This window comes from Fructilactobacillus sp. X2R5C3 (genome assembly GCF_059901325.1).
This window is the reverse complement of sequence record NZ_JBWXUY010000001.1, coordinates 1-57,671: the sequence shown is the minus strand read 5'-3', so window position 1 is coordinate 57,671 and position 57,671 is coordinate 1. Positions and strand designations below refer to the sequence as shown.

General features: G+C 38.8%; 50 protein-coding genes and 1 pseudogene (1 of these 51 running past the window's edge). 23 read left to right on the top strand and 28 right to left on the bottom strand.

The window, feature by feature from the left end:
• Window positions 1–368, bottom strand: partial view of an NADP-dependent oxidoreductase gene (locus AC6UDE_RS00255; RefSeq protein WP_500696220.1) — the start only. It extends 649 nt beyond the left edge of the window; the window shows 368 of its 1,017 coding nt (coding positions 1–368); the start codon lies at window positions 366–368; the stop codon falls past the left edge of the window.
• 12 nt (window positions 369–380) lie between these two features.
• Window positions 381–1,193 carry an oxidoreductase gene (locus AC6UDE_RS00250; RefSeq protein ID WP_500696219.1) on the bottom strand — a complete coding sequence of 271 codons (813 nt, stop codon included), beginning with the start codon at window positions 1,191–1,193 and terminating at the stop codon, window positions 381–383.
• 104 nt (window positions 1,194–1,297) lie between these two features.
• Between AC6UDE_RS00250 and AC6UDE_RS00245 the strand changes: the two genes are divergently transcribed.
• Entirely contained in the window at window positions 1,298–1,837 is a 540-nt protein-coding gene (locus AC6UDE_RS00245) for a TetR/AcrR family transcriptional regulator (RefSeq protein ID WP_500696218.1), read from the top strand.
• 12 nt (window positions 1,838–1,849) lie between these two features.
• Window positions 1,850–2,545 (top strand): type 1 glutamine amidotransferase domain-containing protein, encoded by a 696-nt coding sequence (locus tag AC6UDE_RS00240; protein WP_500696217.1) that lies wholly within the window; start codon window positions 1,850–1,852, stop codon window positions 2,543–2,545.
• An 84-nt stretch (window positions 2,546–2,629) separates the two neighbouring features.
• Here AC6UDE_RS00240 and AC6UDE_RS00235 read toward each other — a convergent pair whose 3' ends face one another.
• Together AC6UDE_RS00235 and AC6UDE_RS00230 are read right to left on the bottom strand one after the other, a co-directional pair.
• Window positions 2,630–2,992: a MerR family transcriptional regulator gene (locus AC6UDE_RS00235; RefSeq protein WP_500696216.1), complete on the bottom strand. Its 363-nt coding sequence runs from the start codon at window positions 2,990–2,992 to the stop codon at window positions 2,630–2,632.
• A gap of 103 nt (window positions 2,993–3,095) precedes the next feature.
• Window positions 3,096–3,467, bottom strand: coding sequence for a carboxymuconolactone decarboxylase family protein (locus AC6UDE_RS00230; RefSeq protein WP_500696215.1), 372 nt, complete (start codon window positions 3,465–3,467; stop codon window positions 3,096–3,098).
• Between the two features lie 283 nt (window positions 3,468–3,750).
• Here AC6UDE_RS00230 and AC6UDE_RS00225 point away from each other — a divergent pair, with 283 nt between their 5' ends.
• Together AC6UDE_RS00225 and AC6UDE_RS00220 are read left to right on the top strand one after the other, a co-directional pair.
• The gene (locus tag AC6UDE_RS00225) at window positions 3,751–4,872 is read left to right on the top strand and encodes an MFS transporter (protein WP_500696214.1); all 1,122 of its coding nucleotides are present in this window, start codon (window positions 3,751–3,753) and stop codon (window positions 4,870–4,872) included.
• A gap of 133 nt (window positions 4,873–5,005) precedes the next feature.
• Window positions 5,006–6,577 carry an ATP-binding cassette domain-containing protein gene (locus AC6UDE_RS00220; RefSeq protein WP_500696213.1) on the top strand — a complete coding sequence of 524 codons (1,572 nt, stop codon included), beginning with the start codon at window positions 5,006–5,008 and terminating at the stop codon, window positions 6,575–6,577.
• A 169-nt stretch (window positions 6,578–6,746) separates the two neighbouring features.
• Here AC6UDE_RS00220 and AC6UDE_RS00215 read toward each other — a convergent pair whose 3' ends face one another.
• On the bottom strand, window positions 6,747–8,513 hold the full coding sequence (locus AC6UDE_RS00215; RefSeq protein WP_500696212.1) for an MFS transporter: 1,767 nt from the start codon (window positions 8,511–8,513) through the stop codon (window positions 6,747–6,749).
• Between the two features lie 219 nt (window positions 8,514–8,732).
• On the opposite strand from AC6UDE_RS00215, the gene AC6UDE_RS00210 reads away from it, so the two are divergent.
• From AC6UDE_RS00210 to AC6UDE_RS00195, 4 genes and pseudogenes are all read left to right on the top strand, one after another.
• Entirely contained in the window at window positions 8,733–9,272 is a 540-nt protein-coding gene (locus AC6UDE_RS00210; RefSeq protein ID WP_500696211.1) for a TetR/AcrR family transcriptional regulator, read from the top strand.
• A gap of 489 nt (window positions 9,273–9,761) precedes the next feature.
• Entirely contained in the window at window positions 9,762–10,778 is a 1,017-nt protein-coding gene (locus AC6UDE_RS00205) for a zinc-dependent alcohol dehydrogenase family protein (RefSeq protein WP_500696565.1), read from the top strand.
• Between the two features lie 18 nt (window positions 10,779–10,796).
• Window positions 10,797–11,519: pseudogene (locus AC6UDE_RS00200) on the top strand (DUF6198 family protein); the annotation flags it as partial.
• Between the two features lie 72 nt (window positions 11,520–11,591).
• Window positions 11,592–11,984 (top strand): VOC family protein, encoded by a 393-nt coding sequence (locus AC6UDE_RS00195; protein ID WP_500696009.1) that lies wholly within the window; start codon window positions 11,592–11,594, stop codon window positions 11,982–11,984.
• A 93-nt stretch (window positions 11,985–12,077) separates the two neighbouring features.
• On the opposite strand, the gene AC6UDE_RS00190 is transcribed toward AC6UDE_RS00195, so the two are convergent.
• Window positions 12,078–14,852, bottom strand: a complete 2,775-nt coding sequence (locus tag AC6UDE_RS00190; protein WP_500696564.1) for a cation-translocating P-type ATPase — start codon at window positions 14,850–14,852, stop codon at window positions 12,078–12,080.
• A gap of 262 nt (window positions 14,853–15,114) precedes the next feature.
• On the opposite strand from AC6UDE_RS00190, the gene AC6UDE_RS00185 reads away from it, so the two are divergent.
• Entirely contained in the window at window positions 15,115–16,026 is a 912-nt protein-coding gene (locus AC6UDE_RS00185) for an alpha/beta hydrolase fold domain-containing protein (RefSeq protein WP_500696210.1), read from the top strand.
• Window positions 16,027–16,042: 16 nt separating this feature from the next.
• On the opposite strand, the gene AC6UDE_RS00180 is transcribed toward AC6UDE_RS00185, so the two are convergent.
• The 3 genes from AC6UDE_RS00180 to AC6UDE_RS00170 all read right to left on the bottom strand — a co-directional run bounded on the left by AC6UDE_RS00180 (window position 16,043) and on the right by AC6UDE_RS00170 (window position 18,416).
• Window positions 16,043–16,636 (bottom strand): cadmium resistance transporter, encoded by a 594-nt coding sequence (locus AC6UDE_RS00180; protein ID WP_500696209.1) that lies wholly within the window; start codon window positions 16,634–16,636, stop codon window positions 16,043–16,045.
• 11 nt (window positions 16,637–16,647) lie between these two features.
• The gene (locus AC6UDE_RS00175; protein ID WP_500696208.1) at window positions 16,648–17,163 is read right to left on the bottom strand and encodes a hypothetical protein; all 516 of its coding nucleotides are present in this window, start codon (window positions 17,161–17,163) and stop codon (window positions 16,648–16,650) included.
• A gap of 65 nt (window positions 17,164–17,228) precedes the next feature.
• Complete coding sequence (locus tag AC6UDE_RS00170) at window positions 17,229–18,416, bottom strand: multidrug effflux MFS transporter (RefSeq protein ID WP_500696207.1); 1,188 nt, start codon at window positions 18,414–18,416, stop codon at window positions 17,229–17,231.
• A gap of 161 nt (window positions 18,417–18,577) precedes the next feature.
• Here AC6UDE_RS00170 and lepB point away from each other — a divergent pair, with 161 nt between their 5' ends.
• The 4 genes from lepB (at window position 18,578) to AC6UDE_RS00150 (ending at window position 22,375) form a co-directional block, all read left to right on the top strand.
• The gene (gene lepB / locus AC6UDE_RS00165) at window positions 18,578–19,180 is read left to right on the top strand and encodes a signal peptidase I (RefSeq protein ID WP_500696206.1); all 603 of its coding nucleotides are present in this window, start codon (window positions 18,578–18,580) and stop codon (window positions 19,178–19,180) included.
• A 148-nt stretch (window positions 19,181–19,328) separates the two neighbouring features.
• On the top strand, window positions 19,329–20,339 hold the full coding sequence (locus AC6UDE_RS00160) for a hypothetical protein (protein WP_500696205.1): 1,011 nt from the start codon (window positions 19,329–19,331) through the stop codon (window positions 20,337–20,339).
• A gap of 76 nt (window positions 20,340–20,415) precedes the next feature.
• Window positions 20,416–21,741, top strand: coding sequence for a C1 family peptidase (locus AC6UDE_RS00155; RefSeq protein WP_500696204.1), 1,326 nt, complete (start codon window positions 20,416–20,418; stop codon window positions 21,739–21,741).
• 442 nt (window positions 21,742–22,183) lie between these two features.
• Window positions 22,184–22,375 (top strand): hypothetical protein, encoded by a 192-nt coding sequence (locus AC6UDE_RS00150; RefSeq protein ID WP_500694254.1) that lies wholly within the window; start codon window positions 22,184–22,186, stop codon window positions 22,373–22,375.
• A 65-nt stretch (window positions 22,376–22,440) separates the two neighbouring features.
• Here AC6UDE_RS00150 and AC6UDE_RS00145 read toward each other — a convergent pair whose 3' ends face one another.
• Entirely contained in the window at window positions 22,441–22,599 is a 159-nt protein-coding gene (locus AC6UDE_RS00145) for a hypothetical protein (RefSeq protein WP_500694255.1), read from the bottom strand.
• A gap of 119 nt (window positions 22,600–22,718) precedes the next feature.
• On the opposite strand from AC6UDE_RS00145, the gene cls reads away from it, so the two are divergent.
• Window positions 22,719–24,191 carry a cardiolipin synthase gene (cls, locus tag AC6UDE_RS00140; RefSeq protein ID WP_500696203.1) on the top strand — a complete coding sequence of 491 codons (1,473 nt, stop codon included), beginning with the start codon at window positions 22,719–22,721 and terminating at the stop codon, window positions 24,189–24,191.
• A gap of 96 nt (window positions 24,192–24,287) precedes the next feature.
• On the opposite strand, the gene AC6UDE_RS00135 is transcribed toward cls, so the two are convergent.
• Window positions 24,288–25,712: an NAD-dependent succinate-semialdehyde dehydrogenase gene (locus tag AC6UDE_RS00135; RefSeq protein ID WP_500696202.1), complete on the bottom strand. Its 1,425-nt coding sequence runs from the start codon at window positions 25,710–25,712 to the stop codon at window positions 24,288–24,290.
• 359 nt (window positions 25,713–26,071) lie between these two features.
• On the opposite strand from AC6UDE_RS00135, the gene AC6UDE_RS00130 reads away from it, so the two are divergent.
• Entirely contained in the window at window positions 26,072–26,239 is a 168-nt protein-coding gene (locus AC6UDE_RS00130) for a helix-turn-helix domain-containing protein (protein WP_500696201.1), read from the top strand.
• A 44-nt stretch (window positions 26,240–26,283) separates the two neighbouring features.
• Here the strand turns inward: AC6UDE_RS00130 and AC6UDE_RS00125 are convergent, their stop codons facing one another.
• On the bottom strand, window positions 26,284–27,597 hold the full coding sequence (locus tag AC6UDE_RS00125) for an NCS2 family permease (protein ID WP_500696200.1): 1,314 nt from the start codon (window positions 27,595–27,597) through the stop codon (window positions 26,284–26,286).
• 174 nt (window positions 27,598–27,771) lie between these two features.
• Here AC6UDE_RS00125 and AC6UDE_RS00120 point away from each other — a divergent pair, with 174 nt between their 5' ends.
• From AC6UDE_RS00120 to AC6UDE_RS00105, 4 genes are all read left to right on the top strand, one after another.
• Window positions 27,772–28,347 carry an NAD(P)H-binding protein gene (locus tag AC6UDE_RS00120; RefSeq protein ID WP_500696199.1) on the top strand — a complete coding sequence of 192 codons (576 nt, stop codon included), beginning with the start codon at window positions 27,772–27,774 and terminating at the stop codon, window positions 28,345–28,347.
• On the top strand, window positions 28,347–31,931 hold the full coding sequence (locus AC6UDE_RS00115; RefSeq protein WP_500696198.1) for a PD-(D/E)XK nuclease family protein: 3,585 nt from the start codon (window positions 28,347–28,349) through the stop codon (window positions 31,929–31,931). The genes AC6UDE_RS00120 and AC6UDE_RS00115 overlap by 1 nt, the downstream gene beginning before the upstream one ends.
• Window positions 31,918–35,643, top strand: a complete 3,726-nt coding sequence (gene addA / locus AC6UDE_RS00110; protein WP_500696196.1) for a helicase-exonuclease AddAB subunit AddA — start codon at window positions 31,918–31,920, stop codon at window positions 35,641–35,643. The genes AC6UDE_RS00115 and addA overlap by 14 nt, the downstream gene beginning before the upstream one ends.
• Before the next feature lie 272 nt (window positions 35,644–35,915).
• A complete protein-coding gene (locus tag AC6UDE_RS00105) occupies window positions 35,916–37,274 on the top strand; it encodes a cytosine permease (RefSeq protein ID WP_500694263.1) in 1,359 nt (452 codons plus the stop codon).
• Between the two features lie 54 nt (window positions 37,275–37,328).
• Here AC6UDE_RS00105 and AC6UDE_RS00100 read toward each other — a convergent pair whose 3' ends face one another.
• The 7 genes from AC6UDE_RS00100 to AC6UDE_RS00070 all read right to left on the bottom strand — a co-directional run bounded on the left by AC6UDE_RS00100 (window position 37,329) and on the right by AC6UDE_RS00070 (window position 43,964).
• The gene (locus AC6UDE_RS00100; protein WP_500696195.1) at window positions 37,329–39,044 is read right to left on the bottom strand and encodes an ABC transporter ATP-binding protein; all 1,716 of its coding nucleotides are present in this window, start codon (window positions 39,042–39,044) and stop codon (window positions 37,329–37,331) included.
• Window positions 39,045–39,120: 76 nt separating this feature from the next.
• Window positions 39,121–41,727: a class III lanthionine synthetase LanKC gene (lanKC, locus tag AC6UDE_RS00095; protein ID WP_500696194.1), complete on the bottom strand. Its 2,607-nt coding sequence runs from the start codon at window positions 41,725–41,727 to the stop codon at window positions 39,121–39,123.
• 50 nt (window positions 41,728–41,777) lie between these two features.
• A complete protein-coding gene (locus AC6UDE_RS00090) occupies window positions 41,778–41,915 on the bottom strand; it encodes a class III lanthipeptide (RefSeq protein ID WP_500694266.1) in 138 nt (45 codons plus the stop codon).
• A gap of 17 nt (window positions 41,916–41,932) precedes the next feature.
• Entirely contained in the window at window positions 41,933–42,064 is a 132-nt protein-coding gene (locus AC6UDE_RS00085; protein ID WP_500694267.1) for a class III lanthipeptide, read from the bottom strand.
• Window positions 42,065–42,086: 22 nt separating this feature from the next.
• Window positions 42,087–42,224 (bottom strand): hypothetical protein, encoded by a 138-nt coding sequence (locus AC6UDE_RS00080; protein ID WP_500696193.1) that lies wholly within the window; start codon window positions 42,222–42,224, stop codon window positions 42,087–42,089.
• Between the two features lie 257 nt (window positions 42,225–42,481).
• Window positions 42,482–43,618, bottom strand: coding sequence for a recombinase RecA (gene recA / locus AC6UDE_RS00075; RefSeq protein WP_500694269.1), 1,137 nt, complete (start codon window positions 43,616–43,618; stop codon window positions 42,482–42,484).
• 112 nt (window positions 43,619–43,730) lie between these two features.
• Window positions 43,731–43,964 (bottom strand): hypothetical protein, encoded by a 234-nt coding sequence (locus AC6UDE_RS00070; protein WP_500694270.1) that lies wholly within the window; start codon window positions 43,962–43,964, stop codon window positions 43,731–43,733.
• 240 nt (window positions 43,965–44,204) lie between these two features.
• Here AC6UDE_RS00070 and AC6UDE_RS00065 point away from each other — a divergent pair, with 240 nt between their 5' ends.
• Entirely contained in the window at window positions 44,205–45,899 is a 1,695-nt protein-coding gene (locus AC6UDE_RS00065; protein WP_500696192.1) for an oleate hydratase, read from the top strand.
• A gap of 54 nt (window positions 45,900–45,953) precedes the next feature.
• On the opposite strand, the gene AC6UDE_RS00060 is transcribed toward AC6UDE_RS00065, so the two are convergent.
• Window positions 45,954–46,364 (bottom strand): ImmA/IrrE family metallo-endopeptidase, encoded by a 411-nt coding sequence (locus tag AC6UDE_RS00060; protein ID WP_500694271.1) that lies wholly within the window; start codon window positions 46,362–46,364, stop codon window positions 45,954–45,956.
• Window positions 46,345–46,662: a helix-turn-helix domain-containing protein gene (locus AC6UDE_RS00055; protein ID WP_500694272.1), complete on the bottom strand. Its 318-nt coding sequence runs from the start codon at window positions 46,660–46,662 to the stop codon at window positions 46,345–46,347. The genes AC6UDE_RS00060 and AC6UDE_RS00055 overlap by 20 nt, the downstream gene beginning before the upstream one ends.
• Window positions 46,663–46,951: 289 nt before the next feature.
• Between AC6UDE_RS00055 and AC6UDE_RS00050 the strand changes: the two genes are divergently transcribed.
• The gene (locus AC6UDE_RS00050) at window positions 46,952–49,048 is read left to right on the top strand and encodes a glycoside hydrolase domain-containing protein (RefSeq protein WP_500696191.1); all 2,097 of its coding nucleotides are present in this window, start codon (window positions 46,952–46,954) and stop codon (window positions 49,046–49,048) included.
• A gap of 103 nt (window positions 49,049–49,151) precedes the next feature.
• On the opposite strand, the gene AC6UDE_RS00045 is transcribed toward AC6UDE_RS00050, so the two are convergent.
• The 6 genes from AC6UDE_RS00045 to AC6UDE_RS00020 form a co-directional block, all read right to left on the bottom strand.
• Window positions 49,152–49,667 carry a hypothetical protein gene (locus AC6UDE_RS00045; RefSeq protein ID WP_500696190.1) on the bottom strand — a complete coding sequence of 172 codons (516 nt, stop codon included), beginning with the start codon at window positions 49,665–49,667 and terminating at the stop codon, window positions 49,152–49,154.
• A 583-nt stretch (window positions 49,668–50,250) separates the two neighbouring features.
• Window positions 50,251–50,601, bottom strand: a complete 351-nt coding sequence (locus AC6UDE_RS00040) for a hypothetical protein (protein ID WP_500696189.1) — start codon at window positions 50,599–50,601, stop codon at window positions 50,251–50,253.
• Between the two features lie 189 nt (window positions 50,602–50,790).
• Window positions 50,791–51,099, bottom strand: coding sequence for a hypothetical protein (locus tag AC6UDE_RS00035; RefSeq protein ID WP_500696188.1), 309 nt, complete (start codon window positions 51,097–51,099; stop codon window positions 50,791–50,793).
• 314 nt (window positions 51,100–51,413) lie between these two features.
• Window positions 51,414–51,890: a hypothetical protein gene (locus tag AC6UDE_RS00030; protein WP_500696187.1), complete on the bottom strand. Its 477-nt coding sequence runs from the start codon at window positions 51,888–51,890 to the stop codon at window positions 51,414–51,416.
• 147 nt (window positions 51,891–52,037) lie between these two features.
• The gene (locus tag AC6UDE_RS00025) at window positions 52,038–52,778 is read right to left on the bottom strand and encodes a hypothetical protein (RefSeq protein WP_500696186.1); all 741 of its coding nucleotides are present in this window, start codon (window positions 52,776–52,778) and stop codon (window positions 52,038–52,040) included.
• A 391-nt stretch (window positions 52,779–53,169) separates the two neighbouring features.
• Window positions 53,170–53,703 (bottom strand): GNAT family N-acetyltransferase, encoded by a 534-nt coding sequence (locus tag AC6UDE_RS00020; RefSeq protein ID WP_500696185.1) that lies wholly within the window; start codon window positions 53,701–53,703, stop codon window positions 53,170–53,172.
• A 144-nt stretch (window positions 53,704–53,847) separates the two neighbouring features.
• On the opposite strand from AC6UDE_RS00020, the gene brnQ reads away from it, so the two are divergent.
• A complete protein-coding gene (gene brnQ, locus AC6UDE_RS00015) occupies window positions 53,848–55,200 on the top strand; it encodes a branched-chain amino acid transport system II carrier protein (RefSeq protein ID WP_500696184.1) in 1,353 nt (450 codons plus the stop codon).
• A 59-nt stretch (window positions 55,201–55,259) separates the two neighbouring features.
• Here the strand turns inward: brnQ and AC6UDE_RS00010 are convergent, their stop codons facing one another.
• The gene (locus tag AC6UDE_RS00010) at window positions 55,260–56,441 is read right to left on the bottom strand and encodes a thiolase family protein (RefSeq protein ID WP_500696183.1); all 1,182 of its coding nucleotides are present in this window, start codon (window positions 56,439–56,441) and stop codon (window positions 55,260–55,262) included.
• 142 nt (window positions 56,442–56,583) lie between these two features.
• Here AC6UDE_RS00010 and AC6UDE_RS00005 point away from each other — a divergent pair, with 142 nt between their 5' ends.
• Window positions 56,584–57,123, top strand: a complete 540-nt coding sequence (locus tag AC6UDE_RS00005; protein ID WP_500696182.1) for a hypothetical protein — start codon at window positions 56,584–56,586, stop codon at window positions 57,121–57,123.
• Window positions 57,124–57,671 lie beyond the last annotated feature (548 nt).

The window sequence follows — 57,671 nt, the reverse complement described above, 5'->3', positions numbered from 1 at the left end:
CTTAAGTTACTAGGCGTTTTGGCGATCTCGTTCTCGTCAATCGCGATGAATTCGGTTAAAGTGCCACTTTGATAATCATCAGGACGCCCGTACACCTGGTCACCCAATTGGAATTTAGTTACCTTTTTACCGATTTTGACTACCGTTCCAGAAAAGTCGTTTCCGACGGTGATCGGTAATTTGTACGGCATGATGATTTTTACCTTACCGGATTGAATGGTGTAGTCGATTGGGTTGAGTGACGAGGCCGCGATTGACACCAAGACCTCGTTGTCATTGATTTGAGGAACGGGGATGATGTCCTTTACGAAGGGCGTTCGGTATTTCAGCAGTTGCAGCGCGGTCATTTGTTTGGGGATTTTAATCATATTGATGACCTCTTACATAAATTTAGGGATCAGACGATCCATCAGTCTCGTTGGTAAAACGGCATTGAAGAAAGCGGTTGGCTTCGCACCAAACCCAATGAGATATCGTGGTCTGGGCTTTTTGGCTAAAACGACTTTTTGAATTGTTTTGGCAATCAGAGTGGGTTGTGACGCTAATTTTGAAGCATAGATTTTATTAGTTTTTTTGGCCATTTCTTTAGCGGCTACTTCGTACTTGGTTCCCTTAGAGGAATTAACCAGCTTGTTCATAGCGATTTTGGACCAGTTACTTTTTACAACCCCCGGTTCGATTAAGACCACCTGGATGCCAAACTTTCTTACTTCCATTCGAAGTGAATCACTTAAAGTTTCAAGCGCATGTTTGGATGCGAAGTACCAGCCGGCGAGTGGGCTACTGAACCGGCCCGCCATTGAAGAAATGTTGATGATTTTGCCCGCGTGTTGTTTTTCCATGTAGGGTAAAACTAGTTTGGTTAGGGCAATTAACCCGAAGACGTTGACGTCAAATTGGCGTTTGGCTTCCTCAGTACTGACGTTTTCGATGGCGCCAAAAGAACCATAACCGGCACCGTTGATCAAGATGTCAATCTTGCCGGCGGTTTGGATAACTTGATGAACACCTTTTTGCATCGAATCTTGGTTGGTAACGTCCATGTTAATTGGTGTAACCCCGAAAGCCTTTAATGGTTCCATTGCGTCCGTTTTTCTGGCAGCTCCAAAAACTTGATAACCGGAGTTTGCCAGTCGTTTAGCGGTTTGATATCCCATTCCGGAGCTAGCTCCTGTGATTAAGATTGTTTTCATTAGTTACCTCCTAAATGATATAAGTTTCATTGATTAAGTTACACGAGTATATTATAATACAACTGTTGCATTTGCAACTATGAACTTAAAAAAGGTGATTATTAATGGAAAAAAAGATTGACAGAAGAGTTCGAAAGACCCAAAAAGCCATTCAAGACAGCTTTCGTGAACTATTGCAGGAGAAACCTAGTTTAGATCAAATTTCGGTGAAAATGATTTGCGATCAAGCCGACATTACGAGAAAATCTTTTTACGACCACTATTCTGACAAGTCAGCGCTGGTTTTGGACCTTATGAATTCATATTTCAAAGAGTTGAGGTTGACCTGTCAGAATGTCGACGACACGAAAGTCCAAGAAAAGATTGAACTTTGGATTAATTTCTTCACTCAGGACCGTAACTTCTTTCGTAATCTATTAAAAAGTCAAGATTCGTATCAGTTCAGAAAAGAATTCAACGATTTTACCAGGGAACAACTGGCGTTTGTCACTAAAGACATCAGTCAAACGGAACTAGACTTCATTTGCTACGGAATTGATGGCATCATCGAAGAGCTGGTTTTATCAGACAAACAGGTTGATAAAGGTGAACTGGCTAAGAGAGTGAAGGCGATTTTAGTGTCATATCTGAGTCAAGATAAATAGGAGGATGCTGCGATGAAAAAAATTTTAGTGGTCGAGACTAACACGACTAATTTTCCCAATAGTAATCGACTGACTGGTCTGTGGTTGGGTGAATCAGCTGAGTTTGTGGCGGAAGTTCAAAGGGCTGGATACGACGTGGACTATCTTAGTCCGAAAGGGGCATACATTCCGATTGATCCGAGAAGTATGAAGTCGTCGTATGTTGATTCTGATACCCTAAAGATGTATCAAGATCGGGACTATCAGAATCGTGGATTGTCTAACACTATGAAACCAGCTGACATTAACCCAGAAGATTATTTGGCAATTTACTATACCGGTGGTCACGGAGTAATGTGGGATTTTCCCGATAACCCGCAGTTACAGAAAATCAGTTTGGAAATCTACAATAACGGTGGATACATCTGTTCGGTGTGTCATGGCATTGCTGGAATCCTTAACATTAAGCTGCCAGATGGGAAATATCTGATTTCTAATAAAAAGATTACTGGTTTTACGACTGCTGAGGAAGTTTTAAGTGGCAACTATAAAAGAGTGCCGTTCTTAAATGAGAAGGTTGCCGAAGAGCACGGGGCCCATTTTGAAAAGGTACGACCATTTAAAAGCCATGTCGTGAGGGATGGACGCTTAATCACGGGACAAAATCCGCAATCACCGAAAGCGGTGGCAAAGGAGCTTGTGAGGGCGATAAATATAAGCAAGAAATAAAAAGATATATAATACTAATTATCAATTTAGCTAAAAAGAGACTCACAATGATTGCCATTGTGAGTCTCTTTTTAATAAGAATGATTAATTTTCCTTTTCTTTTTTCATTTGCTTATATATTTCTAATTTTTTGTTTATAAAATTGATGTAATTATTTACGATATTTTTGTTTTCAATAAGATGTTTTTTATGTTCATTTAATAAATAAATTCTTTCATCAATTGACCTGTTACCCTTTTTTCGTAACATTGAATATTTAACAATTGTTTTTAATGGCATTCCAGTTTGTTTCAATCTTTTTATGAATTCAATCCATTTTATGTCTTTTTCTTGGTACGTTCTTCGATTGCTTTTAGATCTTTTCGGATTCAATAATCCCAATTTTTCATAGTACCGTATTGTATCCATTGAAAGGTTTACTTTTTTAGAAAATTCACCAATATTCATAATTAATTATCCTATTCTGTTGATATAGATCTAAAATTGTATTTATATTAGCATTAATTATACTATATAATAATTTATTTTTAACAGTAAAAGGCTAAATAAATTAACGTGATTTAAATACAGTTTTAGCTACTTCAATTGCATTCAACACTTTAGGAAATCCAACATATGGTATGCACTGGATAAACGTTTCGATTATTTCATTCTTTGTAAGACCAACATTTAGACTTCCATTAATATGAACTTTTAATTGCTCTTTAGTGTCTCCTTGGGTTAATAGGGAAGTAATTGTTATCATTTCTCGTTGCTTTAAGTTTAGGGTTCCTCTTCCATAAATATCATTAAAAGCAAATTCAATAATCATAGATCCAACATCTGGAGCAACTTCATTCAATGACTTCATAACTTGATCGGCTGAAGACGCATCGATCTTATCTAACAATTTTTTGCCGTTTTCAAATCTTTTGTTATCCATAAAATATTATCTCCTTTATTTTTGTTAGTTAGATAATATCTTATGGAGTTAACTCCATGTAAAGAAGATAATTTTAAAATATCAAAATTACTGAAAGAATATTTCCATTAGTATGATATTGACATTTATGTTTGAACAATAAGAACGGAAGTTGTTTAATAGAGCTAACTTAATTGTAAAAGGGGAAGAAATATTCTTCCCTTTTTTTAGAATCTGATTGATTGGAGGAGATCCTATCGATGCTTTAAGTACTCAAATAAAAAGCTTTTTAACCGGAAACTTTATGTATAATTTTTCCAGGGTCCTCCCGCATGCGATCTTATCCGTAATTCTGTTGGATAAGGGATTTTCTATCAGTCAAATATCTATCATTCAAAGTATTTTTATGGTTGCAGCTCTCATAATGGAGATTCCATCTGGTATTGTTTCAGATATTATTTCAGAGAAGAACATGTACCAACTTTCTCTAATTTTGATTTTTATTTCTTATTTTTTAACTTTTATGACCAAATCATTTCTGCTAATCAGCGTGGCATGGTTTTTGTATGGGATGTCATCAGCGGGCATGACAGGGTCTTTAGACACCTATTTTGTGAAAACCATTAAAAATCATGACGGTAGTATCAAAAAATTCAACGTGAAAAACAACTATGCGATTTTGTTTAGTGGATTAATTGGTGGCGGACTAGGTGCAACCATTTATAACTACATCGGAATTAACATATACATTGTGTCTTTATTAGGATTTGTGCTTGCCTTTATACTAATTCAAGGCTTAATTCCAAAAGTAAACATCAAGATGGAAGATCGGATCACCTTAAGTCAAATGGTAGGCGGACTTAAAAGTCTTAAAAGTAACAGTAAATTATCAGTAATCATTGTACTGATGTGCTTTTTGCAGATGTTTGCCCAAGTGTTCTATCAATATTGGCAGTTTATCTTGTTACAAGACCACATCTCTAAAGCTTACTTCGGAATTGTGTATGTGTTGTTTCAACTCTTTTCAATTATTGGAAATATGATGTTAAAACACATCAAAATTTCTAAGATATCTTATATTATTAACCTGATACTTATTCTGATTTTATTTGCGTTGTGTAATGTATTCAGGCTTGATTTTATGCCCGTCGTTTTTTTGACGCTCTTACAGATTCCGTTCAATGTCTATTCATATCAACTTAATATTGAATTTCAGCATTACGTTAATAGTAAGATGATGTCCACTTTTATTTCTATCATGGAGTTCTTATCAATGATTGTTGCCGCTCTCACTTTGTGGTTTATTGCGGCTTTTGTATCGAATAGTAATTTAATGATGGTTTTAAATGTGGTTGTGTTAATTTTCTTTATCGGATCTATGATAATCAATGTTTTGAGAAAAAATGAAGAGATCCAAAATGAATAGATTTTATAAATGATTTTTTTAGGTGTTGAACATTAAGTTCAACATCTTTTTTTGATGGTGCTATGATTGTCTCAATTTATTTGAATCACATAAAAATTAACGGTAATTAATATTGGATATTGGGAGCAGGCCGATGAAATATTTTGCTAAGCATTTGATTAAACGAATTGGTATTTTGAAGATTATCATTTACCTTTTATTTTTATTTGTATCGTATGCCATCTTCTATTTACAGCCGTATTTACTAAGTAATATCATTAATTCAAACGGTAAGAAAGTTATCTTTACGAGTTGTTTATTGTTTTTAACGTTAATGATTCCTTCGATTACCACTTATGTTAGTAATTATTTTTTACAGGCTACACGTAAGTATTCTAAACAGGAGATCTGGTCAAACATCGAAAAGGGTGGTTATAAGTATTTTCAAGCAGAAAAAGTGGGCAAACTTCAAAGTTATATTGATGAGGTATCATTTTCATGTCGTAAGTTGATTCAAGAGGTGATGCCAGCAGGGATTAAAGGAGTTGCCTTACTTTCTTTATATACCGTTATTTTGGCTAAAATGAATTTAATGATTGGAATTGCATATTTAATTGTCTTTCTCATCTACATTTTACTTTCTGTTAAATTGTCGGGAAGAAATCGGCAATATGTCCGCGACTCTTTAAGTAAAACTTCCAAAGTGAATGAATACATCTTGGATTTTTATAATAATAAAGAAACAATTTATTCGCTAAGAAGTTTAGGCCATGAAAACGATATTTTTAATAACCTACTAAATAATGAGAGAAAAATCTATTATAAATTACAAAATAAAATTAATGGATCTGCGATTATCCAGCAGTTATTTATTGTGGTGATGGCTTTTGGAATTATTGTATTTATCAGCATTGTTGGTAAAAACAAAGCCTACAGCATTTCTGGACTTTTAATTTTAGTGTATTCAATCATTAGTTTGAGTCAATTTGGGTCCGAGTATCTGGAGATGATTGAGCTTTTTGATCGTATCAGGTCAGGATTAGACGATTTACACTATCCTGTTTTGGGTTCGTTTCATGAAGGCAGAATTTTTGCCCCGGGTAGTGATTGGTTGAAGGTTAAAAACATTAAATTTAGTTATCGTAATAGCAAAAACATTTTTTGCCATTTGTCATTAAACATTCATAAGGGTGAAAAAACTGCGATTGTTGGTGATAATGGCTTAGGGAAAAGCACGTTGTTAAAAATAATTGGTGGACTGATAGTGCCACAAAGGGGTGAAATTATAATTCCAGCGGAAGGTTCAACTGATGTTGTTTATCTTGGTCAGGATACACCGTTATTTAACCGATCGTTATACGATAATTTAACGTATCCAGGAAATCAGAAGACATCGTTTGACTTAGTTAATCAACTTTTTGACGAAATCGGATTAGAGAAAGTTGCAAAAGATGCTGCTTTGAAAAATTATTCTACCAAAGAATTTAAGAGTCATTTTTCCGGTGGTGAGCAACAGAAAATCCTGATTTTGCGAACTTTTATTCAAGACCCATCGGTGGTTTTGTTTGATGAAAGTAGTAGTGGACTTGATCCACAATCGGTTAATATATTCTATGAATTAATGGGAAAATATTTAAAAAACAGCACCGTTATTTCTGTCGTTCATAATAAGTCTGAACTACGATACTTTGATCATGTAATTAATCTAAATGGATCTATAAAATAGTTATATTAAAAATAGGTTATTTGTCCTTGATTTTATATCGAAGACAAATAACCTAGTAAAATTATATAATTTGTTCAATTTACGAATGTATTTAAATTATTTATACATGTAGTAGTTTTCAAATTAATGTATGCAGATATAAATGTTATAGTTTAATGGTGTTTTTTGATCATTTAGACTTTTTCTTTTTGTCAGTCCAATATGCTAAAGGTGTGCACAGTAAGACAATCAAACCATTAACAAGAAAAACATTATCGAAAGCTAGACTTAATTGATGATTTTTTGTATGTTTTACTTTGTTTAATGCTTCAGTTAATTGCTGCTTTTGTGCGAGTAGTTTAATCGCAACTTCAATGTGATTTTGTCCTACAACTAAAGGTTTAATGACGGATTGTAATTGTGGGATATTCAGTAGTTTTTGACTCCCCATTGATAATTGCTTATTAGCATTATATAAAGCGGAATAAGAAGTTTTTGGCTTAGGATCTGGTAATCCTTTAGTATCTTTAGCAGCGCCTTTAATTTTTTCTTTCAATTTATTTGGATTACTAGAAATGTTTTTATTATCTTTACTTGTTTTTAAGGTTTTACCAATTTCTTCATGTGCTACTTGTTTTAAATGAGGTGATAAATAAGAAACTCTAATTTGATTATATGCAGTATGTCGAATATTAGTTTTAGCTGTGTTAACGTTTGCGTTTAATAAAGTGACCAAAATAGCCATTCCGAGACACTGTCCTACATATCTTGCGGCATTTACAACTCCTGAGCCAATTCCATTTTTACTTATAGGTAAGAATTTAACAGACGCTGCTAATGAAATTGCGGTAAATCCAAGGCCAACACCAATTATTAAATTACATGCGATGATATTGGATGTTGGAGTTCCTGTGTCTATTAGTGCCATCATGAAAAGTCCGCCGGCAGAAATAACTAGACCAATACCAATCAACAATTTAGCACCTAACTTATGATACATACTTGTAGCTATAGGCATACTAATTGAGATAGCTAATGAAGCTGGAATTATTAAATATGCAGAGTGCAGGGCAGAGAAATTTCTTACATTTTGTAGAAAGTAATTTAGAATTAATGAAGGGCCAATTATAGCGAATCCAAAAATTAGATAAACAATACTAGATGTTGTAAAAGTAACTTCTTTAAATAAGTTTAATGGAATAATTGGTGAGGAAACCTTAAGCTCAGTAACAATGAAAAGAAGTAATCCAAGAACAAATGCGGAGAAGCTTCCGATAATAATTGGTGAACTCCACCCGTATTGATGACCTTCTAATAAACCGAATGTTAATCCTCCCATTGTAATTGTCAGCAATAGCATTCCAATCCAGTCAATTTTCTTGGATATGGTACGATCGTAAGATTCATTGGTTCCAAAAATAATTGCCAAAAAAGCAATTACAGATATCGGGACATTAATTCCAAATATCCAACGCCAACTTACCCAGTTTAAAATAAATCCACCTAATGCTGGTCCACCTGCTGCAGCAAGAGCACTGAAAGCACCAATAGTTGCTGCAACACGACTTGTACTATTCTTTCCGAAGAGCTCAATACCCATGGGTAAAACGATTGGTGTCAGGATAGCGCCGCCAATTCCCTGAATAAATCTATATAATATTAATAAGTTTAGTGAGGTAGCTGTCATACAGGCAAATGAAAATGCTCCAAATAGCAAGCAACCTATTAGTATAATAACTTTTCGTCCATATATATCAGCAATTTTAGATGCTGTAATCATGAATACAGCCATTGCCAAAACATAGATTGTTGCTACCCAGGTCGTATCTGTTAAGCCTGTATTAAAGCTATTCATGATTTTAGGCAATGCAATATTTACAATCGTAGCATCAAGTGCTCCCATGAACATTGCTAAGATTAGTCCACCAAATCCAATAGCTTTCTTTGTTGTAAGCAAAGTACATCATCTCTTTCTTTCTTTCTTTCTTTTTTATTCTGCTACACGTGTGCCAGAACTACTTGTATAATAAAAAGAAAAAATAAAAATAGCAATAGATTAAGGGTAAACTTAACTCTTGACACTTTTTATCGTAATTGTGTCATATAATAAATTGATTCAGTATGATTTATATTTCGATTAATATTAGAAAGTAGGGAATTGACGATGGCGAACAGAATGTCCAAACAAACAAAAACTTGGATTTTTAATTCTTTTTTTGATCTATTAACAAAGACTTCTTATAAAAAATTAACCGTTGAAAAGATTAGTCAAAATGCACAAATATCCAGACGAACTTTTTATCGAATTTTTAAATCGAAAGATGATTTGTTAAAAATTTATTTTGATGAATTGTTGAATGGTTATTTAGACATGTTAAAAATAAATACGTCACAGGATTTTAAAATCTTTGTAAAAAACTTTTTTGATTTTTGGGGGAATTACACTAAACAATTAAAATTATTGGAAAGAGAAAATTTGTTAACTACCATGCTGAGTGAATATAACAAAAAAATACCTCAATTCTATGATTCTTTTCCAATGATGTGGCATTTGAAAACTACTGACAACGGAGAAATTTCAATTGCAACATGGTTTGTTGTTGGAGGACTTTGGAATGTTTTTGTTGGATTATTATCAAAGGATGTAACGTATAATAATAATGATTTAGCGCAAGTAATTACTGAAACTATTTTCCGCATGGGTCAATATAAATAGTTTTTTAGAATCATTAATTAATTATGTATTGACCAATAATCTATAACTTTAGTGTCTATCATTATAAGTCTGAACTACAGTACTTTGATCATGTAGTTAATCTGAATAATTTAATTTGATAATCATCCCTGGACCACTAGGACATCTTCTAGCGGTTTGGGGATGTTTTTATTTCCGAACAATTCGTGTGATTTTCATTTTTACTTCGTTTTATCAAAACAATTATTGTGAAATTATTATTTATGTTAATTTATTTCAGAATAAAATGAGAATCAAAATGATTTGAAATATTGATCTTAGTATATTTGCTGATTCAGAAGTGCTTGTGAAGTTGTTATTTATTGCCATGCCAATAGTGTAAGCGGTTGCATTATTAAAATTCCGAGTATATATTGAATGTGTAAATAAAAACAAGCGCTTATTTTACTTACTATTAATTAATACTAAATTTAACATGATAAAAAGAGGCTATTTATTATGAACGATAAAATGAATGCTTTAGTAATGACTGCCAAACAAAAGATGAAGATGGAGCAGATTGACACTCCAACTCCAAAAGACGATGAAGTTTTAGTTGAAACTGCCTATGCCGGAATCTGTGGGACTGATAATGGGCTGTTCAACGGACTACCAGGCTCCACTGACGCTACCCCACCAATCGTGTTAGGTCACGAAAATTCTGGGATTGTTGCCGCCGTTGGTAAAAACGTCCAAGAATTTAAAAAGGGTGATCGGGTGGCCGTTGACCCCAATATTTATTGTGACAAGTGTTTCTATTGTCGAACTGGTCGTTATGAACTCTGTGACAACTTGTCAGCCATTGGAGTAACTCGTAATGGTGGACTTGCTCAATACTTTACAGCACCTGAAAAAGTGGTTTACAAGTTACCAGATTCAGTCTCACTTCAAGCTGCATGTTCACTTGAACCAATCTCTTGTGTGGTTCACGCAATGAAGATTACCGAGAACATTACCCCTTACCAACACGCTTTAATCATTGGTGATGGTTTCATGGCTCGTCTGTTCGCTCAAATCCTGCGTGACTACGGGATTCAACGAATTGATTTAGCCGGGATTCTAGACGACTCAGTGCTTGACCGTTTGAAGACTGAATTAAAGTTAGACAACGTGATTAACACGACGAAGACCCCGATTAAAGAAAATTATGATTTTGTGGTTGAAGCCGTTGGTCGTCCTGAGACTCAAGAAGAAGCTGCTGAGCACACCAACAAGGGTGCTCAAGTGCTGATGTTTGGAGTCGGTAAACCTGATCAGACCTTCTCAATGAATACTTACAATGTTTTTAAGAAACAGTTAACGATTAAAGGATCGATTATTAATCCCCATGCCTTTGAAGATGCGATTGCTTTACTGGCATCCGGTGCCGTTAAGACCACTCCGTTCCAGGATAATATTTTAAAGCTTGACGAAGTTGAAGGAGTTCTAAATCATACGACCCCTAAGATGGGGAAGTCGATTGTCGCAGTTAACCCAGACCTTAAATAGAAAAATGTGGTGATTGTTATGACTGCAAAGAAAACACCACGAACGATTTCGATGAGTGCTTCGATTATTTATTTTATTATTTCAATCATCATCAATTCGCTTGGAAACGTTCTGACGTTGGTCACCAGTGCCAAGGTGGTTCCGCAGTTTTTGGGATCCGCTTACTGGACGGCGGCCGAAACCAACTTTAGTATTGCGATTCATTGGAATCTTTTTTGGACTTTCGTCCTGATCGGAGTCGCCATCATCATCTTGAATGCGCTCTTACTTGGAAAATGGGACTGGGGCAGAGCCATTGGAAACATGATTTTCATGATTCCGTTTTCCTGGTTAGTTCAGGTGTTCTATGACCTTTTGACCGAGATTATCAAGTTACCGGAGGCCCGTTCGTTGGGCTTAATCGCCGTTTACGTGCTGGTCAACTTTATCGGAGTTGCGTTTATTGCGATTGGAATTTCGATTTATCAACGGGTCAACCTGGTCTTACACCCAAATGACGATCTAATGCAGATCCTACGTTTCAAGTATTTTAAGGGGAACGCCGCTGAAGCAATGTGGGCTTCATACATCCCACCGACTGTTATCGGAATAATTGCGATTTTGATCACACATCGAATTGAATACTATGGGATTGGAACGATTTTTGCCTTTCTTTTCCAGGGTGGCATTACCGGAATTGCCGATAAGGTCGTCTTTCCAAGCCTCAAGCACCAAGCGTTAGATACGTCTAATGGCATAGAAGATTCAACGGTGGCAACCGACGTTGATAATGATGAACACCAATTATCGCATAATAAAAAGGGGAGTAAGAAAATGAATATTAGTGATTACTTTACTGGTCTTCAACACGTAGGAATTCCTACCAAAGACCTTAACAAAACCATTCAGTATTATGAAAAACTTGGATTTAAAAAGATTGGCGATTTCCCAAATGGTAACATTCACTGTGCCTTTATGAAATACGACAACCTCACCCTTGAAATTTGGGAAGGCGAGCCAACCAACCCAGTTGATGGCGCGATTAACCACTTTGCCTTAAATACCACTGACATTGAAAGTGCCTTTAAGGCCGCTAAAGAAATGGGACTGAACGTCGATGATGATCAAATTCAATACATTGGGGCATACTGGACGAAGGGAATTAAATTCTTTAACGTCTATGGTCCTAACCATGAACGCATTGAATTTTGTCAGATTCTGAAGTAACGATTGATTGCCATTAAATTATTAAAACCTCAATTTTTAAAACCCATACCAAAAGGGGATGTTGAACAATTCGTTCAGCATCCTCTTTTAATTTTATAGGGCTTTTTCTAATTTTTGTAGGTGAGACATGTGTTGGTTGAACTTGTTGTGGATGTGTCGTCTTACGAAGTACTTTCTGACCTCATCGATTAGAACCAGTGGAATTGGGATGGCAATCAGATAGATCCAGTCACTGACACCAATTGCGGCGGTTCCAAAGACACCTTGAAGAAACGGAACGTAGATTAGGAGGGTGATTAGGACAATCTGAAAGGCGATGCCCCACATGATGCGGTGGTTACTAAAGATCCCAATTTTAAATAGGGAGGTTGAATCGGTTCGACAGTTAAGGACGGCAGCGATTTGACAGAAGCCGATGGTAGCTAGCGTCATGGTAGTGGCTTCGGCGTAAAATGTGCCACTGCCAGCTAGTGGAATCTTGGGCCAACCGTGTTGGTAGTTGGCAAAGAAGTAACCGCCAGTTGACAAGATAGACGCAAATAGTCCGTACCAACCAAACGCTTTGATAATAAGTCCCTTGTTTAACAGGTGCGAGCTTCTTGAACGTGGTGGCCGTTTCATGATTCCCGGTTCACTCTTTTCGGTTCCAAGTCCCAGAGCTGGCAGGAGATCAGTCCCCAGGTCAACGGTTAAAATCTCCATAACCGTCAGTGGGAGTGGAATGGCACCGTTTGAGATTAGGAATAGAATTGATGGAAAGGCTTCGGCCATATTACTGTTCAAGATGTAAAGGAGGAACTTCTGGATGTTGCTGTAGACGGTTCGACCTTCTTCAATGGCAGAAACGATGGAGGCAAAGTTGTCGTCGGTTAAAATCATGTCGGCGGCATCCTTGGCGACGTCGGTTCCGTTAACCCCCATGGCGATGCCGATGTTAGCTTTCTTTAGAGCTGGAGCGTCGTTGACACCGTCACCAGTAGCGGCAACCACGTCACCGTTTTTTTGACACATGGAGACGATGCGATACTTGTCTTCCGGAGCCACCCTGGCAAAGATGACTTCACCCTTGACGGCTTCTTGAAGTTGATCGTCTGACATCTTGGTTAATTCTTCTCCGGTGATGACCCGCGCCTTGTTAGAGGTAATGCCGATTTGGACGGCAACACTCTTGGCGGTTAAGGAACTGTCACCGGTGACCATGATGATCCGAATGTTGGCACTATTACATTTCTTGACGGCGTCAAAGATTTCCTCTCGTGGGGGATCGGACATGACGGCTAGACCAACAAACGCGAGGTTCTTTTCGGTGTTGTCAATCGTGGCTTGTTTCGGATCATCGGTGTCGTCATCGCGGTAAGCAAAAGCGAGTGAACGCAGTCCTTGTTTAGCGTAGTCGGCATTAGCTTGGTTAATCTTTTGCCTGTCAGTTGCGGTGATGGGGCGCACCTGACCGTTTACTAGGATTTTGTCACAAATCGAAAGAATGTTATCAAGGGCACCCTTGGTGTAAATGACGTTACTGCCGTCTGGCGCCGTCTTTTGAATCGTGGTCATGCGGCGCCGATTGGCGTCAAATGGGAGTTCTTTTAGTCTCGGCGTCTGTTTTGCCGCAGTGTCACGGTTTAAACCGGCCTTGTCGGTCAAGATGTTCAATCCGGCTTCGGTTGGAGTTCCTAAAATTGACGGAGCTTTCTTGTTGTCCGGGTCGTACTTAATGGCCGTGTCATTATTTAACAGGGCAATCTTTAACAAAAGGGCCAAATCCGGTTCGTGAGCGAGATTGACATTTTTGCCGTTGAACTGGATGTTGCCGTTATTGAAGTACCCCGTTCCGGTGACGGTATACTCTTTGTCTGGAAGCCAGACGTGGTTGACCGTCATCTGATTTTGGGTCAGCGTTCCGGTCTTATCAGAACAGATTACGTTTGTTTCACCCAGGGTCTCAACGCTGTCTAAGTCTTTTAAAAGGGCGTGGCGTTTGGCCATGACCTGAGTGCCGTGGGCTAGAGACAACGTGACGGTCGGAAGGAGTCCCTCCGGTATGAAGGCCACGATCATTCCCAGTGCGAAGATAAACGACTTGGCAAGCGGGTAATGAACAAAGTAAATTGCCAGGATAAAGAACGTAATTCCAATCGCAAAAGCAATAATGGAAATTTGACGGGTCAAACGGTTCAATTCCTTAGTAAGTGGTGAGTCCGTCTTCTTCTGGTTTTGCGTCAGGCTGGCAATCTTACCAAATTCGGTGTTCATCCCGGTCTTAACGGCTAAGACGGTCGCCGTTCCGTTAGTGACAACGGTCCCAGCGTAGACCACGTTACTGATGGCAAACTTTCCGTCACCATGTTGGTACTTATTGTTCTTATCAACCGGAAGTGATTCACCGGTTAGAGCAGATTCGTCCACCTGTAGTGATGAAGAATGGACCACGACTCCGTCAACTGGGATGGCGTTACCCGCTTGCAGTTGCAGGAGGTCGCCGGGGACAATCCCATCAGCGTTGATTTGAACTGATTTCCCGTTTCTGATGACGTTGACGTAGGTTGGCAGTAGATTACTAAGGGCGTCGGTGGCCTTTTTGGCTGCATGTTCCTCCCAAAATGAGAAGAGACCATTAATAATGTTGACTGCCCAAATTGCGATTCCAAGGTCGACGGTGCCTGCCAGAATGGCAATCACACCACTGACCCACAGCAGCATGGCCATTAGTGAAGTGAAGTTTTTAAGGAAGGCGATTAAAACCGATTCCTGCTTACCTTTCTTGATGACGTTGGCTCCGTTTTTTTGTAACTTTTGTTTGGCCTCGCTGGTAGTTAGACCCTTGGTGCTCGATGTGTCTAGCGTGCTAGTGAGATCTGACAATGGCATTTTGGCGTAATCATCGTCAGTTAGAATTTTGTTATCCAATGTTTCTCACCCCTTTTTCCAAATAACGTTTAGAATGTGCTTCTAAACAACCGTGGACTGATTTTAGCCTCTTTTTTTAAAAAAGCAATAGAAAAAACTGACTTTTGTAAAATAAATTAATTTAATCTGAATCAGGGCAAAACCATCACGATTAAGTAGGAATAATTGCCGCCCTTCTGCTTTTGAATTATCATAAAATTAACTACTTCAAAGGAGTCTTAAAATGGTTAAATTCATTGAACGTGAACATAAATTTTCACCAGCCGATTCTGACTTCGTGGACCGCAAGTTCATCGATGTGGCCTATGCGGATGGAGAACGACACAAGCTTGACGTTTACCTGCCAAATGAAAAGCGCGGCCGTTACCCCGTCATCATTGATGTGCATGGCGGCGGAATGTACTTCGGACAGAAGAGTTCCTTTAAATTAAACGGCGCTTTGGAACTGTTAAAGCGCGGTTACGCGGTTGTCAGTCCCAATTACTCACTTAGTTACATGAAACCATTTCCCACCGCAATCTACGAATTAAAAGCCGTGGTGCGCTTCGTGAAAGCTCACGCTGATAGTTATCACTTTGATAGTAACGCAGTTTTCATGATGGGTGAATCATCAGGGGCTCAATTAGCGATGTTACTGGCAGCTTCTGAAGCCAGTGGCCACCTTGAAAGTGATTTTGGTAGTCATTTTGACTATTCAAGTCAGGTTGATGGCGTGATTTCTTCGTACGGATTGTACGAAATGGACCTTTTAAAGCCAGAGTTTGAGGCGCTCGGGCAAAAACCTAACTTTTATGAGACCGGTGACGCCGATTCGTTTGAGGGCGCGATGCTGGGATTTCACCGACCGATTGACGTTCCTGACCTAGTTGCCGAGGCCAATCCGGTGACGTACCTCAACGAAGCCATGGTGCCGGCGCTTCTGTACGCGGGAACCGGTGACCGTGTTGTTCCGTACGTTCAGACGATTAACATGGCGGCCGAACTCATCAAGTTCATTGGCAAACAGAACGTTGAGGTTCACATTGTTGACGGTGTTCCCCACGGTCCGAGTGGTTTTATGAATGAGACCGTGTTTGACCAGAAGGATCAGTTCATGAAACGAGTTATAAAACAAAAGAAAAATGCATCCCACTAGGATGCATTTTTGTTAATTAATGAAAGAAATGGGCAATCGTGCCGTTTTGAATTAAAACGGAGATTCCTAGAAGAATGTACACGATTGATGACAGGTAACGACCGTATTTTCCTAACAGATTTTTAATCGGTTTATTGTCCTCAATGAGGATGGCACAGAAGAAAAAGATGACCGCCATGATGAGCATGGTGATGAGTGCTAGGAGTAGTTCTAAGTTAGTTTTGCGAATGAAGATAGGTATGAAGACGGCGACGTTATCAGCACCACACGCGGTAATGGTAATCGCCACGACTTTCATCACAATTTTAAATTTTGATCCATTACTGGTACTGATGTCACTACTAGAGTGGGGTTTGGGTGGAAATAACTCCTTAATTCCAAATAAAATGGGGAAGATCCCAAGAAGGCCGAGAATCCACATCTGGGGAACAGCCCCGAGAATCCGTGCAATCGCCATCGGTAGGATAGTTAATCCCACCGTTCCAATTAAGTCACCAGTTAGGACCAACTTTGGGCTCTTATAAGCTCCTAACAAGAGGACCAAGACGAGCAGGTAATCCAGATTGGTTGAAAAATAAGCCACGATTGAGCTGAAAATAATTTCGATCATTAATTCACTCCTTAAAATGCTCGAACGGCAATGACGATGCCATCAGCGACGAAGAACAAGGCCAATAAGATGACCATTTCTGAGGTGGAAACAAACGACAGAATGGTGAGGGCAACTGAAACGATAATGCCCAAAATCCCCAGGCCAATCACGACTACGTGGTACCACTTCCGAACTTTAGGAATGAATCTGACCGTTAAAAGTTCAGTGAGGGAGTCCACGATTATCCAGGCAAATATTAAGATCAGGACCACGTGAAAGTTCAAGAATTGATGAAAAAACAAGATGGTACTGATTACGATTTCAATCGTTCCCGTTACAATCAAGGTCTTATTAATCACATTGAAATAGTTGGACAACTCGTAGTACAGAACGTAGCGATAGATTCCGACTAGTAGGGTTCCAAGCGCCATAATGGTGATTAAAGAGCCAATTGGTCGGATAAATAGGAGGAACGCAACAAATAAAAAGTAGAGTCCGACTACAAGTGAGAAGGAGTCGAAGCGTTTGTTTTTGGTGGTGAGCATGGGGTGTTCTCCTTACTGATAGAATAAATCTGCAGAAAACCTGCAGAAAAAATTAATTATTAGCTTTATTTTCTCACAGTTTTTGGTCTGACCAACAATAAGTTAATCAGAATCATGGCAATTAAAATGATGAGTCCCATTGGCAAATACGTATTTTCACCCATGATACCAACGAGTGGTGAAACAATTCCACCCATGGCGTTTTGCGTTAGACCCACAAGAGCTGAGGCACTGCCGGCGTTCTTACTGGCAGCGTTCATGGCGACGGTCGTGGATAACGTCAGCATGGCACCAATAAAGATGAGAATGATGAAGACTAGGATAATAACCACTAACAGGTTTTTAAACCAGATGGCACTGAGAATCAGGATGAAACTAGTGATGATGGTGGTCTTAATGAACCATTTTAATAGGGTGATGGAGTCGGTTTTCATTACCAAACGACCCGGCAACGCACTACCAATCCCAATTGCAACTCCGTTTATGGCGTATAAGAAGCTAAATTCGGTGACTGACATGTGAAACTGACTCTGAAAGACAAAGGAAGAGGAAGAAATGTAGCTAAATAGCGACCCGTAGACCAGTCCGGTTGCGAGCACCAGGCGGAGAAACTTGGGATCCTTTAGTAGGTAAAACATCTGTACTTCGGATTGAAAAAGGGAACCGGTGCTGCGGTTTTCGGGCGTTAAGGTTTCGGGAATGCCAAAGAGGCACATGAAAACGATGACGATTCCGATCACCCCTAAAATGAGAAAGATTCCCTGCCAGTCGGTAATTTTAATGATTAAACCACCAAAGATGGGAGCAATGATTGGGAAGATGCCGTTAACAGCAGTCAATAGTGAATAAAAACGGGTCAGGATTTTTCCTGAAAACATGTCACGAGCGACGGCTCTAGAAATGACTTGACCGGTTGCTCCAGCGATTCCTTGAATGAGTCTTAAAGTGATTAAGGCATAGATATTGGGAATGAACGCGATCATTGCAGATGAGACACTAAATAGGATAAAACCGATGATTAGTAGTGGTTTTCTACCATAATGGTCACTTAAGGGGCCGATGATGACTTGTCCAACCGCCAGGCCAATCAGACAAGCAGTGATACTTAGTTGCATCATGGAGGCGTTGGTGTGAAACGTTGCCATCATCTGTGGGAGCGCTGGCATGTATAGGTCCATTGAGAGTGGACCAGTTGCGCTAACGATCCCAAGTAAGACCGCTAACCAAATGACGTGACTTTTCTTTGTTTCCATTTTTTCATCCCTAGTAAAAAATTTGCGATCAATGACGCACTAATTGCTATTATAAGGTATACTTACTAAATATATAAAGGAAATTTTCGGGATGGAGTTCATCCCTGACAAATCATTAGTGATAGAATAAAATTATACATAATGATTGAGGAGAATCTGAAATGAAATTTTTTAAGAGCGTCATGAGTTGGGTGATTCCGATTGTGATTGGACTGATCCTAGCCTTAATAATCAGACAATATCTATTTACGCTGGCCAAGGTTGATGGACCATCGATGCAGCCGAACCTTGAAAATGGAGAACGGATCATGGTTTTCAGACAGGCGAAGATTAAGCATCGAAGTGTCGTTGTATTTAATGCGGCGGGGGAGGATCCCACTGCTGCCCCGAACACCGACTACGTTAAGCGGGTGATTGGACTTCCTGGTGACACCGTTGCCTTTAAGGGTGGCAGTATCTACGTTAACAACAAGAGGGTTAATCAGGATTACATCAGTAAGAGTCAGCAGCAACAAGGAACCTACTACAACCGGATGCCTGGTGACTGGGATCTAACTAGTTTATCCAAGAACTGGCCTAAAAATAAGGGTGCCGTTAAAGTACCTAAAGGTGAGTACTTCGTTCTAGGTGATCACCGGAGCGTCTCAAACGATAGCCGTTACTGGGGCTTTGTTCCAAAGAAGAAGGTCGTGGGAGTTGTCAAGACCTTCCCATGGAGTACCACCAAGCAAAAGCGGTATAATATTAATGAATTAGGATATTAAATCAATAAAAAGCTCATCATATTTATGATGAGCTTTTTATTTAAATTAATTTTTGGGGGATTATATGAAGGGATTGATGAAGAAGCTTTTATTTGTGGTGTGCCTGCTTTTTGTTGGATTGGTCGTCATTTTTTATTTTTTAGAATTTATGAAATCAAATCAAAATGAGACCCAATCATCAAAACAAGCACACGCCTATCAGGTAGTTGACAACAAGGATTACTCACGGGGCTATTATCCATACGAATCGGCCTATAAACCAAATGAGAACTATCCGAACACTTTACATACAATTCGGGGTGAGGGTCATTCTGACTTTATCACCCAGTACTTTTTACCTACTTATACCAGTAGACACGCGCGTTTGAACGACCGCAATCACCGGTTGATGCGTAATCCACAGAGTGTGGTGCTACACGGACAGTATGCGTACGTTATGTACACCTTCTACGGTGGCTCCAACACCGGGTTCGTGGTGCGCTATGATTTAAAAAAGCTAAACGAACTGGGATTTGACTTGCCAGGCTACATGGGGAAGTTTCGTCATAGTAAGACCGAATTGGCCGCCATCAAGGTTGGGCCCGTCTTTCACACGGGGCACGGGCAGTCGATGGCCTATAACCCTAAGAATAAACAGATGTGGTTTATCAAACAGAATGGGTTTAAGCCGGTTGTCCAACGTCTGAACATGGAGACTTTAAAGCCAGAACAAAAAGTCAGAGCACGGGTTCAGTCGACCATTCCTGGTAAGGTTCCAATGGGAATGGTCCTCGCCTTTGATAAAACCGGTCGGGCGTATTTTTACAGCATTACTCATCACGGCATCGCTCCAAGGGGAGCCGTCAAGATTTATCGCGGTCAGATTAACGAACGGGGAGCTAAGTTCAAACTAATCCCGCAATTAATCCGACACGCTCCTGGCATTGTACCCCAGTCACTGGCATATAACGGTCAGAATAATAACCTTTACCTCGTTTCTAATGGTGGGGTCATGCGAATTCCGGTCAATAAGTTAGGCCACCTCAAGACCAGCGACATCCGGACGATTATTACCGACGGTCACCGTGAATTTGAGGGACTGTCGTTTGAAGACGGGAAGGGCATGCTACTGGTAAACCGAGGTCCCGAACTGATGCGGATGACGAATCCTAATTTTTAGTCCCTTCGCTTGTAAAACGATTAGTTGAGACTTAGAATTACAATTAACTAATTAATCGAAAGAAAGGACAAGAATAATGACAGAATTTAACCACCCAATTACACCAGATGACGTTGATCAAATGCAGGCCGATCTGGAAGTGCAACCAAAAAATGAAGTGATCTCACGGGCCATCATGACCAACGGGATTGATAAAGCTTCTGAAGATCCTAAGACCGCAGTCCGCTTAAACCGCACCTTTTCAATTGACATTGATACGGGAACGGTTTCTAATCAGAAACACAGTGGCCGCTGCTGGCTATTTTCATTGTTAAACACCTTGAGACATAAGTTTGCGGTCAAGTACAACAAGAAAGACTTTGAGTTATCCCAAAACTACCTGTTCTTCTGGGATAAGATTGAACGGGCTAACATGTTTTACGATCGGATGATTGCACTGGCCGATCGTAAAACGAGTGACCGGGATGTTGATTTTTATTTGAGTATGCCAGGTGAAGACGGTGGTCAATGGTCCATGGCCGCGGCACTGGTTCAAAAGTACGGCGTGATGCCAAAAGAGGCCTTTCCAGAAACCGCTGTGACTGATGACACCACTGATTATGATGAAGTGATGGATCGAAAGTTACGTCACGACGGGATGGTCCTCAGAGACTTGGTTAATTCTGATGCCTCAGACGATGATATCAACCAAATGAAACAGAAGATGATGACAGAGGTCTACCGCATGACCGCTTATTCATTTGGTGTTCCACCAAAGACCTTTGACCTTGAATATCGTGATGACGATAAGAAATATCATTTGGATCAAGGCTTGACTCCCAAGCAATTTTACGACAAGTACATTGGCGTTGACTTAAACGATTACGTCGTTTTAACCAACTCACCTGATAAGAAGATGGATGAGATGTATTCTCTTCCAAGTCAAAACAACGTTGAGGGTGGCATGCCAATTGAGTTCTTGAACGCTCCAATGGACGAACTGAAAGAAGCCGCCATTAAGCAACTTAAAGATGGCGAGACCGTTTGGTTTGGAAATGACGTCTTGCATCAAATGAACCGACAAAAGGGTTACTTAGACAGTAAACTTTATCATCAATCCGCCTTATTCGGGGTTGATATAACCATGACCAAGGCTGAACGTCTCAAGTATCACGAAGCTGAAGTTTCTCACGCCATGACGTTGGCTGGTGTTGATTTAATCAACGACGTTCCAACGAAGTGGAAAGTTGAAAACAGTTGGGGCAAGAAGGTTGGAGACGATGGTTACTTCGCAATGACCGACGAATGGATGCAGGACTTCGTTTACGAAGTGGTTGTTAAGAAGAGTTATCTAAAACACACTCAAAAAGAGGTCTTGAAGAAGACTCCAATCAAGTTGGATCCATGGGATTCATTACAATAAAAATTAATTTAACACTCTTCCGATGGGAAGGGTGTTTTTTTATGGCTTATTTTATTCCGTATGATAATATATAATTATAAAAAAAGGCAGTCGCATTGATATACAGCTGCCCGTACAATGGCTTCATACTTTAATGAATCGTTATTGGGATGCATAGCTAGGACAGTTATTGATCACAAAATGTTATTGGTAAAAACACGTAAATATTCCATTTTTGGTTTTAACGTAAGTTCGTTTCACAGTAGGTTACCTCTTTTTTAGATTTACATTCGTTGTTTTGACATGAAAAAAGTGTTTGTGACATTATACACTATTACAATCCATTTAACAGCGGGTTAAAATTCCAAAACACCGCTACTAAGCGGTAGACACCGATTTATATTGCTTGTATAATTTGCATCAATAATTATTAAACAAGCAGTAGAATAGGTGGGAGAGTAAGATGAAGTGGTTTTTAAAAATTGGATTGTACGTCGTTGAATTTATGATATTTGGATCGTTATCTTTGGTACTAATTAGTCTCCCCATCGATTACTTTCCGATGCTAATACTGCTTTTCTCCAGTTTGGCATTCTTGTTAATCATTAATCAACGTGTTCAGAGTACAATTAATCATCATTATCGATATAAATGAACAAATAATAAAAAGTGTTCCGTAGTTGTGAACGATGTTTACTAATCGCCAACTATGAAACACTTTTATTTTTTCAAAAACAATTGATAAACTAAGATCGCGATTACTATGGCGGCAAAGACCACGGTTGCGACCTGCGGATTGGCAATCAGGGCGTTGACTAATCGATGAAGAATCGAAAAACTGTGTACACCATGTAGTCCAAGGACAAAGTAAGAATTCATTTTCATCACCTGCTATTTCATGCGAAGTACATATCATTTTAATCCATCGTTAGCAAAAAAGTAAGCAAAGTCTTTTAAAATTATGTATTATAGACGTATAAAACCTAGGAGGATCTACAATGGCAATTGATTGGATGTTAATTTGGCACATTATCGTCATCGGTAATGCGATTTTTGCGATTATTACCGTGTTCAGGCAACCCCGAGACATCGCCGCAACGTGGGCATGGCTTTTAGTACTGGTATTTCTACCATTACTAGGTTTCATTATTTACGCTTTCTTTGGGAGAAAACTACCTAAGAGTAAGTTCTTTCGGTTAAAGGGTAGCGTGAAAAAACACGTGAGACACGAACTTAGTGAAGAAAAAGCAATGCTTAAAAAACCGAAGGATGCTGACACACCATCAAAACAGATTGCGTGGGAGTCAGCTAACATGGTTCGCATGTTTATGAATTCTGATACCTCGCCACTCTATGACAACAACAAAATCGACGTTTTCACTAATGGCGACAAGTTGATGGATCAGATGTTTTCTGACATTAAGAACGCGAAAAGTTCCATTAACCTTGAATTCTACACTTTTTATGCTGATAAAATTGGGAAAAAGGTCTTAGCGGCATTGGTTGAGAAGGCCAAAGAGGGCGTTGACGTCCGGGTCATCTATGACTCATGGGGTTCGATGGGGACCACGCAGAAATTCTTTAAACCGCTGTTTGAAGCGGGTGGCCATGCTTACCCATTTTTACACACCCATTCTAATTTCTTTGATTTTCGGGTTAACTTTCGAGATCACCACAAGATTCTAGTGATCGATGGTGAGCATGCTTACGTCGGTGGCTTTAACATCGGCGACCAGTACATGGGTTGGAGTAAGAAGTTTGGTAATTGGCAGGACTGTTCAATTCGAATTCACGGAAACGCCATTTATGGACTCCAGTCCCAGTTTATTTTGGATTGGAACGCCACTGATGGGAAACTCCAAATTAATCCCAACAACCCAGAAATGATCAAGAAGTACTATCCAATTATTCATACCGACGGTGAAGCGGTCATGCAGATTGTTTCCAGTGGCCCTGATACCAGTATGGAACAGATTAAGATTGGCTACATTAAGATGATTGAGATGGCCAAACGCAAGGTCCAGATTACTACGCCATATTTAATCCCTGACCCATCGGTCTTGGACGCTTTAAAGATTGCATCCATGTCGGGCGTTGACGTCCAAATCATTGTGCCAGACATGCCAGATCATCCGTTCGTATACCGTGCCACCCAGTACTATGCACGTCAGTTAACCAAACTGGGGGTCAAAGTTTACTACTACAATAACGGGTTCATGCACGCTAAAACGGTGGTCGTTGATGATAAAATTGTCTCAGTTGGGTCAGCTAACATGGATTATCGTAGTTTTAAACTAAACTTCGAGATTAATTCATTTACCTACGATGAAGCATTTGGAAAACAAATGGGAGCAATTTTTGAAGAGGACTTGAAGAATAGTACCCTGCAGACAACGAAGATGTTTGAATCGGAATCATGGTGGTTAAACTTTAAGCAGCACTTTAGCCGTTTATTGTCACCAATTCTCTAACGTTCAAATTTAAAAATAAAGAAGAGCCTAGATTAAACGATCTAGACTCTTCTTTATTAAAAAGGATGAATTATTTAAGTTCATTCTTAGTTTGATTTATTTTTCAGGATCAGTGGCAACCAGTGCACCTGCCAGGTTATGCATATCTGGTTCTTGAGCGGTAACGATCAATTGCTGATTGACGAAGGCCATTTGACCAATGTCACTCATTTCTCTTCCGTAGCCAGAGCCCTTCACACCACCAAATGGCAATGCTGGAAGGGAAGCAAGGAAGTTGTTAACAAAGACCATCCCGGTTTCAATTTGGTCGGCAACCTTGGCGCCGTGTTGGGGATCACCGGAGAAGACGATTCCACCTAGTCCATAAGGGTTGTCGTTTGCAAGATCAATGGCTTCTTGTTCACTGTGGGCCTTGTAGACCGAAGCAACTGGACCAAAGAATTCAGTGGTGTAGCCAGGGTTAGACTTGTCGATGTCGGTAAGAATGGTTGGCATGAAGAATTGGCCTGGGAGATCAACTGGTTCATTGCCATAGACTACCTTAGCGCCGGCTTTAATGGTGGCATCAACTTGGGATTGAAGTTTGTCCTTAGCTTTCTTGGAATTCATTGGAGCAAGCGTTGTGGATGGGTCCATTGGATCGCCCATTTTAACTTTGCTGAAGTCTTCCTTTAATTTCTCAACAAACTTGTCATAAACGTTGTCCATGACGATGAAACGTTTGTCAGAACAGCAGACCTGACCGTCGTTATAGAGACGAACCCGCCAAGCAATGTCTTCCGCTTTGTCTAAATCAGCGTCATCTAGAATCAGGAATGGATCCATTCCACCCAGTTCCATTGAGTTTTTCTTGAGGTTCTTACCAGCAGCCTCAGCGACTGAAGATCCACCTCGTTCGGAGCCAGTTAGTGCTACTCCTTGAACCCGTTTGTCTTCGATGGCTTTTGTGACCTGGTCGTATGATAGGAACATATTGGTTAAAGCGCCCTTTGGTGCCCCAGCCTTTCTGATGACGTCCGCAAATGATTGAGCTGAGTCTGGGATGTTTGAAGCATCCTTTAAAATCATTGGGTTTCCGACCATAAAGTTGGGAGCGAAGACTCGCATAATTTGGTAATAAGGAAAGTTCCAAGGTTCAACCATTACAAGTGTTCCAAGGGCATGATAATGAACCTCAGCCTCACCAGTTACAATTGATGAAATGGCCTTTGGTTGAAGTAATTCTTCACTATGGTCGGCGAACCAATCAGCAATGATGGCACAAAGTTCAACTTCACCTTGAGATTCGCGGAACAACTTGCCCATTTCAATGGTAGCGGTCTTAGCTAGATCGTCCTTGTTGTCACGCAAAGCCTTGGCAACGTTGTGAAGGATTTTAGCTCGTTTTTTAATGTCTTGTTTTTTCGTTTTTTGATAAAGCGCTTCGTCAGTTTTAAGCACCTGCTCTAATTCTGCGTCGGTAGCGTTTGGATAAGTCTTAATTGTTTCGTTGTTAAATGGATTTACAGTCTCATATGCCATAATAACTCTCCCTTATTATAAATAAACTTGAATTAAACTTTAGTGACCAAATAACTATGAGAATCAGTTAGCTAACTCGGATCTCACCTTGAGTATAATCCATTCGGAAGCGGTTACAATGAAATTGGCTTAATTGTTTTGAAAAAATTATTTACCTATATATTTACGAAAAAGATACAAAAATCTTGCAAGTGGGAAAAGAACAAAAAATAAATATATACTTGATAAGGGGAGAATATAATGAATAAGTTAGAAAAGTATGTCTTAGAAAGTATGTCTTAGATAGAGATAAAAAAGAACCCGGCTTTAAGAGTGGGGTTCAAAAAGAAGAAGGCAAATTAGAAGGTGCTGTTTCAGTTATGAAAGCACGGAAAGATGCGGGATATTTTCAAAGAGAACTTGCTAAAAAGGCTAGAATTCCTCAGTCAACTGTTAACCGCGTTGAGAAGGGTGATAACGTTAGTGTAAAGACGCTTTCAAAAATTGCGACGGCGTTAGGTAAAAAACTTAGTATTACCATTTCTTAAAAAAGTCCCAAAATGAACTTTTAAATTCATTTTGGGACTTTTTGTTATTTAATGTTTAGTATCCACAAGAAGACTAGGAAGATAATTGCTAACGAATACATCATCCAACCGACTTCCTTGCCGCGTTTAGCGGCAATCATGGTAATTGGGTAGGCGATGAAACCAAGTGCAATTCCGTCAGAGATACTGTACGTTAGTGGCATTCCAATTGCAATCAGAAAGGCTGGGGCTGCCACTTCAAACTTGTTCCAATGAATGTTACCAAGTGACTTGGCCATCAAGATTCCAACGATAATTAGTGCTGGAGCAGTGACTTGACTGGTAATGACGGTCAAAAGTGGTGAGAAGAACATCGCTAACAAGAATAGAATTCCGGTCACAATTACCGTAAATCCAGAACGACCACCAACCGCAATGCCGGCTGATGATTCCACGTAGGCACCCATTGGCGAAGTTCCAAGAAGTGAACCAACCAGCATGGTAACCGAGTCGGCACCTAAAGCACGGCCGATTCGTGGAATTTTATTGTTTTTCATGTAACCAGCCTGTTCGGCTAATCCAACTAACGTTCCGGCGGTATCAAAGAAGGTTACCAAAAGGAACGTCAGCACGACAACGATTAACTGCGGCGTGTTGATTTTATCAATGTTGAATAGTCCAACTAGGAAAGTGGACTTAATGCTTGGAACCGATGACACGATTCCAGTGGGCATTTTGATTAATCCGAAAAGGACTCCAATTACGGCTGAAGCAACCATCCCAATGAAGATTGAGGCTGGGACGTTAGCGGCCATCAAGAACAAGGTGATGACTAAGCCGGCAACCGTCAGTAAAGTGAGTGGGTTACTGAACGAACCAAGTCCAACCAGCGTGGACTTGTTGGCAACCACTAGTCCACCATTGTTTAACCCTAAAAAGGCAATGAACAGGCCAATCCCACCCGCAATGGCTGACTTTAAGTCAGATGGAATCGAATCAATGATTTTTTCTCGCAACTTGAGCAAGGTCAAGATGACGAAAAGAATCGAAGCGACAAACACGCCAGCTAGCGCGGTCTGCCATGGAATCTTCATCCCAATACATACGGAGTACGCAAAGAAGGCATTGAGCCCTAGACTGGCGGATAATGCAAATGGATAGTTTGCGATGATTCCCATTAGGAAACAGCCAAAGGCAGAGGCGAGGGCCGTTGCCGTAAAGACGGCACCTTTATCCATTCCTGCGGCACCCAAAACGTTCGGGTTTACGAATAAAATGTACACCATGGAAACAAAAGTCGTAACTCCCGCAACCGTTTCACGGGTAAAGTTAGTCCCTAATTCCTGAAAGTGAAAAAACGAGGCAATTCGATTAGCCATTTCCACAACTCCTATCAAATTAATATTCGGTTTTTCAAAAACGAATTACGATAATAGGATAACACAAAGTTAAAATGTGTCAAATCACGAACGATACTAATTACAAGGCAAAAATCGTGCATTAACGTCCGTTGACATGTTTGTTAGAATTAGAGTATGAATGGAGTTTTAGAGATGAAGAAGATTTTATTATTAGGAAATACTCCGGCCGAACAAATGGTCTTTAACTATTTTAATAGAAGTAATAAATTTCAGGTTTTTGAGATTACCGCGGGCGATTTTACTAAGGAACGGACGTATCAGGGATACTTAAAGGATGTTGATATCGTGGTTTCTTTTCTGGGACCGATGGACGTCGATTTGGACATGGAAGCGTTGTTTTCCGTGATTTATTCGCACCGCCTTCAACTAAAACGAGTCATTTTTCTCTCGGTAGCGGGCATTGACAAAGAAGTTGACGGAAAGCTGGATTACCCCGGGGTTGACGACGTTTCCGAATTTTTAAAGCAGCAGCAGTATGCCATAAAAGTAATTGATGAATCAGAAATTCCATACACCGTTTTTCGCCTGGTTAACGTAGTTAATACCAAACACAACGATGGTTACACGATTGATGAGGGAAAGTCCGTTCCGGTTGGAGACGTTTCCCATGAAACGGTTGCACATTTTGTAATTGACGCAATCGTGAACGAGAAATTTATCAATCAGTCACAAGCACTCATTGAGGAGCGTTCAGAAAGGAAAGCATAATGGCACTACAATTTGTTTTAGGCAAAGCCAGTAACGATCATTTTAAAAAAGTGGTCGGCGATCTTGATCAGTCCATGCAGCAACATCCAAATGATGCTTATTTTTATTTGGTACCGAATCACATCAAGTTTGAGTCCGAACTAGGGACGCTGAAACAATTGAATCATAAGCAGCAGAGCACGTTTGCTGAGACACGGGTCCAGGTCTTTTCCTTTTCACGATTGATGTGGTATTTTCTCGGCAACAGTAAGGAGTATCAACTACCTCGGCTTTCAAAAGATGCCATCAACATGATCATTTTCCAGATTATTGAAAATCAACAGGAACAATTATCCGTATTTAAGGGCGAGGGAGCCCAACCAGGATTTATTTCGCAGGTGGCTGATCAGATTAACGAACTGCAGCAGGGCAAGATTGACCCCGATACGTTGGATAAGATTGCTGATCTTGATCCTGGAACGATTAATCCCGAGTTACAGGGGAAACTGAAAGACATTAGTGTGATTTATCGCGAATTCTTGAAAAAAACGGACGGAAAATATGTCTACAGCTCACAGACTTTGACAATGTTAAACCAGTACCTGCTGAACACTGACCTGTCCCAGATGCATTTTTACATCAGTGGTTTCTCGCAGTTTTCCGCTTCGGAACTAGATATCGTTAAAACGTTGATTGATAAGGCTAAAGACATTACGATTGACCTCAACTTGGACCGTTCGTATCCAAATGAAATGCCCGATAACTCGGCCTTCTTTTTGCGTTCGGGAAGACTATACAATCAGTTGTACCAGTACGCTAAGGCAATTGGGGTCAAAATCATGACCGATCAGTACGCGGGCGACTGTCGTTGTAGTGACGGCATTAAGGAACTAGAGGACTACTGGATTTCAAGTAGTCAAGTGGGCTTCCCAATTTTGCCGAACACGAATGGCAACTCGGACCTCGAACTTTTTCGGGCTGATTCCAATTATGACGAGTTGATGAACATTGCGACCATGATTCGTCAGATGGTTGCCACGGGACGCTTTCGTTACTCCGATTTCATGGTGGTTACCAGACATTTGGACAAGTATCAAAACGTCATTGATCCCATTTTTCAGATGCAACAAATTCCATATTTCGTAGACATTCAGAAACACATGGACAATCATCCCCTAGTGGAACTAATTGACGCGTTGTTTTCCATCTATCGTACCGATCGGAAACGGAATTACCGCTACGACGATGTGATGCGATTACTAAAGTCAGAATTGTTACTGCCAAGGGATCAAGACGGAAAGCCGATGAACATTGACCGTTACCGCCGCTGTCTTTCGTTGTGTGAAAATTTAGTCCTAAAGAATGGCTACGAGGGGAAACGCTGGACTCAGGACGAAGACTGGGAGTACGCCACCGTTTCTGATAATGATACGGGGATTGTGTCAAATCGAAATAAGGAAATCTCCACTGACATCAACGTCATTCGCCACTTTGTAAAAGAAACGTTACCACCATTTTATAAGAAAATGGCGCAAGCCAAGACGGGAAAAGATGCTGCCAATATTCTCTACCAATTTTTGGATGAAAATGGTGTAATTAATGAACTAAAACACTGGCAGGATCATGCCACTGAACGTGGTGACCTACAGGAAGCTGGTCAGTCGGAACAAGTTTGGAACACGCTGTGCGGTTTACTGGACGACTTTGTTACTTTTTTGGGTGATCATCCCTTTGAGATGGACACCTTCCTGGACCTCTTAAAGGCTGGTTTTGAAGGTGCTTCGTACTCCCAGATTCCATCAACCTTGGATCAGGTCACAATCTCTGAAACCGGACTAGTCCAATTGAACGATAAAAAAGTGACCTTTGTAATGGGAGCTGACGACAATAGCATGCCAGCCACGATTGAAAACAATAGTCTTTTTAACGACGCTGATCGTGACCAGATGAATGATCACTTTACTGATGACCAGTATTTAAATGACAACAGTGAGACTCAGATGGTCAACGAACCCTATTTAAATTATTTAGCTTTCATGACTCCATCTGATAAATTGGTCTTTTCATACAACTTGGGTGGCGGAAAGGAAGACGTGACTCAGTCCATCTCACCGTACATCGCCAGAATTAGGGATCATTTTAACCTAAAAGAGCAACATGTAAGTGGGACGCCAGTATCTGATTCTAATGATGTTCGGCAGTTCATTGGTTCCAAGCGTGCCACCCTGAAGTTTTTGGTCAAGGCCGCACTCGATGCGAAGGTTAGTGGTAAAAAATTGAGTCCGGCTTGGAATCAGATTAAAGCGAACCTTGAAAATGACCCAACGATGCGGACCATCACGCAGAAGTTACTTGGCAGTCTGACGTATGAGAACGTGCCAGTTTCTTTGAAGCCACAAATTGTGACGGGTCTGTACGGGAACACGATTAATACCTCCATTTCTAAGCTAGAAGAATTCTACTATGATCCGTACGAATACTTTTTGAAGTATGGACTGCGACTAAGAGAACGAGACGAGTTTAACCTTGATCCCAGTAGTACGGGAACGTTCTACCACGAGTCTCTTGATGAACTGGTCAAGAAGATTAATGCCGAACACATTGACATTACTAAGTTAACCAACGAACAGATTAAAAACATGGTAACTGAAATCACAGATACCATTATTGAAAACGACCCGAACCTGCAGTACGAAATTCTGAAGAGTTCCAACCGGATGGAGTACATTGCTAGGCAGTTAGTTCAAACCGTGATTCAGATGGCGACGGCACTTAGAGACCAGTCCCATTACACCAAGATGCGGCCGAAAAACACCGAGGTCATCTTTGGTGAACCCGGAAAACCAAATGGCATTGACGGTCTGAACTTTGATTTAGGCAGTCAGCACTCGGTGAACGTGCGGGGTCGAATTGACCGGATTGACCAGATGTTCATTGATGGGACTGAATATCTTGGAGTGGTCGACTATAAATCTGGTGAAAAGAAGATTGATTTGTCGGAAGCCTATGACGGAACGCGGATGCAGATGATGACTTACCTTGATGCGTTGCTACGAAATCAGGACAAGCTGTCTACTACTGACAAGGTGAAGTTAGCGGGAGCGCTCTACATGCACATCTTTGACCCGATTTTGAAGCCGCAAGACGTTAAGAATTTTGATGATCCGAAGCAGCTGGAAGCCGCATTGATGAAGGCTCATAAGTACACGGGCCTCTTGGTTAATAACGACAGTATGTTAAAAGACATGGTCAATAACATTGACGATGCCGGTAATATTTATCCATATCAGTTTACCAGCAAGGGTGATTTATACAGTAATGCGGTCAAGACTAGTATTGTTGAACCACGTGACTTGGACCTTCTACTGAAACGGACTGAGGATCGGATTAAGAATGCCGGTAAGCAGATTTTTGCCGGAAACATTAAATTGGAACCGTCTCAGTATAAAGACCAATCCAAGATTATTTATTCTCCCTATAAACCGGTGATGCAGTTTGACCCATTATTAACTGAAAATAACTATCGAATTGTGAAAGACATGGGGAACAACAAGGACGTGATTGACTTCTTAAGAAAGGAGGCACGTGATAATGGCGAACAATAGTATGAATTTTACCCCCGAACAAGAAAAAGCTATTACGGAAAAGTTCCCGGGGAATGCGCTAGTGTCGGCCTCGGCTGGCTCGGGAAAAACACGAGTGCTGGTTCAACGAGTTCTAAATAAGGTCGAACACGGCGTTGACGTCGATCATCTATTGATTGTGACGTTCACGAAGGCCGCTGCTAAGGAGATGCAGGACCGCATTAAAAAAGGTCTTCAGGATCAAATTAATCAGACCAGTGACAATGCACAAAAACGAAACTTGGTCAAACAAATTCGGAAGTTGTCAGTGGCCCACATTTCAACGATGGATGCTTTTTGTCAGTGGTTGGTCCAGAAGTACTACTACGCCATTGACCTAGATCCCAACTTTCGGATTTTGGCCGACCGAACGGAGCTGGAGATGCTCCGGGATTCCGTCTGGGAAGACGTGCGCGAAGACCTGTACGGAGACGATGAGGATGGGTCATTTGCCAGATTAACCCGCAATTTTTCAAGTGATCGGGGTGACGACGGTTTAACCGACGTGGTTCTGGGACTTTATGATTTCGCAAACGTTGATCGAGATCCAGTGGCGTGGTTAGATAAGCTTTCAGGCTTGTACCAGATGGACGGTAGTATCACTCGGAGTGCGTTTTACCAGAAGTACCTCCTCCCAGAACTTCAAAACAAAATGAAGCAGGCCCTTAGTTTACTTGAACAGTCCCGTCAGGAATTTTTAAACGGTGCCATGTCTGATCGGGCCGATTTGGTTGAATCCGACATTAAAAAGTTGAATCAGATTTACGATCGGTTAAAAACGGCGGACTGGGATGCCCTCTATGATGTATTTCATGATTTTAAACTGGGAACCATGTCTCGAAAAAAGGTGGATGATTCTCAAAAAGAATTCAAGAAACAAGCCATGGAACTACGTAAAAATGCTGATGATACGATCAAAAAGAATCTTACCAATCGATACTTTTTTGCCAAACAAGCTGACAATTTGGATGTGATTCATCATTCTGAAACCATCGTTAACAAGTTAGTGGACGTCGTTAAGACGTTTTCGACGCGCTATGCTGAGGTCAAAAAACAAAAGCACGCCTACGAATTTATTGATATTGAACACTTTGCGTTAAACATTTTAACTGGGAACAGCAAGGACAGTCCTGAAATTCAACATCAGTTTCAGAACTACTTTAATGAAATCATGGTTGATGAGTATCAGGATAATAATCGTCTTCAAGACGCCATTTTAAACGCCATGAAGAATCCGAAACATGAGAACATGTTTATGGTAGGAGACGTCAAGCAGTCGATTTATCGTTTCCGGTTGGCGGATCCCGGGATGTTTCTGGAAAAACTAGACGATTATCAAGAATCCGATAATCCGGATACGGCGGTCGTTTTGGCCGATAATTTCCGTTCAGCCAAAAACGTCGATGACTTTACCAACTTAGTCTTTTCTCAAATCATGGACCGGGGTCTTGGTGAGATGAACTATACCGGCAACGCCAAGTTGAAGTACGGGGCCACTTACTACGGTGACGACGTTCAATCAAACGCCAATATCATGATGTACGTTGATGATTCAGACCATGATGACGACGATCTGACCCTTGAACCAGACAGTAGTTCTGAAGGTCAGGTTAAAATGGTCGCTGATCAAATCCAGGACTTAATGAAAAAGAAGATACAGATCTACGACAAGACCACGCACGAGATGCGTGACATTCGTTACGGTGATATTGCCATCTTGGAACCAACCCGTAAGAACAATTTAGATATTTCCAAGGAATTTGCCCAAAAACAGATCCCACTTTCAATTGATGGTGGCGAGAGCTACTTTAAAACCACTGAAGTTCAGATTATGATGTCACTCTTACAGATTATTGATAATCCCTATCAAGATATTCCGCTCGCAGCGGTCCTGCGTTCGCCAATCGTGGGAATGGATGAAAACGAGATGGCTTATCTGCGAATCAACCACAAGACCGGTGACTATTTCACATCGCTTCTTGATTTCTACCACAACTATCCGTCACAGGAACCAACCGAGTTTGGTAATTTGGTTTCTAAAAAAGTGCAGTTGTTCTTGGATCAATTGAATGATTTTAAGGACTTTGCGACAAAGCATGAGCTTTCGGACTTGATCTGGCACATTTACAGTGTGACTGGTTTCTTGGACTACGTTGGTGGGATGCCAGCCGGGAAGAAACGTCAGGCTAACCTGCACGCTTTATACGAACGAGCCGCTGAATACGAAAAGAGTAGTTTTAAGGGCTTATTTGCCTTCGTGCAGTTTGTCAAACGATTGCAGGACAAGGACGACGATTTAGCGGAGGCCCCTGCAGAAATTGAGACCGACTCGGTCCACGTCATGACGATTCACGGTAGCAAAGGGCTGGAATTTCCGGTGGTCTTTTTGATGGACGCCACCAAACAGTTCAATAACTCTGACAGCCGGGGAAACTACATTTTCAATAATAAATTGGGAATTGGGGTTAAATACTTAGATCAAAAAAAGCATGAACTGTTGCCTAGTCTACAGTACGTGGCCATTAATGATCTAGAGTACAACAGTATGCTAGCCGAAGAGATGCGGCAGTTGTACGTTGCACTGACCCGGGCTGAGCAACAACTCTACATCACTGGGATTGTTAAGAATAAGAAGTCGGTCGAAGATGAGACCAAGAAGTGGGAACGCGCTTATCAGAGTTCAGACCTGGTCTTAAATCAGTCCACGAGAAGTAGTGCGAATAACTTTATGGACTGGATTGGGGCGGCCCTTGTTCGTCACCCGAACTATTATCAGGACCGTGGAAAAGTTGACGCCACCCACGTTTTGGCGAAGGATCCGACGAACTTTAAGGTCGAATTTGTGACGGCGAAGGATTTGCAGCAACCTGGGACGACCGAAACAAAGTCGGCCACAGAAGAACAGGAACTTCCAGCTGATCAAATTGATCAATCACAAATTAAGCAGATTATGGGGTTCAAATATCCATACAAAGCAGCCACTACCACCACGGCCTATCAGTCCGTTTCGGAAATCAAACGATTATTTGATGATCCGGACAACATTCAGCTGGGAAGTGTCGCCGAAAGTCGTAACATGATTTTAAGGCGGACGCGGTACAATAACTCAACGTTTATGCAGCCGCAGTTCATGCAATCGGTCGGACAACCCAACTCGATGGAGATTGGAACGGCAACGCATTTGATTTTGCAGAAGATTAACGTCAAAGAACCAGTTAATCACGAGACGGTTTCAGAACTCTTGGCGCAGTTGATTAATGATAAGTTAATTACGCCGGAGGTTGCCAAAAAGGTCAACGTTGATTCGGTTGTCGAGTTTTATCAAAGTGACCTAGGCAAACTAATTAAGGCTCATCCCGATCAACTTCATCGGGAAGTTCCGTTTTCACTGCTGGTTTCAGCCGACCAAATCTTCTCTGAATTTGAAAACGATTCAAAACAAAAGTTGTTGGTCCACGGAATTATTGATGGTTATCTTGATTTAGACGATGGACCCGTTCTGTTTGATTACAAGACCGATTTCGTTAATCCGAAGAAGCCGGATGAAAGTGTCAAGAAGATCATTGACCAGTATCGTGGTCAGGTAAATATCTATGGAATTGCTTTATCAGACATCTTGGGTAAACCAGTTAAAGACGAATATTTATACCTGCTATCAAATAATACTTTGCAGCGGGTTAGGGCTAAAAAATAAATAATAATAACGTCAGTCAAAAATGATTGGCGTTTTTATTTTCATAGAAAACGAACAATATTAGCTAACCAACTTAATTGATTCAAAGAAAAACGAATGATAGAATTTGTGGTAACTTAATGATTTGCCTAATGTAATTCAGAATTTTAGTAATTGAGGAGGCGTTCGAATTATTCGTTGTGAAGGATTCTTTCAGTGGTATACTTGAAATAAGTTGCAAATACGACCATCAGACAGTAAACCAAACCAGTCGTTAATAATTGGAGGATAAAATGGAGCGAAATAAGAAATATGCATTTGAGTCAATCCCAATTTCCGAACGAGACATGAATTATTGGGATATGTTTGCCACGTGGTTCGGAGCGAACGCTAACAACGGAACCTGGTTCATTGGTGGCGTGATTGCCGCCGCTGGTTTCTTTGGCGGAATTAGTTCCGCCGTCATTGCTTCGGCAATTGCCTTCGCGTTTTTGAGCATGGTGGGCTACATGGGATATCAAACGGGGGCATCGACCACGATCTTGTCCAGAGCTCCCTTTGGAATTCGGGGAAGTGTCGTGCCATCAGTCATTAATCTGACGCTTTTTATGGGGTGGACGGCCGTTAACACGTTTATCGCCGCTACTTCCCTTGCGTATCTGTTCCACAGTATGTTTGGCTGGGCGTTGTTTGGTCAACCCGGCGGCTACTTTGGGATTATTGTTGGAATTATCATCATGAGCATTCTGCACTTACTTAGTATTATCGCTGGTCCCAAATCCGTTCAAATTATCGAACGAATTGGAGTGATTTTGGTAATTATTTTTGTGATTATCGAAGTCATCGTGGTTTTTCGTGACGTTTCGTTTTCACAGATTGCCAAGTATCAAGTTCCAATGAAAGCCCGGATGCCGTTTGGGGTCGCCCTCGATACGATTGCCGCAGCTGCCCTTGGTTGGGTAGTTGGTGGAGCTGACTTTACTCGGTTCACTTCCAGTAAACGCATTGCCACCCAGGCTCCATATGTCGGTGCCATTCTTGGGATGGTCAGTTTTGTCATCATCGGTCTGTGCACGACGCTAAGTGTTGCCTTGACGTCCGGGGTCTTCAATCCTAATAACTCCGATCCTAGTACGGTTGCTAATAAATTGGGACTAGGAGTTATTGCGATGGTTGTCATTGTTTTGACCAGTATGACTGCCAACGCCGTCAACATTCAGTCTGGTGGCTCCGCCCTAAATAACTTGATTCCTAAGATTAGTTTGAATAAATCACTGTTCATCGTTACCATCTTGTCCATGATTTTGACACTGGTTCCTTTGATTAACGGTAGTTTCCTTGATGCCTTTACCGCATTTCTGAACTATACTGGGATGTTTCTTGGTCCAATCATTGCCATCTTGGTGGTTGATTACTTTGGCTTGTCAGATGGGAAATACGATTTAAAAGCCTTAGAAACTCCCGCCGGAAAGTATTGGTACAAAAATGGAATTAACTGGTTTGCGATGTTATGTATCGCCATCGGGGTGGTATTGTACATTGCGTTAAACATGTTGCCAATTATTAAGGCGACGGTTGGAGCCACTTTCATTTCTATGATTGTGATTGCCATTATCTACTATGTTGGTAGTAAGTTAATGAGAAAAGCGTAATTAAATAACAAACTAAAAAAGCATCAAATCATTATGTAATGATTTGATGCTTTTTTAGTTTTTATCAATGAATTGTTCATTTACGAAGCGATGATATTCTGGAACTCGATTCATTAATTCTTCGTGGTTTCCAAAGCCTAATATTTTGTGACGGTCTAGAAAGTATATTTTATCGGCATTTATAATGGTTGAAAGTCTGTGTGCAATGGCAATAATTGTTTTGCCGGTCATCATCTTATCAATTTCATGTGTTACTAATTGTTCAGAATCAGAGTCCAGACTAGAAGTTGCTTCATCAAGAATTAGGAATTTAGGATGTTTTAAATATGCTCTAGCAATTTGTAATCGTTGTCTTTGTCCTCCAGATAATTTAAGTCCTTGTTCACCAATGATTGTTTTTATTCCATCTGGTAATGATGATACACAATTTTCTAAATCAGCAATTTTAATTGCTGTTGATATTTCTGATTTGCTTGGGATATTTACTAAACCAAGAACTAAGTTATCATAAAATGTTCCAGAAAAAATAGTGTTATCTTGAGTTACTACTCCAAAAAGCGAACGCCATTGCGAAATAGAAAAATTAGAAGCGTCATTGTCATCAAACAAGAGTTTTCCATATTGGATTGGATAAAGTCTTGTTAATAAATTGATAATAGTGGTTTTCCCAGCGCCTGAGGGACCAACGATTGCAATTTTATCACCAGGAGTAAAATCCATTGAAACATTACTTAGTACTAGGTGATTTTCATAAGAAAAAGATACATTTTTTAATTTAATAACTGAATTTTTTGAAGTGTTTTTAATAACAGGATTTTTATAGTTATTTTCTGGACTTAACTGTAAGATTCTAGTAATTTGTTTTGTTGCTCCCTTTGCTTGCTTGTAGCTTGCATAGAAATCAGCTATGACATTAATTGGTCCAATTACTTGGAATAGATACATTAGAAAAGCGACTAGGGTTCCAATGGAAAGAGTTCCAGCTGATACCCGAACACCACCGTACCAAATGATTATAATAATCAATAAAAGTCCAAACATGGTTTGAATTGGACCTGTTATAGCAAAAATTGCATTCATTTTTAGTGATAAATGATAAAGAGCATTTACGTCTTTTTTGAATTTATTTTGGATACTATGTTCTGCGTTATTTAATTTAACCGCTCGAATGTTTCTAAGACTTTCAGAACTGGTTTCATTCATTTGAGCTAGTTTCTCTTGAGATTTAATTGAAACCTTCTCATCAATTATTCCAATTGGGATGGTAACCATCGCGTCTAGTGGAAATGCAATTAAGATAAGTAAAGATAGTTTCCAATCAAGTGAAAATAAAATTGCAAATGTTCCCACCACAGTAATTATTCCACTAATTGAAGAGGGGATCATTTCAGTAGTAAAGTTTTGAATTATTGAGGCATCATTAATAACTCTACTAGAAAGTTTTCCACTTAATTGGTTATCAAAATAGGTAGTTGGTAAATAAAGAAGATGATCTTGAATACGAGTGCGAATATTTGCAATTTGTTTGGCTCCTGAACGACTAAGCAAATATCCACTAATTGCTGTAAAAATGGCACTAAAAATTAGCAAGGCCAAAATTCCAATAATTGTCCACGTATTATTTTTTTGACTGAGTAACGATTTAATGTTGATAGCCTTACCAATTAATAGGGGAATAAATAAAGAAACTATTGTTCCAATCAGACTTAAACCGAGTCCAACGAAGAAGCCGGCATCTAGTTTAATGAAATTAATTTTTGTCTTTTTCATTATTTTCCTACTTTTAATTTATTTAAGAATTAATCATAATAAATGATTTTATACGATGACATTAATTTAATTTTGATTAGGAAAGAAACAGTTGATTTAAGACAGATTTAGGCACTGGCATCCATTTCCAAGCGTTATTATCTTTAATGCCTTGTAAGACAGTCATTAGACCAGCATTTCCAGTAAACAAATCATTTGAAAAACGATATCCATATGTTCCGGGTGACATAATATTATTATTAGAATCTACAAGCAGATAGTTTTCTAATGACTGGACTAATTTATCGATGTCGGATAATTTGTTTTTATTATCAATTCCTATAAGGATAATTCCACTGATCCCTCTGGTTAGTCCAGATGAGTATGTGCAGTAAGTTTGGAGATTTTTAGTGAATTGTTCTTGAAGGTTTAAATATTTTTCGTTTTGAAATTCATGTAAGCGCCTAATAAATTGGCTCAATACTAATCCGACACCAACTCCTCCTTCTCCTAGATATGGAAGTATTCTGGGAAAACCAATTGAATTATCCAAAATCTCTGCAGATTGTGAGTCGGAAATTTCAATGTTTTTATCTAGTTCAAAATTCAACATATCTTTGGCATTTTTCAGAGTTTCTTTGTTTTTTGTTACATCAAATAGTAGTAATAAAAATAAACTCGCGCCTGACCATCCATTCATTAATCCATAAGGAATGGTATCTTCATCATCTGGTTGAGTTCCCGAACCATTTATAAATAATGTATTTAAGCGGATCGCGATTAATTTACTCATTTCTAAAAATTTATTATTATTATTTTTTTTAAAGAAGGCTAGTAAACTTAAACCAATTCCGCTTAATCCAGAGTAAAGAGTGTAATCTGTTTCTTTTAAAATTCTATTTTTTTGATCAAGTATAAATTCAAGAAATTGGTTTGAATGTTCCTGTAAGTTTAAATCATCTAAAATAGACGCGATTCCTGAAATACCATTAAATAGTCCAAGACTGGTGTCTTCATTGAAGTGGCTAATAAGATTTTTGCTGCTATTATTAGCCCAATTGATTTCTTTTGTTAACTTTGTATTACTCCGATTTAATGCCATTAGTATTCCAAAACCACCATTAGCGATGTTAACTTTTCCAAGCTTGTCAATAAATTGTCTAATGTCACCACCTGAAAAACTATCATTTTGATTTGATGAATATTCAATTATTCCGGTTTTTAACCCATTGATGAGTTTGTCTACTGCTTTTATATTGATTTCAAATTTTGGGACGTCGAAAATGTTCTTTAATTTTGGAATGAAATTTTTACAATCCTTTTCTGTATTTTGTAATATATCAAGTGCTTTTTCTCCAAAATAATCTGTTATCCATTTATTTTGATTTTCTTCAATTTTTAAAGACAAATCAGAAACGAACTCAATCGGTAGTAACAAAAATCTTGAGATCCTCATGTAAGCAAACCAATCAGCACTTTTAAAGTCACTAATTTTAGAATTAACGTATCCCATAGTTTGTAGTTCTGGATGATATTCATTTGAGAGGAGGGTAGCAGTCTCAAAATCGATTAGTTTAATGTTATTGTTAGGAGTAACCATAATATTATTTGGATTTAAGTCACCAATAGCAAAACCAGCCTGATGAACTTCTGTGATTGCCACTTTTAATTGTTTGATTAATTGATCTATAAGTTTTAAATATTCATTTCGATTCTTTTCGTATGAGAAAGGAAAGTTTTCTGGAATGAAATCGGATAATGAATTTCCAGGAACAAATTCTTCAATCAAGTAATTATTTTCCCATATCTCAAAATAATCATAGACCTTAACTGTTCTGTTAATCCCATTTAATTTTTTTAGGGTATTGTATTCATTCTTTACACGGAAAAAACCATCATTCCCTTGTGCATCAATTCCAGACTGTTTTCGTCCCTCCTTCATTACATAATTTTTACCATCTTTTGTGACTTGATAGACGCCGCCACCATTACTAAAGTGAATTGCGGAAATAACCTCATAGCGTTTGAATTTAGTTAAATCAATTTTGGAATATTCAATCGTTTGTATTTTATCCATTTTTTTAATTTCTTTTGGTTCAGAAATAAATGAGGGAACGTTATAGTATGGAACCCTTAAGTCTGGCACTAACTCTCCATTTGGATTTTTGATTCCCATGATCGTTTTTCCATCATGTACCATTGGCATTCCAATAAATCCCCCATACCTAAAGAAGATGTTGGAATTGTACCACTGTTTATCGTTTAAAATATATGCACCCTTGGGGATGTCATTGGTTAGGTCAGTTAGGGGACTTAATAGTTGAATAAATTGATCTTCATCTTTGGGGTAAATTGTTATGAATTTTCCACATGCAGATCGATCACCATATTTTGAATTTTTCATAATTAATTCTTTTTTGGTAGGAACAAATTTAAAAGAAATGTTATTTTCTATCAAATACGGTGTGATTTGGTCCAATGTTTTTTGCGCATAATCAATGGGAGATGTTACATGAATTTTCCACCCTTGGTTTGGCAGTTGTCTATTTTTATTGATAAAATAATTCCAATTTTTATCGATATTATGATTCCATTTATCCTTGTCGTGAATAGTAACTTTATAAATTAAACTGTTTGTTTCGGCTGTGGTGGGTTGATAAAATAATGATCCTTTTTTTAAATAATCTAAATATCTTAAATCCATAACTACATCCTTTAAGTTTAAAATAAAAAGAGAGTCCTATTAAGGCTCTCTTATCTCTTGCATATAAGAATACTAACGTCACTGTTAATTGTGCATCCAACGCTCAGATGAGAACCCTTACGTCCTTTTCGGCGCTTTTTTCTTAATGCTACATTATCAAGTTGTTGTAATTGCAGAATAGGTTTCATGAAATGCTCCTATAGTATTATTTGCACATAATACTAATATTGCTGTTGTTGCCACATCCCATAACACTAATATGAGAATCTTTTTTCCCGCCAACAAGCTTCTTGGCATTTTTACCCACAGTCTTTTGGAGGTCTAGCAAAGTTTTCATAATAAATACACCTATTGTTAAATTACTGACAGAAGACACTTACATTGCTTCGAACATCACATTGAACACTGATATTACTTCGTACTCCGTGATGGTGATGACGACGCTTCTTCTTTAACTCCACGTTTGGTTGTGCTTGTAAATTAAACAAGTACTTCATATTAAATCTTCCTTTCTTGTGAGAGGCTTAATTACCATAATTAATATAAATTAAACGATATAGAAAGTCAACAATTTTTTAAAAGTTATAAAAATTGTTTTTTATAGTTGTGTAATTACACTGAAAATTCATTTGAGTATTCGATATTTGACTTATGTAGATTTAATTAAAATATTGTTTAAAGCTTTATCAAGATTATTATTTGTATTAAAAAAGCATCAAATCATTACATAATGATTTGATGCTTTTCCATTTAATTAAACGTCTAACTTAGTTTCGCTATCTTTTTTGGTACTTGCTTTGGTTGTTTTCTTAGTAGTGGCCTTATTGTCAGTTGACTTGGATTTTGCATCCTTGTCACTGTCATCGTCCTTTGATTCTTCATCATTAGCGATGCCATAGGCTTCTCTGACCTTGTTCTTGATTTCTTCGACCATCTCAGGTTTGTCACGCAGGTTAGCCACGGTCTTGTTTAGACCTTGTCCCAGTCGTTCTTCACCGTATGAGTACCATGATCCAGATTTGTCGACGATGTCTTTGTCAACGGCTAGGTTGACCATATCGGCAATTGGTTCGATACCCTTTCCGAAACTCATCAAAGTATCAACGGTCTTGAATGGCGGAGCCACCTTATTCTTTACGACTTTGATTTTGGTTTCTCGACCAACAACGTCTTGACCTTCTTTGGATTGTTTACCGGAACTAACACGGAGTCGTACACTTGAGTAAAACTTAAGGGCCCGTCCACCAGGGGTTGTTTCTGGGTTACCAAACATCACACCAACTTTTTCTCTTAGCTGGTTGATGAAGATGACAACGGTGTTGGTCTTGTTGATACTGGAAGCTAATTTTCTAAGTGCCTGTGACATTAGACGAGCCTGTAAACCAACGTGAGAATCACCAATGTCACCCTCAATTTCAGACTTCGGAACTAAGGCGGCCACTGAGTCGACAACGATTAAGTCGATGGCACCGGATTGTACCAGTGCATCGGCAATTTGTAGTCCTTCTTCACCGGTTCCTGGTTGAGATAACAAAAGGTTATCAATGTTAACTCCCAGGCTGTGAGCGTATTCCGGATCCATCGCGTTTTCGGCATCGATGTATGCGGCCGTTCCGCCAGCTTGTTGTAAAGCAGCAACGGTCTGAAGAGCGATCGTGGTTTTACCTGATGATTCGGCACCGAAGATCTCAACCACACGACCACGAGGGAATCCCCCAATGCCAAGGGCAATATCTAACGATAAAATACCAGTTGAAATGGAATCAACGTTTTGGTTAGGGGACTCGCCCATCCGCATGATAGCACCGGTCCCAAATTCTTTTTTGATCTTGCTAAGTGCTTTATCGAGCTCGATTTGACGCCCGTCGACACTGTTTTTAGAATTTGCCATAAAATTCCTTTCTTTTTACATATTACATAATTGCGAACATACGTTTGGTTATTTAATATAATCAATTGTACACTAATAATTACGTAATTTCCAATTAAATTAAATCAATTAATTAGATTCGTTTATTAACGTAATAGGGCGAAGTTTGATCGTTATTTTTAGCATCTGATTGAGCGTTATCCGAAAGGAAAATATCGAATGATTTTTTGTCTTTTCCATGAACTACTACGACGTTTTTGGCCTCCACTTGTTTGTCACGGTAAAGTTGAGCAGAACGAACTGCATCATTATAGTCGTGAAAGTTTCCAAGTGAGTCGCCGGGATTGAAAAATACTGTTTCTGGCATAGTAATTACCACCTTTCTTCTATTATATTGTACCAGATTACGACCTTAATTATCTATTCGCAGGCTGACATGTGAGTTGCTTAATGGTTGACGTAAGAACATTAATTAAATAAATTATTAAATCAAATTGATAAGTTACACTCCAACTTTTGGGTACGTTATAATATAGATATAAGCATATGTGAAACTGCTAACATAGAGACCAGTGCTTACTACGTATTTAAATCTAGGAGGTTTAATATGACTAAGAAAAAAGCAATTATGATTGGTGCCGGCATTTCTAACATGGCCGCTGCCGTTTACTTGATTCAAGAAGGTCACTGGGACGGAAAGAACATTACTTTCTATTCCTTGGACGACCATGGCGCAAATGATGGTGCCAAAACTGACGTGACCGGTAATGAATACTGGAATCGTAATCATGAAACGTCTGACCAAACTGGCTTTGTCGCTCGTGGGGGAAGAATGTTGAATTACCGGACCTACGTTGATTTGATGGATCTCTTAAGTCGGGTTCCGTCAGCCACCGAAGAGGGAATGACTGCTGCAGAGGACACGCGTGACTTTGATTCTAAGCATCGGACCTACGATAAAGCGCGTTTGATGGAAGGCGAAAAGGGCATTATTAACTCCGCTAAAATGGGATTTAACAACAAGGATCGGCTCCTATTGACGAAGTTAATCATGATGCCAGACGACAAAGAAACCGAACTTGATAACGTCTCCATCGCTGACTACTTCAAGGACGATCCCCACATGTTTCAAACCAACTTCTGGTACATGTGGGAGACGACCTTTGCCTTTCGTACCCAAAGTTCAGCTCAAGAACTCAGGCGTTACATGCATCAAATGATTTACGAATTTACCCAAATTAACACGCTCGTGGGGGTTAACCGAACTCGCTACAATCAGTACGAAAGTTTGATGCTACCATTAATTAATTACTTGAAGAAACAAGGCGTAACCTTCGTCTTGAACCGTCGGGTTAATGATTGGGACTTCAAAGAAACTCCAATGAACGAAGAAATTACCGTTAAGGGCCTAGAAATGGAGAACGTTGACACTGGTAAAGATGAACACATTGATGTCGATGATGATACTGCGGTCTTCTTCACCAATGGTTCCATTACCGATTCGGCTACGCTTGGAGACTTCAACACCCCGTCCGGTGAAAACACCGATTATGGAGCTGCTTCAAGTTTGTGGAAGAAAGCCACCAATCACTTCTACAACTTGGGGAATCCAGACAAATTCTTCGCCGATCGGAACGCCAGTGGCTGGAGTAGTTTTACCGTAACCACTAAGGATCATACTTTCTTAAACGAAATCACCCGTATTACTACGCAACTACCTGGGAATGCTTTGAACTCCTTCCTATCAACGAGTCCAATTACTCCGTTAGGTCAAAAAGACGTGAGAATGTCGATTGTGGTTCATCATCAACCTCATTTCACCGACCAGAAGCCAAACGAAACCGTTCTTTGGGGTTACTTCTTGTATCCATATCGTCGCGGTGAATTCGTCGACAAGCAGTACATCAAGATGACTGGAAAAGAAATGGTTCAAGAGTTGATCGGACAGCTTTCAAAGGTCGATCCGGGTCCCGTAAACATCCGTGATAAAGAAAAGGAAATCATGGACTCAATTGTCAACTCGGTTCCCGTTTACATGCCATACGCTTCGGCATTGTTTAACAACCGGGCTAAGATTGACCGTCCCAAGGTCATCCCTGACCATTCAACGAATCTAGCATTCACCGGTGAGTTTGTTGAACAACCTTACCAAATGGTCTTCACCGAACAAAGTGCCGTTCGTTCTGGTGAAATGGCCGCTTACCACTTTGCTGGTGTTCCAATGTCAAAACTCGTGGACAACCCACGATTTGATAAGAATCCGAAGATTCTGGCCAAGGCCGCTAAAAAATTATTTGAATAGATGATCGTAAATGAAAAGCTCAACTTCGAAATGAAGTTGAGCTTTTTTGATGTTTCAATCAACATAGTCTTTAATTTCAGTAAAACACACGTCACGTAGTGAATCCGGGATGGCAAATAAATCCATGAATTCCTCTAGGTTAAGCTGGTCAATTTCCTTGTTGTCAGCGTAGAAGGGAACTAGAAGCCTAACGGCATTCACGTTGGCCTTCTGTTCGTACTTGGGATTCATCAGAGTGGTAAAACTAAGAATGGCATCATCCTGATCGCACTGCAGGACGTGGCTAATTTCGTGCGCAATGATAAATGGAAGTTGTTTTCGTAGCTGCCAGTTGGCATTAATCACAATTGAATGGGAACGAACGTCCGCAAAGGATTGGGTATTTTGATGGAGTTTGTCCGTGTATACAACGGCAATGTCATTATCTAACGCATAGTTAAAAAGACTATTGATGATTTCGTGCATTTCGAAGTTTCCTTAAGATTTCCACGACTGTTTCACGGTCTTCTTCTGGGATGGGTTTGCCCCCAAACATCATGATCGTTGAGAGGTCATCTAAGTCAGCCGAGTTACCAGTTGAGTTTCCTAAGAGATAGTCAACGGAGACGTTGAAGTAGTTGGCAACTTTTTTGAGTTTTTGCGAATTAGCGGTTTGGTCCCACTTTTGCATGGTTCCGTTGGAGAACCCAAGTTGATGCTCTAATTCGCGAATGGAAATATTTTTATTTTTAGCAAGCTCTTTAACACGTTGATAGATCGACATTTTTGACTCCTTTTAATTATTTACATAGAAAATTAATCTATGAAATTATTGACATGTAGAAATTATGGATATATGATTGTTCCTGTAAACAGATAAGAAATCAAGCAACAACCTCGAAGTGAGGTTGGTTTAGATTATTTCAGCTGATTTTCTTTACCATCATTGTAGAACTTTTGTCTATAAGATTCAATGATTATTCTACATGATTGCGAATTGATTTCGATGTGTTTACGTGCGAGTTAGCGCTAACTCTTAAATCTTATAAAGAGAAATTTAGGAGGAAATAATTATGGATGAACAAGTTTTAAGCGTTCAAAAGTGGTTGAACCAAGAATACGGTAATGTTTCGGGATTTGATAAGGTCAAGGAGAATGGAAAGACGGGTTGGCCAACTATTTATGCTTTAAGAATGGGACTTCAGCATGAACTAGGGATTAGTCCACTTGGTAGTGGTTTTGGTGATAAAACCAAGAAAGCACTAAGTGGGATGGTTGATCAGTTGAAGGTCGGTTACAAGGGTAAGATTGCGAAGTTAATTCAAGGTGCCTTCTGGTGTAAGGGAATTAGTCCGAATGCGTTTGACGAGAAATATACCAAAGATACACAGAATGCAGTAAATAAATTACGTAATGATGCTGGATTAGATAAAGGTGGGGTTACTGTTCCATTAATGGCTGGTCTATTTGATATGGCTGCCTTTGAATTACTTGATGGTGGTAAAAAGAAATATCGTCAAATGCAACAATATTTAAACCATAACTATTTAGATTATTTTGGTGATGATCTTGGCTTGGTTCCAACTGATGGTTTGTATCAACGAAATACAAACACAGCTTTGATTTATGCCCTGCAAGCTGTTGAAGGAATGACACCTGGACAAGCAAACGGAGTTTATGGACCTGGAACCATTAATAAAACGCCAACTTTAACTGAAGGGGACAAAGGTGCAGGCGTTAAGCTACTTCAATATGGATTAATGGTTAATGATTTTCTGAGTGGATCTGTTGATGGAGTATTTAATAATTCGGTTGCTGAAGATGTGGTTAATTTTAGGAAGTTTATGAATTTACCACCATTTACAGGGAAAGCTGATTTAACCGTTATCAAGGGGTTGCTTACCAGTAATGGGAATACTAATCGAGATTCAAATGCTTGTGATACTTCATTTCAATTAAGTGATAAAGACGTTAAAAACATCAAAAATTATGGCTTTGAAATTGTTGGTCGCTATTTAACTGGATCAGTTGGCACTGGCTCAAAACGTCGTAACAAAAATCTGACTGATGATGAACTGAAAAGAATTACTGATGGTGGCCTAAAGGTGTTTCCAATCTATCAAGATAATGATGGCAGTCAGGAATACTTTAAATACGGCCAGGGTTGTGCTGATGCAGGAATTGCAAATGCAACAGCACAACGGCTTGGATTCCCAAAGGATACTATTATTTACTTTGCTGTTGATACTGATATTCAAGCTGGTGACATTGATAGTACGGTTATTCCATATATGGAGGGAGTCAAAAAAGCATTAGGCGGCTCAAGTTATCAAGCAGGAATTTACGGAACCAGAAATGTTTGTGCTCAAGCCCTTGGTAAAGGACTTGCAAAAACGGCGTTTGTATCTGATATGTCAACTGGATATAGTGGAAATTTGGGTTATCAGATGCCTAAAGATTGGGCAATTGACCAATTTGTTGAATACAGTTTAGGTGACATTGCGATTGACCAAGATGCGTCGTCTGGTAGAGATGATGGTACTAATAAGATTAAGCCAACGGGAATTGGAGAAATGTCTGCTAAAGAAGCTTTAAAGAATATTGTTGATAATACACAGGTAGAAATTGATGTTCCTTATGTGCTATACAATGATAATAAATCATTAAAAATTACTTTAGTAGGTGAAGCTGATATTAAGCCAGTCCATGGATCTGGGATGTTTACCATTAGTAATGGGAAATTACCACTAAAATTTATGTTTGATTGGGTCATGCAAAGTTGTAATAACAATGTTAATGCTGGCGTATACATCGTTAGTTTATTTAATAAGTGGGAATTTGTTCAAAAAATTGAAGATGGTCAAGTTTCAATTGAGATTGTAGAAACTAAAGACGGTTGGAGTATATCAGTAGAATTTAATATTTTTAAGTTAAAAATTAATAATAAAAGTTTTGATACAGAGCTTTCTATTTCAATAGATATTGATTCTCATCCACATGATTATCCTGACTTTAAGAGTTATGAAAAAGCTTATGATGAGGTTACCGATAAATTAGGAGAAAAGACTGATACGCTTGCGTTGACACCGGCATATGTAAGATATGCAATTGAGGGTGAAAGTGTTGGTATTGCTGTAATAATTGCATTTTTAGCGGCACTAGTAGGATGATATATGTCATTATTTGCGTAATTTATGTTGTATTAAAATGATTAAATAAATGGACCTGTAATTTGTAATTACAGGTCCATTTATTGATTTATATCTCAATTACTTATTTCATCTTTTTAATTCCCTCAGTAAGTTCTTTTGAATATTTCTTTTTCCGATATTTTAAGGTGCTTTTAGAAAGATAATATAATAAAAATCCAGAGCAAATTAAAAACGTTGGCAACATTGGAGATTCATATGCCTCCCATAAATTGTTTGAAAGTAATAGTATTTCAATTGATCCAATGAAAACAAAAATTCCAAAACACAGAAATAAAATAATGACCCATAAACAATAATAATGTTTTAACCTTGAAGGTCGCCTATGCTTAATCTTATATTTTTCTATCATTAATCTTATTGTAGTTCCTAGTGCGGTAATAAATAGCGAGAATGTAATTCCATCGATTGTCCCCATGATCCAAAGGATGAATTTGTTTGCATGCATATTAAGGAGAATGGATCCCAAAGTGAAGGTAATGATTACCAATATAATGGATGGTAGCAATAAGCGTGACATAATGTGGTATTTATGTAAGTATTCTTGGTAGTCTTTGATGTAGTCCGGTTTTTCAGACATTTATCTTCCTCCTCACAATTATGATATTACCTTATTAGTAAAATATAAAATGGTAGATTATTCCTAATGCAACATTAATAAATGAAATTATGCAAGTAAATATAATTAATATATAGATATAATTAATATGTCTAAAAAATGATTGTTTCAGTTGTTTAATTAATTTTGGCTGTTGGTTCCCATTATTGTAAATGTTCCAGCGTTTAATTGTCATGCACAAAACAATACTAGTCAGAATAATTACGTATGACATTAGCATAATTAGTCCACTAGGGTTCCCGATTAAATAATTCCAGCGATCTGTTAATGTTTTGTTCCACATATAATTGTCAGTTAAAGTATGCCCAATGATATTATTAGAAGCGAAATATAGAAAAAGAATCAAAATGTATATTAGGGGAGAAATATTGTTAAATATTTCTCCCCTTTTTTTAAAATAATGTTTGGAACGCTCATAGGCAACAATTTCATAGATAATTACTATAAGCATACAAAAAAAGAATAATTTAGCCAGCAAATAATAACCTAATTGAAAATATGATTGCAAGAGAATCCCTCCAGTAAAAGTACGTTATCAATGCCCTTATATTTCATCATTTTTAATTCCTTCAGTAAATTCTTTTAAATACTTCTTTTTTCGATACTTTAAGATGTCTTTTTCCATCGAATAAATAAATATACTTCCAAAGATTGAAAATGTGGTTATGTTAGAAACAAGATATATATAACTTAAATTATGTAAAATTGGCATCAGTACAATTAAAATAATAAAAAGTAATATACCAAAGACAAATAAAATTATTAAGATCCATAAATTAAGGCAGTATTTCTTTCTCATTAAATTTACACTCTTAGGTTTTTTAATTTTTAAATTTAACCATGCTCCTAATGAGGCTATAAATAATGCCAGTACAATTCCAGTCAGTAATCCCATTATTAAAATAATAACCCTATTTACATCTAGCTTGATAAGAGTAAATCATATGGCTAAAAAAATTACTGATATTATGATAGAAGGGATCAAGAAGCGAGAAGCGGTATGATACTTATGTAAAAATTCTTTTCGATCTTTAATGTAATTGGCTTTTTCTGACATTTTATTTCACCTCAAATGTTATTTTTCTTAAAGTAAATGATAGATAGTGACTAACACGATGTTTACACTTGCAGCTACGCAAGAACAAATTACCAACCAATACGCAATGTTAATGTGTTTAAAAAACTTTGATTTTAATGCTCGATATGTTAGAGATTTAGCAGTTAAACTTACATCATCATTCATCTTTTTTCTAGTGGTTAAAAAGATGATGATAATGAAGTAAGCAGCTAACACAATTAAAATGAAAAAGACCAGATTATTGTGAAGTAGAAATTGACGACGTTTCTCTGCGTTATTAGTAATGTAATGTTTATCAAAGAAAGCATGACTCAAATAACTTGTTATGCAACAATAGAAAAATATCATAATCATATATTTAATGTTATGCAATTTATATTTAAAATTATGAGTTTTTATTAAGTAAATTTTAGAACGAATATATGCAACAAGAATATAAAGGAGTCCCAATAAAGCTAAAATGTAAGTTATCCATGTAAATGTTGTATATAAGTCATGAAATATCATATATCTACTCCTAGTAAACTATTTAATATGCAAAAAGGTCAGCATTTTGATGCATACTATTTATTACGGTTAAGTCAGTGAATAGAAATAACTATTAAGATGTATCTTTTTGCTTAAAATTTTTAATTACGATGTTTTCCGTACTTCAATATGCTTTTGCATAAATAATAATATAGTAGGGTAAATGAAGTGAATACTCCTGCTAAACTTGTAAAATAATCAATTACAAACTGATTGTTACTAAACACTACTATAATAATTGATGTTAATAATAGAAAGAATGCCAAAATCATTAAAATAATAGTGAATAACTTAATCATGTCTGACTTTCTTTGTAATTGTTTGGCTCCTTTTTTCTTTGTCTTTTTGTGAAGCATTAAAATTAAGCCAGTTTTAGAGACAATAATTGTAAAAGAAACACCAAAAATAAATGAAACAATATAATTAATTAGTTTGTTATTCGTAGAAGATAAAATCAAAATTCCAATTATAAAGATTAGAATTGTTATAATTAATGAAAGTAATAAGTGCCTAGATATTTTTGAAGCTTTACTTATAATTTCCTTTTGATTTTTATCATAGTCTAATTTGTTTCCCATCTATAATTCACCTCTATTTCATTTTACACGTTTTTCGTCATTTCAAAAATCTCAAAACAAAAGGCCCAATCCGTGAATATCACAGATTGAGCCTCTTTTTATACCAGAATAATTAGGATGATAATTAAAACCGAATATTTTTATTGATTAATCATTATCTTGGTCATTATTGGTATTGGGTTCTGTAGTTGTGTCATCGTCAGAGTTGGTATCAGTATCTGAGTTATTATCATTGTCATCATTAGAATCAGTATTGGAATCTGAATTATCGTCGTTTGAATTGGTATCGGTATCTGAGGAATCGTTGTCAGAATTATTATCGCTAGAATTAGAGGCACTAAATGTACTATTTAAATGGGCATTTGTGCTTCCTGTTATAGTTATACTACCATTTTGATTTTTAGTAAGTTGAATTGTTTCAGGCTTACTCATAGTTGATGATGCCGTGGTATCACCATCGTAAGAATTACTACCACCTTTAATGGTATAAGTATTACCATTCCTTTTATATGATTTAACTAGAATACTACTATCTTTAGTTCCAAGTCCCACAGTTTCACTAGCAATTGTTAATGTATCTGTTATCCCATCTTCTCCGTCGGGACCTTTATAATCTCCCTGTAATGACTGAGGCAAAGTTGTTCCGGTTTCCTCAGCATCTGAACTGTTATTTTTAGTTGAAGATTGATCGGTTGTTTGCTTATTTTTGTTGCTAGTTGCTTTTTTATCTTTGTGGTTATTTGGCTTACGTTTCTTAGATATACTGGTATTATTTTTCTTATTACTATTGTTATTATTTCCATTTATTTTAAATGCAAATATTATTCCTAAAGCAAATGCTAGGAGAACGACTAAAACGACTATAATTATATTCTTCTTGTTTTTCAAACCAATTTACACCCTTTAACTTTTTATTAAATTTTGACACATAAATAATTATATTCTTTAGATAACAGAATTAATAGGGCGAATGTGAAATCTGGTACACATTATAAATGATTAGTTATTAATTATAGTAGAAAAAATAAACAAAATTACAAAACAAAAGGCTCAACCCATGAATATCATAGGTTGAGCCTCTTTTTATGCCAGAATAATTAGGATGATAATGAAACAAATTGCCAACACTGATAATGCCAAAAAACGTTTTGACGTTAATTTGTGGGTCTTGTGATAGGTCCATCCCATGCAGCCCAAAATTACGATCAATCCGAACGTTGCCATTATGATCAATTTGATTAATACCGCTGTGTCGCCCAATTTGGCCACTTCCTAGTTATTATTTTAGTTCGATTTGGTAAGCGAAACGTTTTGTTCCATGACTCTTTTTACCGTTTGCGTAAATGATACCACGTTTAGTGAAACCATTTGAGAGAATGACGTGCTGCATTCCCTTGTTGTCGGGATGAGTGTCGATTCTGACGTCTTTAAAACCACGAAAAGCTGAGATGGTGAATAGGCCACTGATGAATTTGGATGCTAGTCCCTGACCGCGATAGTCGTTTGAGACGGCGATACGGTGAATGGCAGAGTAGTGACCTTGGTCACCATTTTCCCACTCGCCACCTTCAAGGTGTAAGTAATCGGGGTCGATTCCTAAATGCAGGGTGGCGGTTCCAGCAACTTTTCCGTTAACATCTAGGACGTATGAGATGCCAAATTTAACGTCTCTGGCTAAATCCTCTTCACTCGGGTAATCACTTTGCCATTGGTCGATGCCTTGTTCGCCCAAAAACTTCTTGGCGTTTTTGATGATAGTGTAGATATCGTTTAAGTCAGCTTCAGTAGCTTTTCTTACGTAAATAGTAGACATAATAACACTTCCTTACTTTTATTATCAGACGATAAATAATTATAGTGAAGCTCATGTGGTTTTTCAACCATCAAATTAATTAGGGAGCCGGCTTTTTTTCTGGTAAAATGCATTGAACAGTAATTTAGGAAAGTTGGAGAAAACTTGGAAAAGAAATTAAGTGTAAGACAGATTATTTACGTTGGAATTATGTTGTTTGGGATTTTCTTCGGAGCTGGCAATTTGATTTTTCCCGTTAATATGGGACAGATGGCTGGTGGCAACGTTTGGTGGGCAACCCTCGGATTTGTTTTAACTGGAGTTGGTCTCCCCATCTTAGGGATCATTGCGTTAGGGGTCACCGACAGTTCCGGAGCCTTTGAAATTTCTTCAAACGTCAGTAAGTCGTTTGCGTATGTCTTTACGATTTTAATTTCCTTTATAATGGGACCACTTTTGGCCATTCCTCGTTTAGCAGCCACTTCATTTCAGATTGGAATTGCACCATTTCTTAGTTCTGGTCGTCAGCAGTTAGGCTTAATCGGATTTATTTTAATTTTCTTCATTGCCGTTTTTTTACTCTCGTATAATCAAGGGCGCTTACTGGAATACATCGGAAAATTTTTGACCCCGTTGTTTTTGATTTTACTGGCGGTCATCATCGTCATGTCGATTGTTAAACCAATGGGGTCGCCACATTTCTATCATCCAATGGGTGAATACGGGCATTCCCCACTCCTTTCAGGTTTCGTTGAGGGATATAACACGCTTGACGGGGCCGGATCGATTGCTTTTGGAATCGTGATTGTGGAAACCGTGCGTGGACTAGGAGCTAAAAGCCCCAAGCAGTTAGCCGTTAGCATTGGAAAGGCCGGCTTGATTGGTGGATTGATGATGGCAGTTGTCTACGTTCTATTAAGTTACATGGGCGCTAGCAGTCTGGGCGATTTTCGGCCGTCAGCGAATGGTGGCATTGCCCTTGTTCAGATAGCAACGCACTACTTTGGTGGTTATGGGAACATTTTGTTGGCGCTAATTGTGATCGTGGCCTGCCTTAAGACGGCGATTGCGATGAGTAGTGCCTTTGCGGATACAATGTCTGACGTCTTTCCTAAACTTAAGTATCTCCCCGTTCTGATTTTTGCGGTGGGGATGTCGGCACTTTTGGCAACGCTGGGTCTGACTGAAATGATTAAGTTTATCATGCCAGTCTTGATGATTGTTTATCCGTTTTCCATCTGTCTGATTTTGATTTCGTTAATTAAACCATTACTTAAAAACTCTAAGATTGTTTACCAAATGACGATCTGGTTCATCGCCATTCCAGCCTTTTTGAGTGGGATTACCACCATTTCAGAGTTGAAACATGTGCCAGGACTATCATGGTTATTTAAGGTCAATGATCTTTTGCCACTGGCGCAGTACGGAATGGGATGGGTTTTGTTCGCATTGATTGGAATTGCGATTGGATTGATTCTTGCAGCGAAAAAGACCAGAAAACAATTGAAGCAAGGATAAATAAAGACCCCGGTAGTTAGAAATGAATCTAACTACCGAGATCTTTTTTTGTTTCTTCATTATAGTGTATGAACTGTCATCGCAATTCCCATTCCACCACCGATACAGAGGGTGGCCAGTCCCTTAGTCTGACCAGTTCGTTTGAGGTTGTTAATTAAGGTAATGAGGATTCTAGAACCGGAATCGCCGAGGGGGTGACCCATTGAGACGGCACCACCTGTAATGTTAAGCTTAGCGTCTGGGATGTGAAGGTCCCGTGCTACCGCTAAACTTTGAGAGGCAAAGGCTTCGTTTAGTTCAAACAAATCAAAGTCACTGATTTGTTGACCCGTCTTATCCAGTAGTTTATTAACGGCGTAGTAGGGGGCATATCCCATGATTTTAGGGTCACATCCGGCTTCGGCGTAGTCATCCAGCACCGCCAGCGGAGTTAGACCAAGCTCGTTGGCCTTACTTTGCTTCATTAATAGGATTGCGGAAGCCCCATCATTTAGGCTGGCAGCATTTCCGGCCGTCACCGTGCCGTTTTCTTTAAAGGATGGTTTTAACTTTTTTAATTGTTCCATTGAGGTATCAAAACGAACGCCCTCATCCTTATCAACCATAGTGTTCCCATGGCGATTCTGGATTTCAATTGGGATCATTTCTTCATTAAAGTAACCATTTTGTTGGGCGGCACTGGCTTTTCGATGGGACTGAAGGGCAAAAGCGTCTTGATCCCTTCTTGAAATGTTGAACTGGTCGGCAACGTTTTCGGCGGTCATTCCCATCGGTTTTCCACTCCTGGCGTCGTTTAGTCCGTCTTTTTGAATGCTGTCCTCTAAAGTGATTGGGCCAAACTTGTGGCCCCTTCTTTCGTTCATATTTAGGTAGGGAGCGTTCGACATGCTTTCGGTTCCTCCGACAAGGACGATGTCAGCATCGCCCATTTGGATGGCGGATTGCCCCATTCGGACCGCTTTCATACCGGAACCACAAACTTGGTTAATGGTGGAGGCGGTGGCTGTGTCAGAAATGCCAGCGTTTAACTCGATTTGTCTGGCGACGTTTTGTCCACCGCCCGCTTGAATTACGTTTCCAAAGATGACTTGGTCGATTTGTTTTGGATCAATGCCCGCGTCTTTGATGGTTGCCTTGGCGGCAATGGTTCCAAGATCAACCGAAGTTAGGCTAGCGAGGGTGCCGTTGATTTTACCAATCGGAGTCCTCTTTGCGCTTACAATTACGATATTGTCATTCATAGATTCGATGCTCCTTTGACATGATTCGTTGATAATTATACATGTTTTTACTTAACTTTTTTTAAAGTGCAAAAGTTAATGTTAATTTCGAGTTTCTACTATAATAAAGTGAATAATAAGATTAGATTTAGGAGATGAAGTCATGGATAAGGATGAAGAAGTACAACAAGTAGGGGAAATGATCGATCGTTGGTTAGATGATATTGATGATCAACCTGATGTCTTAGAGAAGACGCAGGATGAGATTGACGAGATTGATACCATCATTGATAGTTTTGCTGAAATTGCGATTGTTGGGTTGGGAGTTCAGCCTAAGAACTGGAACGTCGATTTGGTTACTAACGTAATGTTTAATCGTTTTACCTTGATGCTAGATAGTGATGAAAAAACGGACTCGCTGTTTCAACTAATTTCCTTTGCCTTAATCCATTTATTTTCTTATTTAAACGATCAGGGAATTATTAGTAATGGTCCTAGTTTGAATAAATGGGTAGAAAATAATAGTAAAGCATTACGTTCAATGTACGATTCTAATTTTGATGCCTTTTATAAGAAATTGGTTAGTGCGATGGAAGATGCTGACGTTGATTTAGAGGATAAGAGTGCAGTGGATGCTTTTACGACGCGTTATCTAAGACAACACCCGCAAGATGGAATTGACTTATATTCAAAGAAAAAGTAGGCCAATTTTCTTGATAAAAAATGAAAATTAAAAAAGTTTGACCTTTTTTGACCAAAAGTGTTGACAAATGATTTGAGCGCATGTATAGTAGTAAATGCTCAGTGAGGGAGACAAAGTGATTTGATAATAATCGATTAGTCACTGATTATGAACTGAATTAATTATTTTAATCATTTCTCTTGCATCTTCATTATGAGCGTTGTATGATAGTCTTTGTTGTCTGGGTTCTCCGGATACAATGCTTGAACAAATAAATTTAAAATAATTGAGTTTATCTGTTGACATTTAAAACGCAACGTAGTATAGTTAAACACGTTGCGTTAAGGAAGAATTAAACAGCAACAATCAAGAGTAGATCTTTGAAAACTGAACAAGATTTTGATTACAAGTGTAAGGTAGTTTTAAGTTGTAGAACTTAAAATTAAACATTTGCGAAGTCAATTCGCTTTTTAATTCTTTTGAAAAAGAATGACAACAAATAATAATGAGCTAGTAAAATTTCTCATTTCTAAAATGAGAGTTTGATCCTGGCTCAGGACGAACGCTGG

Bases quoted from the DNA above. Each gene is read 5' to 3' on its own strand.
- AC6UDE_RS00250 (WP_500696219.1), bottom strand. From the start codon at position 1,193: ATGAAAACAATCTTAATCACAGGAGCTAGCTCCGGAATGGGATATCAA.
- AC6UDE_RS00245 (WP_500696218.1), top strand. From the start codon at position 1,298: ATGGAAAAAAAGATTGACAGAAGAGTTCGAAAGACCCAAAAAGCCATT.
- AC6UDE_RS00240 (WP_500696217.1), top strand. From the start codon at position 1,850: ATGAAAAAAATTTTAGTGGTCGAGACTAACACGACTAATTTTCCCAAT.
- AC6UDE_RS00235 (WP_500696216.1), bottom strand. From the start codon at position 2,992: ATGAATATTGGTGAATTTTCTAAAAAAGTAAACCTTTCAATGGATACA.
- AC6UDE_RS00230 (WP_500696215.1), bottom strand. From the start codon at position 3,467: ATGGATAACAAAAGATTTGAAAACGGCAAAAAATTGTTAGATAAGATC.
- AC6UDE_RS00225 (WP_500696214.1), top strand. From the start codon at position 3,751: ATGTATAATTTTTCCAGGGTCCTCCCGCATGCGATCTTATCCGTAATT.
- AC6UDE_RS00220 (WP_500696213.1), top strand. From the start codon at position 5,006: ATGAAATATTTTGCTAAGCATTTGATTAAACGAATTGGTATTTTGAAG.
- AC6UDE_RS00210 (WP_500696211.1), top strand. From the start codon at position 8,733: ATGTCCAAACAAACAAAAACTTGGATTTTTAATTCTTTTTTTGATCTA.
- AC6UDE_RS00205 (WP_500696565.1), top strand. From the start codon at position 9,762: ATGAATGCTTTAGTAATGACTGCCAAACAAAAGATGAAGATGGAGCAG.
- AC6UDE_RS00195 (WP_500696009.1), top strand. From the start codon at position 11,592: ATGAATATTAGTGATTACTTTACTGGTCTTCAACACGTAGGAATTCCT.
- AC6UDE_RS00190 (WP_500696564.1), bottom strand. From the start codon at position 14,852: ATGCCATTGTCAGATCTCACTAGCACGCTAGACACATCGAGCACCAAG.
- AC6UDE_RS00185 (WP_500696210.1), top strand. From the start codon at position 15,115: ATGGTTAAATTCATTGAACGTGAACATAAATTTTCACCAGCCGATTCT.
- AC6UDE_RS00180 (WP_500696209.1), bottom strand. From the start codon at position 16,636: ATGATCGAAATTATTTTCAGCTCAATCGTGGCTTATTTTTCAACCAAT.
- AC6UDE_RS00175 (WP_500696208.1), bottom strand. From the start codon at position 17,163: ATGCTCACCACCAAAAACAAACGCTTCGACTCCTTCTCACTTGTAGTC.
- AC6UDE_RS00170 (WP_500696207.1), bottom strand. From the start codon at position 18,416: ATGGAAACAAAGAAAAGTCACGTCATTTGGTTAGCGGTCTTACTTGGG.
- lepB (WP_500696206.1), top strand. From the start codon at position 18,578: ATGAAATTTTTTAAGAGCGTCATGAGTTGGGTGATTCCGATTGTGATT.
- AC6UDE_RS00160 (WP_500696205.1), top strand. From the start codon at position 19,329: ATGAAATCAAATCAAAATGAGACCCAATCATCAAAACAAGCACACGCC.
- AC6UDE_RS00155 (WP_500696204.1), top strand. From the start codon at position 20,416: ATGACAGAATTTAACCACCCAATTACACCAGATGACGTTGATCAAATG.
- AC6UDE_RS00150 (WP_500694254.1), top strand. From the start codon at position 22,184: ATGAAGTGGTTTTTAAAAATTGGATTGTACGTCGTTGAATTTATGATA.
- AC6UDE_RS00145 (WP_500694255.1), bottom strand. From the start codon at position 22,599: ATGAATTCTTACTTTGTCCTTGGACTACATGGTGTACACAGTTTTTCG.
- cls (WP_500696203.1), top strand. From the start codon at position 22,719: ATGGCAATTGATTGGATGTTAATTTGGCACATTATCGTCATCGGTAAT.
- AC6UDE_RS00135 (WP_500696202.1), bottom strand. From the start codon at position 25,712: ATGGCATATGAGACTGTAAATCCATTTAACAACGAAACAATTAAGACT.
- AC6UDE_RS00130 (WP_500696201.1), top strand. From the start codon at position 26,072: ATGAAAGCACGGAAAGATGCGGGATATTTTCAAAGAGAACTTGCTAAA.
- AC6UDE_RS00125 (WP_500696200.1), bottom strand. From the start codon at position 27,597: ATGGCTAATCGAATTGCCTCGTTTTTTCACTTTCAGGAATTAGGGACT.
- AC6UDE_RS00120 (WP_500696199.1), top strand. From the start codon at position 27,772: ATGAAGAAGATTTTATTATTAGGAAATACTCCGGCCGAACAAATGGTC.
- AC6UDE_RS00115 (WP_500696198.1), top strand. From the start codon at position 28,347: ATGGCACTACAATTTGTTTTAGGCAAAGCCAGTAACGATCATTTTAAA.
- addA (WP_500696196.1), top strand. From the start codon at position 31,918: ATGGCGAACAATAGTATGAATTTTACCCCCGAACAAGAAAAAGCTATT.
- AC6UDE_RS00105 (WP_500694263.1), top strand. From the start codon at position 35,916: ATGGAGCGAAATAAGAAATATGCATTTGAGTCAATCCCAATTTCCGAA.
- AC6UDE_RS00100 (WP_500696195.1), bottom strand. From the start codon at position 39,044: ATGAAAAAGACAAAAATTAATTTCATTAAACTAGATGCCGGCTTCTTC.
- lanKC (WP_500696194.1), bottom strand. From the start codon at position 41,727: ATGGATTTAAGATATTTAGATTATTTAAAAAAAGGATCATTATTTTAT.
- AC6UDE_RS00090 (WP_500694266.1), bottom strand. From the start codon at position 41,915: ATGAAACCTATTCTGCAATTACAACAACTTGATAATGTAGCATTAAGA.
- AC6UDE_RS00085 (WP_500694267.1), bottom strand. From the start codon at position 42,064: ATGAAAACTTTGCTAGACCTCCAAAAGACTGTGGGTAAAAATGCCAAG.
- AC6UDE_RS00080 (WP_500696193.1), bottom strand. From the start codon at position 42,224: ATGAAGTACTTGTTTAATTTACAAGCACAACCAAACGTGGAGTTAAAG.
- recA (WP_500694269.1), bottom strand. From the start codon at position 43,618: ATGGCAAATTCTAAAAACAGTGTCGACGGGCGTCAAATCGAGCTCGAT.
- AC6UDE_RS00070 (WP_500694270.1), bottom strand. From the start codon at position 43,964: ATGCCAGAAACAGTATTTTTCAATCCCGGCGACTCACTTGGAAACTTT.
- AC6UDE_RS00065 (WP_500696192.1), top strand. From the start codon at position 44,205: ATGACTAAGAAAAAAGCAATTATGATTGGTGCCGGCATTTCTAACATG.
- AC6UDE_RS00060 (WP_500694271.1), bottom strand. From the start codon at position 46,364: ATGCACGAAATCATCAATAGTCTTTTTAACTATGCGTTAGATAATGAC.
- AC6UDE_RS00055 (WP_500694272.1), bottom strand. From the start codon at position 46,662: ATGTCGATCTATCAACGTGTTAAAGAGCTTGCTAAAAATAAAAATATT.
- AC6UDE_RS00050 (WP_500696191.1), top strand. From the start codon at position 46,952: ATGGATGAACAAGTTTTAAGCGTTCAAAAGTGGTTGAACCAAGAATAC.
- AC6UDE_RS00045 (WP_500696190.1), bottom strand. From the start codon at position 49,667: ATGTCTGAAAAACCGGACTACATCAAAGACTACCAAGAATACTTACAT.
- AC6UDE_RS00040 (WP_500696189.1), bottom strand. From the start codon at position 50,601: ATGGGATTACTGACTGGAATTGTACTGGCATTATTTATAGCCTCATTA.
- AC6UDE_RS00030 (WP_500696187.1), bottom strand. From the start codon at position 51,890: ATGGGAAACAAATTAGACTATGATAAAAATCAAAAGGAAATTATAAGT.
- AC6UDE_RS00020 (WP_500696185.1), bottom strand. From the start codon at position 53,703: ATGTCTACTATTTACGTAAGAAAAGCTACTGAAGCTGACTTAAACGAT.
- AC6UDE_RS00010 (WP_500696183.1), bottom strand. From the start codon at position 56,441: ATGAATGACAATATCGTAATTGTAAGCGCAAAGAGGACTCCGATTGGT.
- AC6UDE_RS00005 (WP_500696182.1), top strand. From the start codon at position 56,584: ATGGATAAGGATGAAGAAGTACAACAAGTAGGGGAAATGATCGATCGT.